41 protein-coding genes (1 of these 41 running past the window's edge) are annotated in these 48768 nt (G+C 36.4%); 17 read left to right on the top strand and 24 right to left on the bottom strand.

Annotated features, from left to right (window positions below):
- Positions 1-239: 239 nt before the first annotated feature.
- The 7 genes from ACIEHO_RS03500 to ACIEHO_RS03470 all read right to left on the bottom strand — a co-directional run bounded on the left by ACIEHO_RS03500 (position 240) and on the right by ACIEHO_RS03470 (position 5376).
- A complete protein-coding gene (locus tag ACIEHO_RS03500; RefSeq protein ID WP_406968712.1) occupies positions 240-1232 on the bottom strand; it encodes a hypothetical protein in 993 nt (330 codons plus the stop codon).
- Positions 1210-2265 (bottom strand): cytochrome-c peroxidase, encoded by a 1056-nt coding sequence (locus ACIEHO_RS03495; RefSeq protein ID WP_406968676.1) that lies wholly within the window; start codon positions 2263-2265, stop codon positions 1210-1212. Before ACIEHO_RS03495 ends, ACIEHO_RS03500 begins: the two co-directional genes overlap by 23 nt.
- 62 nt (positions 2266-2327) lie before the next feature.
- Positions 2328-3107 (bottom strand): MbnP family protein, encoded by a 780-nt coding sequence (locus ACIEHO_RS03490; RefSeq protein ID WP_406968674.1) that lies wholly within the window; start codon positions 3105-3107, stop codon positions 2328-2330.
- 139 nt (positions 3108-3246) lie between these two features.
- Positions 3247-3603, bottom strand: coding sequence for a hypothetical protein (locus tag ACIEHO_RS03485; protein ID WP_406968710.1), 357 nt, complete (start codon positions 3601-3603; stop codon positions 3247-3249).
- A 110-nt stretch (positions 3604-3713) separates the two neighbouring features.
- Entirely contained in the window at positions 3714-3911 is a 198-nt protein-coding gene (locus ACIEHO_RS03480) for a hypothetical protein (RefSeq protein WP_406968672.1), read from the bottom strand.
- Between the two features lie 120 nt (positions 3912-4031).
- Positions 4032-4832 carry a TIGR00266 family protein gene (locus ACIEHO_RS03475; RefSeq protein ID WP_406968670.1) on the bottom strand — a complete coding sequence of 267 codons (801 nt, stop codon included), beginning with the start codon at positions 4830-4832 and terminating at the stop codon, positions 4032-4034.
- A gap of 88 nt (positions 4833-4920) precedes the next feature.
- Complete coding sequence (locus tag ACIEHO_RS03470; protein WP_406968668.1) at positions 4921-5376, bottom strand: DUF4442 domain-containing protein; 456 nt, start codon at positions 5374-5376, stop codon at positions 4921-4923.
- A gap of 157 nt (positions 5377-5533) precedes the next feature.
- On the opposite strand from ACIEHO_RS03470, the gene ACIEHO_RS03465 reads away from it, so the two are divergent.
- From ACIEHO_RS03465 to ACIEHO_RS03450, 4 genes are all read left to right on the top strand, one after another.
- On the top strand, positions 5534-5980 hold the full coding sequence (locus ACIEHO_RS03465) for a DUF4870 domain-containing protein (RefSeq protein WP_406968666.1): 447 nt from the start codon (positions 5534-5536) through the stop codon (positions 5978-5980).
- A gap of 236 nt (positions 5981-6216) precedes the next feature.
- Entirely contained in the window at positions 6217-6558 is a 342-nt protein-coding gene (locus tag ACIEHO_RS03460; protein WP_406968664.1) for a PadR family transcriptional regulator, read from the top strand.
- Positions 6555-8345 (top strand): PspC domain-containing protein, encoded by a 1791-nt coding sequence (locus ACIEHO_RS03455; RefSeq protein WP_406968662.1) that lies wholly within the window; start codon positions 6555-6557, stop codon positions 8343-8345. The genes ACIEHO_RS03460 and ACIEHO_RS03455 overlap by 4 nt, the downstream gene beginning before the upstream one ends.
- Before the next feature lie 134 nt (positions 8346-8479).
- Entirely contained in the window at positions 8480-9208 is a 729-nt protein-coding gene (locus ACIEHO_RS03450) for a head GIN domain-containing protein (protein WP_406968660.1), read from the top strand.
- A gap of 73 nt (positions 9209-9281) precedes the next feature.
- Here the strand turns inward: ACIEHO_RS03450 and ACIEHO_RS03445 are convergent, their stop codons facing one another.
- From ACIEHO_RS03445 to ACIEHO_RS03435, 3 genes are all read right to left on the bottom strand, one after another.
- Positions 9282-9860, bottom strand: coding sequence for a YceI family protein (locus tag ACIEHO_RS03445; protein ID WP_406968658.1), 579 nt, complete (start codon positions 9858-9860; stop codon positions 9282-9284).
- A gap of 129 nt (positions 9861-9989) precedes the next feature.
- Positions 9990-11255, bottom strand: a complete 1266-nt coding sequence (locus ACIEHO_RS03440) for a hypothetical protein (protein ID WP_406968656.1) — start codon at positions 11253-11255, stop codon at positions 9990-9992.
- Positions 11256-11286: 31 nt separating this feature from the next.
- A complete protein-coding gene (locus ACIEHO_RS03435) occupies positions 11287-11871 on the bottom strand; it encodes a YceI family protein (protein ID WP_406968654.1) in 585 nt (194 codons plus the stop codon).
- 135 nt (positions 11872-12006) lie between these two features.
- Here ACIEHO_RS03435 and ACIEHO_RS03430 point away from each other — a divergent pair, with 135 nt between their 5' ends.
- The gene (locus ACIEHO_RS03430; RefSeq protein WP_406968652.1) at positions 12007-12834 is read left to right on the top strand and encodes a GIN domain-containing protein; all 828 of its coding nucleotides are present in this window, start codon (positions 12007-12009) and stop codon (positions 12832-12834) included.
- Positions 12835-12849: 15 nt separating this feature from the next.
- Here ACIEHO_RS03430 and ACIEHO_RS03425 read toward each other — a convergent pair whose 3' ends face one another.
- The 10 genes from ACIEHO_RS03425 to ACIEHO_RS03380 all read right to left on the bottom strand — a co-directional run bounded on the left by ACIEHO_RS03425 (position 12850) and on the right by ACIEHO_RS03380 (position 29703).
- Entirely contained in the window at positions 12850-14184 is a 1335-nt protein-coding gene (locus ACIEHO_RS03425) for a pectate lyase family protein (protein ID WP_406968650.1), read from the bottom strand.
- Between the two features lie 325 nt (positions 14185-14509).
- The gene (locus ACIEHO_RS03420) at positions 14510-16633 is read right to left on the bottom strand and encodes a family 43 glycosylhydrolase (RefSeq protein WP_406968648.1); all 2124 of its coding nucleotides are present in this window, start codon (positions 16631-16633) and stop codon (positions 14510-14512) included.
- A 414-nt stretch (positions 16634-17047) separates the two neighbouring features.
- The gene (locus tag ACIEHO_RS03415) at positions 17048-18016 is read right to left on the bottom strand and encodes a glycoside hydrolase family 43 protein (protein ID WP_406968708.1); all 969 of its coding nucleotides are present in this window, start codon (positions 18014-18016) and stop codon (positions 17048-17050) included.
- Positions 18017-18093: 77 nt separating this feature from the next.
- Positions 18094-20442 carry a beta-galactosidase gene (locus tag ACIEHO_RS03410; protein WP_406968646.1) on the bottom strand — a complete coding sequence of 783 codons (2349 nt, stop codon included), beginning with the start codon at positions 20440-20442 and terminating at the stop codon, positions 18094-18096.
- A 4-nt stretch (positions 20443-20446) separates the two neighbouring features.
- Positions 20447-21646 carry a glycoside hydrolase family 88 protein gene (locus tag ACIEHO_RS03405; RefSeq protein WP_406968644.1) on the bottom strand — a complete coding sequence of 400 codons (1200 nt, stop codon included), beginning with the start codon at positions 21644-21646 and terminating at the stop codon, positions 20447-20449.
- 4 nt (positions 21647-21650) lie between these two features.
- Complete coding sequence (locus ACIEHO_RS03400; RefSeq protein ID WP_406968642.1) at positions 21651-22997, bottom strand: BNR repeat-containing protein; 1347 nt, start codon at positions 22995-22997, stop codon at positions 21651-21653.
- A 219-nt stretch (positions 22998-23216) separates the two neighbouring features.
- A complete protein-coding gene (locus ACIEHO_RS03395) occupies positions 23217-25910 on the bottom strand; it encodes an AsmA-like C-terminal region-containing protein (protein WP_406968640.1) in 2694 nt (897 codons plus the stop codon).
- Positions 25911-26018: 108 nt separating this feature from the next.
- On the bottom strand, positions 26019-26723 hold the full coding sequence (locus ACIEHO_RS03390; RefSeq protein WP_406968638.1) for a queuosine precursor transporter: 705 nt from the start codon (positions 26721-26723) through the stop codon (positions 26019-26021).
- Positions 26724-26742: 19 nt separating this feature from the next.
- Entirely contained in the window at positions 26743-27477 is a 735-nt protein-coding gene (locus ACIEHO_RS03385) for a LytR/AlgR family response regulator transcription factor (RefSeq protein WP_406968636.1), read from the bottom strand.
- 45 nt (positions 27478-27522) lie between these two features.
- Positions 27523-29703 carry a histidine kinase gene (locus ACIEHO_RS03380; protein ID WP_406968634.1) on the bottom strand — a complete coding sequence of 727 codons (2181 nt, stop codon included), beginning with the start codon at positions 29701-29703 and terminating at the stop codon, positions 27523-27525.
- Between the two features lie 251 nt (positions 29704-29954).
- Between ACIEHO_RS03380 and ACIEHO_RS03375 the strand changes: the two genes are divergently transcribed.
- Both ACIEHO_RS03375 and ACIEHO_RS03370 read left to right on the top strand, forming a co-directional pair.
- The gene (locus ACIEHO_RS03375; RefSeq protein WP_406968632.1) at positions 29955-30836 is read left to right on the top strand and encodes a vWA domain-containing protein; all 882 of its coding nucleotides are present in this window, start codon (positions 29955-29957) and stop codon (positions 30834-30836) included.
- Positions 30809-31111 (top strand): hypothetical protein, encoded by a 303-nt coding sequence (locus ACIEHO_RS03370; RefSeq protein WP_406968630.1) that lies wholly within the window; start codon positions 30809-30811, stop codon positions 31109-31111. Before ACIEHO_RS03375 ends, ACIEHO_RS03370 begins: the two co-directional genes overlap by 28 nt.
- A gap of 64 nt (positions 31112-31175) precedes the next feature.
- On the opposite strand, the gene fsa is transcribed toward ACIEHO_RS03370, so the two are convergent.
- Together fsa and ACIEHO_RS03360 are read right to left on the bottom strand one after the other, a co-directional pair.
- A complete protein-coding gene (gene fsa, locus ACIEHO_RS03365; RefSeq protein ID WP_406968628.1) occupies positions 31176-31832 on the bottom strand; it encodes a fructose-6-phosphate aldolase in 657 nt (218 codons plus the stop codon).
- A gap of 10 nt (positions 31833-31842) precedes the next feature.
- On the bottom strand, positions 31843-33879 hold the full coding sequence (locus ACIEHO_RS03360; protein ID WP_406968626.1) for a transketolase family protein: 2037 nt from the start codon (positions 33877-33879) through the stop codon (positions 31843-31845).
- A gap of 428 nt (positions 33880-34307) precedes the next feature.
- Here ACIEHO_RS03360 and aspS point away from each other — a divergent pair, with 428 nt between their 5' ends.
- Genes aspS through ACIEHO_RS03345 form a run of 3 tightly spaced genes read left to right on the top strand, consistent with a single transcriptional unit; the run spans position 34308 to position 38143 of the window.
- Positions 34308-36062, top strand: a complete 1755-nt coding sequence (aspS, locus tag ACIEHO_RS03355; RefSeq protein WP_406968624.1) for an aspartate--tRNA ligase — start codon at positions 34308-34310, stop codon at positions 36060-36062.
- A 46-nt stretch (positions 36063-36108) separates the two neighbouring features.
- Positions 36109-37893, top strand: coding sequence for a chloride channel protein (locus ACIEHO_RS03350; protein WP_406968622.1), 1785 nt, complete (start codon positions 36109-36111; stop codon positions 37891-37893).
- Positions 37894-37906: 13 nt separating this feature from the next.
- Complete coding sequence (locus tag ACIEHO_RS03345) at positions 37907-38143, top strand: hypothetical protein (protein WP_406968620.1); 237 nt, start codon at positions 37907-37909, stop codon at positions 38141-38143.
- Between the two features lie 96 nt (positions 38144-38239).
- Here the strand turns inward: ACIEHO_RS03345 and ACIEHO_RS03340 are convergent, their stop codons facing one another.
- Positions 38240-38689, bottom strand: a complete 450-nt coding sequence (locus ACIEHO_RS03340) for a nucleoside deaminase (RefSeq protein WP_406968618.1) — start codon at positions 38687-38689, stop codon at positions 38240-38242.
- 60 nt (positions 38690-38749) lie between these two features.
- Here ACIEHO_RS03340 and dxs point away from each other — a divergent pair, with 60 nt between their 5' ends.
- From dxs to ACIEHO_RS03325, 3 genes are all read left to right on the top strand, one after another.
- Complete coding sequence (gene dxs, locus ACIEHO_RS03335) at positions 38750-40507, top strand: 1-deoxy-D-xylulose-5-phosphate synthase (RefSeq protein ID WP_406968616.1); 1758 nt, start codon at positions 38750-38752, stop codon at positions 40505-40507.
- A gap of 94 nt (positions 40508-40601) precedes the next feature.
- Entirely contained in the window at positions 40602-41111 is a 510-nt protein-coding gene (locus tag ACIEHO_RS03330; protein WP_406968614.1) for a hypothetical protein, read from the top strand.
- A 1-nt stretch (position 41112) separates the two neighbouring features.
- Complete coding sequence (locus ACIEHO_RS03325) at positions 41113-41436, top strand: HNH endonuclease (RefSeq protein ID WP_406968612.1); 324 nt, start codon at positions 41113-41115, stop codon at positions 41434-41436.
- 80 nt (positions 41437-41516) lie between these two features.
- Here the strand turns inward: ACIEHO_RS03325 and dgt are convergent, their stop codons facing one another.
- The gene (dgt, locus tag ACIEHO_RS03320; protein WP_406968610.1) at positions 41517-42857 is read right to left on the bottom strand and encodes a dGTP triphosphohydrolase; all 1341 of its coding nucleotides are present in this window, start codon (positions 42855-42857) and stop codon (positions 41517-41519) included.
- 185 nt (positions 42858-43042) lie between these two features.
- On the opposite strand from dgt, the gene ACIEHO_RS03315 reads away from it, so the two are divergent.
- The 4 genes from ACIEHO_RS03315 to ACIEHO_RS03300 form a co-directional block, all read left to right on the top strand.
- Positions 43043-43432 carry a carboxypeptidase-like regulatory domain-containing protein gene (locus ACIEHO_RS03315; protein ID WP_406968608.1) on the top strand — a complete coding sequence of 130 codons (390 nt, stop codon included), beginning with the start codon at positions 43043-43045 and terminating at the stop codon, positions 43430-43432.
- A 478-nt stretch (positions 43433-43910) separates the two neighbouring features.
- Complete coding sequence (locus tag ACIEHO_RS03310; RefSeq protein WP_406968606.1) at positions 43911-46685, top strand: TonB-dependent receptor; 2775 nt, start codon at positions 43911-43913, stop codon at positions 46683-46685.
- Positions 46686-46864: 179 nt separating this feature from the next.
- Positions 46865-48064, top strand: coding sequence for a hypothetical protein (locus ACIEHO_RS03305; protein ID WP_406968604.1), 1200 nt, complete (start codon positions 46865-46867; stop codon positions 48062-48064).
- Between the two features lie 147 nt (positions 48065-48211).
- A protein-coding gene (locus tag ACIEHO_RS03300; protein ID WP_406968602.1) for a CARDB domain-containing protein crosses the window boundary here: on the top strand, positions 48212-48768 show its 5' portion. 373 nt of this gene lie beyond the right edge of the window; 557 of the gene's 930 nt are visible here — the first part of the coding sequence; the start codon lies at positions 48212-48214; its stop codon lies beyond the right edge, outside the window.

The raw sequence follows: 48768 nt of genomic DNA, 5'->3' as shown, positions 1-48768 counted from the left end.
TGCATTCTTAAAAATAAGAAGTTTCATGCAGAAATTGAAATTTTAAACTATATTTGAAAGGTTGTGCAACAGGCACAATGGCTATAAGTAATTGCTTGTTCTCGCCTACTTCTGAAAATCCTCGCGGATTTTCAGTTGGGTGTATACTTGCAAAGTTAAGTGCTAACCCACGCAACTGTGCATAGACAAAACATTATAGGCAATTTTGACCCACACTTAATAAATACCATTTATCTTAATCATAGCGTCAAATTAAAATAAACCGACACTCTATTTTTTGATTTTACATTACTGCCAAACAGGTTTTGTTGTATTGGGAAAGTGTAATTTGCACCTATGGTAAATCTATTAAACACCACTTCCGAACCGAATGAACCACTTAAAATGTCGCCATCGGTTTCTGTAACCTCTTCCCCAAACTGTTTTATGGATTGGTACACATCGCCAGACACCCCAACAAAAGGCATAACGATATACGTGGTTTTCGGTATGGAATAATACACATTGGATGCGTAGCTAAATTGGTCGCCAAATCGGTAATCGTTTTTATTTTCAGATTTCAAATAATAGGTCACCGTATTGTTAACCCCAATCCGTTTACCGCTATAGCCATAGTTGAGTGCAAAAACACCATCTAAACTCCCCGTACCAACTTGAAAGCCTGGGTTTACCCTATCGGTAAGTGTTTCTTCAAATTCTCCCGTTGGCAACTTGGCGCCTATTCCAATTTGTATGCGGTGACCTGATGGTTCACGCTCGGTTGACAACACCACTTCGCCTTCTTTTCGCTTTTTAAAAAATGTGATTTGATACCAACCAATAACATTCATATCGCCCAAACCGTTAATGTGCTCTGTGTGGTCTTCAAATGTCCTGTACAGATCTTGATACGGAATAACACTACTCACATAAAAGTTTTTTGCAACGGGTACACGTGCCCAAAGCTGATAGGTATTAAAACTTTCTTCGCTTGACGGTGAATTGTTAAAAATCCCGTCTTTTGATCTAAAGTTTTGATAGATATACCGAAGTCCCACAAAATTGGAATTTTTTAAGGAGCCAAAGCCAAAGCTTCCACTACTCGTTGAGCAACCGCATAAATCGCAAGTAGGCTCAAAACTAGTATGGATATGCGTTTCGCAACAATTTGTGGCATGGTTCTTTATTGGCACCAAAGCCAATGTTAAAACAATTACCAAATATTTAATTTTAAAATTCTGCAAAGCGTTCATCATTTAAAAATTCGTAATCTGTTAGTGTTTTTAAAAAGGCTATAATAGCTTTTTTGTCATGCTCCGAAAGTTCAATACCCAAACGACCATCTTCTCTCCTTAAGATAGGGTCAACTTCTCCGCCGTTTTCTGTCATACCAAAACTGTAAAAATCGAGAACGGCTTCCAAACTCCCAAAACGCCCATCGTGCATATAGGGAAAAGAATATTCTACATTCCGTAAACTGGGCACCCTAAACTTATAAAAATCTTCAACATAGCCCGAAACTCGTTGCCTGCCTTCTTCCTCTTCATGCTTTGGATTGAACGGAATACCATTATTTCGGTAGGTTTGGTCTGAAAACAGATCGGTAGCATGGCACGATGCACATTTTTGGTTGAAAAGCGTTCGCCCTTCCGCTTCAAGTTCGGTAAATGCAACGTTATCTTCCCCACGAACCACTTGATCGTATTTGGAATTGGACGACACCATCATCACCATAAATTGCGATAAGGCTTTAAGCATACGTTCAGAATTGATTTCTGGTGTGCCAAAAGCACGGTCGAACATATCGGGGTAATCGGGTAAATTTTCAAGTTTTTCCAATACTGAAGGAATGGTTTCGTTCATTTCTACTTCGGCAGTAATCGGAATAATGGGTTGTAAATCTAAGTGAATGGCTGCGCCATCCCAGGTAAACTCACTAAAATATGCCAAGTTTTGAATGGGCTGTGTATTTCGGAAGCCTTCCAGACCGTTTTCACCATGACTGATGGTATGACCGTGATGTGTAAACGCCGAAGCTTGTTCATGACAAAATCCACAGGAAATAATTCCACTAGACGATAAGTTACCCTCATAAAATAGCCTTTTTCCCAGTTCGAAACCAGCATCGGTTGGCGAATTGGCTTTAAGATTATATTTAATCTCTGGGAAATTAGCTGGTTGTTCAACCTCGAGCATAACAGGCATAGGAACATACTCCTGATCTGAATCTTTAGTACATGACCACAAAACACCTATAAATATTAGAGCTAAAAATTGAGTTTTCATCTTTTAAATGAAACCTTAAAGTTTAGCCGAAATAAGACCATACTTTAAGGTTATTTTTTAAGTTAATTATGCACGTGGTGCACCATAAACATACCACTGGCGTTTGTAGCTATTTGTGGTGATTTTATGGCATCAACATGAATTTGTGCGGCATCGTCCAACATAAATTGGGTAGTACCGTCCAAAATATTGGAAAGGTCGGCAACAACATGAAGAATTGGACTTAAATCGCTTCTAACTCTGGCCGTAGATGGCAAATTAAGCGTAATTTCCTTATAGTTGTCTAGAGATGTTCCATGCGACCCCATGTGATAAGCAAAAGCCGTTTCGGTAGTTGTGTTATTTGAAGTATAAACACCTTCGTAAACGAAAAATTTATAGCCTGCTTGCCACGCCCACATCATCCCAGCTTCTTGGGCATGGGTTAAAAAATAACCTTGGCCTTCAGCTCCTTGCAAGTATTTTTCTTGATCGACGCCAATTCCATAAGTTATTTTTGTATAGTTTCCAGCTGGAACATCAGACAAGTCAATCAGTTGTGAACTTTCAGAAGATTCATCTATAATGAAATAAGAATCGTTTTTTGGCACTTCATAAATATTTCCTTCTTCATCTTCAAGCTTAATATTACTCACGATGTACTTAACCGCGGAGATTTTTATTTTTTCTGTTTCTACTGCGCTGTAAATAGTTGTATTCAATAGTAAATCGGAATCGGAATACGAATTATCGAATTCAACAATAAGGTTTCCAAAACCAGAAATAGTTTCTCCATCATCAGAAGAACATGATAAGATTGATAGGGCAAGCATGGCAATGCCTACATGTTTTGTAAGTTTCATTAATGTGTAAATTTAAAAATAGACATGCTTTTTTGGCAAGCACAAATAGCCCAACCAGCACCAAATAAAACACTGATGCTTATGGTTAATAGATAATTACCCATCATAATGGTATGATGAAAATTACCAATATCTAATTTTAAACTTTAATGTTGGGGGGTTTTGTTAACGACATATCACGCAAGAACGTATATGAATTTGTATAATCGATTGATTTAACCTTATGGGGCAACGATTGAAAATCGGTTACCAATGTATAGTTCTGTAAAATGCTAAAAACGGGATAAAACCCCTCTAATACAACTGCGATACTATTTGATTCTGCCCCTTCTGTTGTGCTTTCATCAATTTGAAGCTGTTTGGCCAAGTGGCACTTACCATTACACTGAAGTTCTGGCTTATCGATGTTAACACAATAAGTTTCTATAATGTAATCAATATTCAACTCATAATAAGCGACCTGCCCCAAGTAGTAGATAGGACGCAGCGAAAGCACCAATACAAGTAATATGGCTAAATATTTTTTCAGAATATTATTTTTTGCAAATATAAAGCAACACCCTTTTACTACAACAAAAAAAAGCGACCAAATTTGGTCGCTTTAAATTATGCTTTTAAATAAATTAAACATTGATTTAATTCTGGGTTTTGACGTATTAATGATTGAATAAATAATTTTAGTTCTTCAATCTCGTAAGGCAGTAATCGTTTTACTGCTTTTTGTACTTCTCTGCAAAATAAGGTTGCATCAAAACTAACTTTATTGAGTACAGTTTTGGTATACTCAAGCATTGCTCGTGCCATATATTTTTAAGGTTTAGGTTTGGTTTAAATTGTAGATTTAATTTATAGGCCACTGTTTTGGTTAACGTTCAAATTTAGCAAAAAATTGGATAATATGCCATTTTTTTCGTTAAATAACAGTTAAAACTTATTATCGCCATCCAACAAATCACCTATACCTCCCAGAATAGACCCCTCTCCTTTATCCTTTCCTCCACCTCGCGGAGCCGATGCCAAAACACGACCCGCCAGCCTACTAAATGGCAGAGATTGCACATAAACAATACCTGGCCCCTGAAGCTTAGCAAAGAACAAACCTTCACCACCAAAAATGGTGTTTTTTATACCGCCTATGAACTCTATATCATAGTCCACCGTTTGGTCGAACCCCACAATGCACCCAGTGTCAACCCGCAAAGTTTCGCCTGCTTTTAGTTCTTTCTTGGCCATAGTTCCCCCAGCATGTACAAACGCCATACCATCGCCTTCAAGTTTCTGCATAATAAAACCTTCACCACCAAAGAGTCCACGACCTAGTTTTTTAGAAAACTCAATACCCACACTTACACCTTTGGCCGCACAAAGAAAAGCATCCTTCTGGCAAATAAACTTGCCTCCAAACCGCGTTAAATCGATTGGAATAATTTTGCCAGGATAAGGTGAGGCAAAAGACACGTTCCTTTTTCCTGGTAGGGTACTGTAAAAAGCTGTCATAAATAAACTTTCGCCAGTTAAAATACGTTTTCCAGCACCCAGTATTTTACCTAAAAAACCTGTATCTTTTTGTGAACCATCACCAAAGATGGTTTCCATTTTTATACCGTCGTCCATCATCATAAAGCTACCAGCTTCGGCAATAACACCTTCTTGAGGGTCGAGTTCAATTTCTACGTATTGCATTTCCTCGCCGTAGATTCTATAGTCAATTTCGTGTGCTGTCATTTTTTAATGTTTTTCTTGTGCTGAATTAATTTCAGTATGTTGATTCATTTATTTGTTGATTTGATACAACTTTTGTTACATCATATTATTAATTTTTCAATTTGATACTCCACTCAAATTTAAAGTTTGAAACCTCAACGCCTTCTTCATTAACTCCAACCGAGGTCATCCAAAGGGTTTGCCCTTCACCTGTTTTGATAGTTTTGTTTAAAGCATCGTCTATGAGATGCCCATCATTACAAGTAAACGTAATTTTTCCAGTTGCCTTTTTTGTGAAATCAGCTTTATTAGAGGTTACCAGCATCGATACTCTTTTTCCAGATTCCTGAATTTTAGCGGTCACCAATGCCCCAGTTGAAAACTCTGCCGCCATACCCTGAACAGCCCAAAACATGGATTTAAACGGATTTTGGTTTATCCATTTGTGCTTAACGGTTACCACGCACTTGTTGGAATCTATATATTTTGTACGCACACCACACAAATAGGCCGAGGGCAATTTAAACATGGTGAAAACATTTAGTTTTCTGGGGGTTAAAGCCATATGTATCTTTATTTTTTCACTAAGTTATAAAATTATTACTCAACCTTAATTGTTAAATTTATGTTAATTTTTAGTACTATGCGTAACAAAGTACCTGTTTTTAGACATATATTTGTATAAGAAACTATTATATGTTTTGTTAATCAATCGAAAAATCATGTTAGATAGTCATCAAAAAAACATTGCGACATTTATCCATTTATCGACGTTTGCTCGATTCTTTATTCCATTTGGAAATTTTATTGGCCCCATTATACTTTGGGTGGCCAATAAGGACAAATCAGAATTTATTGATGCCAACGGCAAACAGGCTATAAATTTTCAAATGAGCATTTTATTATACGCCATCATATTAGGCACTTTAACAGTTCCGTTTTTTATTTTCAAAATATTTAGCGGCTTCGATTTTATAGATTTTCATGGATTTCATGATTTTCACATTAGCATTGGCAAACCTTCTCCCTTGTTGTATTTGGGTGGATTTTTAGGTGCGATTGCCATAATAGGTTTTATTATTGAATTGGTCCTTATAGTAAAAGCGAGTTTAAAGGCGCGTGATGGCGAGTTGTTTAAGTATCCGTTTACGATACAATTTTTAAAGTAAAAACGAATATGAATAAAGTTTCACATTGCGTTAGGGATTGAGTGAGATGTTTGAGCTCCCCCGACGAAGGAGGGAGCAAGTAGCGAAATATTTATACTCACGAATTCCTTAATTTGAAATGAAAATCAATAAGTAAAGCCCGACCCCTGTGGTAACGCCAGTATAAGGAATAAAAAATTTCATCAATCAAATCAATCAAAAAACGAACAGTTTCACAACATTAAACGAATGAAAAAATGAAGATAGAAAACACAAAAGCGCAAATGCGAAAAGGCGTTTTAGAATTCTGCATACTTTCGGTCCTAAAAGACGACGATGCTTATGTTGCAGAAATTTTAGGTACGCTTAAAGACGCCAAATTGCTGGTAGTAGAAGGCACCATTTACCCACTACTAACCCGCTTGAAAAACGCTGGACTTTTAAATTACAGATGGGAAGAAAGTACCTCTGGACCACCAAGAAAATACTACGGACTTACAGAAACAGGTAAACTGTTTTTAAAGGAATTAGACACTACTTGGAACGAATTACGTAACGCAGTAAACATTGTAACAAGCCAAAAACCCACAAAAAAATGAATAAGACAGTCAATATAAATTTAGCCGGCATATTTTTTCACATTGATGAAGATGCCTATCTAAAACTACAACGCTATCTTGAGGCTATAAAACGTTCATTTACAGACTCGCAAGGTCGTGCAGAAATTATAGCCGACATTGAAGCCCGAATAGCCGAACTTTTTAACGAACGCGTGCAGAACCACAAACAAGTTATACGCCTTAAGGAAGTGGACGAAGTAATTTCCATCATGGGCCAACCTGAAGATTATCTGGTGGACGACGAAATTTTTGAAGATGAACCACAGACGTCTTACAAAAGTAAGCCACAACCTTCTAAAAAACTATTTAGAGATACCGACAACTCTTATATAGGTGGTGTTTCGTCTGGTCTGGCACATTATTTTGGTATTGATGCCGTTTGGATTCGATTGGCTTGGGTACTTTTAATATTTGGTGCTGGCACCGGTGTACTGCTATATATTTTATTATGGATTTTAGTACCTGAAGCTAATACTACTGCAGAAAAGCTGATGATGACCGGTGAGCCCGTAAACATCAGTAACATTGAAAAAAAAATCAAGGACGGCTTTGACAGCGTTACCGAAACAGTGAGCGACGTAGCCAAAAATGTATCTGATTCGGTTAGTAATGCTGCTAAAAATGTAGATATAAAAAAAAGCACTAACTCGATTAAATCGTCTTCTAGAACTTTTTTTGACACGCTAGCCGATGTGATTATGTTCTTTTTAAAGGTGTTTGCCAAACTTATTGGTCTTTTTCTCATTTTTATTGGAGCTTCGACCATAATTGCTTTAATAATCGGCCTGTTTTCCGTCGGTGTTGTTAATATTGTTCATATTCCGGGATTAGACCTGGTTGAAATAGCCAATGTAGCAGGCACGCCCATTTGGTTAGTTTCGCTATGCGCGTTTTTTGCTGCAGGCATTCCTTTCTTTTTCTTGTTTTATTTGGGCTTAAAAATCCTAATAAACAATTTGAAGTCCATCGGTAATATTGCAAAATTCACGCTACTGGGCATATGGTTTATATCTATTATTGCCTTAATTGTAATGGGCATTAGGCAAGCCAGCGAGCATGCCTTTGAAGAACATTATGTAGAAAAAACCCAATTACCAGTTACGGCAAATGACACGCTACGCATTAAAATGGTAGGGCATGATAATTTTAACGCCCACCGTTTTCGTCACGGCAACGATTTTAAACTGGCACACAATGAAAATGGTGAAAAGGTTTTGTTTTCAGACGACGTTCATATTATTGTGAAATCTACCACTGATACCGTGGCTACCATTGCCATAGAAAAATCGGCCAACGGCAGAGATTATGAAACGGCCATTACACGAGCAAAAAACATAAACTATGGCTATGAATTAAAAAATAATGAACTCATTCTTAATTCATTTTTAACCACCAACCCGCAAAACAAGTTAAGCGACCAGGAAGTTGATGTTATTTTATATCTACCCAAAAACTCGACAACCTATTTTAACAACAGCGCGCGCTCATTTATTGCCTACAAAAAGTATAGTGGCAACATTGTTTCTAAGGAACACACGAACCATTACTTAAAAATATTAGATGAAGACAGTGAATGTTTAGATTGCCCAGATGAAGGTTTTGAGGTAAAAGTAAATACGCCAAAGGTGAAAATTGATGACGACGGTATTGAAATAAATTCAGACGAGACACATTTAAAAATAGACAACACCGGTATTAAAGCCGAATCAGACGAAGTGAAAGTGAACATTGATTCCGATGGCATTAACATAGAATCGGAAGAATAACAATTCATCATCAAAAAACAACAACTCAGATATTTAAGTTACTCATTAAAACCATTTTAATAAATATTTGAACAGCATTAAAAAATCAATCAATCGTTGCTGAAAGAGCTTCAGCAAAACAAAAACGAACAGTTATGACAACATTAATCAAAATCATCGTAGCATCCATTTTAAGCTTAACGCTTTTTTCATGTAATTTCGACGTAAGCTTCAACTCTGGGGTAAAGGGAAACGGTAATGTTATTACCACGGAGAGAGCCACTAACGGAGATTTTTCAACCATTAAAGCCACTGAAGGCCTAGATGTGATTTTAACCCAAAACAACAGCAAAAGCATTAGCGTTGAAGCCGACGAAAACCTTCAAAACCTTATTTTAACCGAGATTGAAGATGGTGTTTTAAAAATCCATACTAAAAAACAAATTGGCAGGGCTACATCAAAAAAAGTACTTGTTAGCTTCGCCAATGTGTCACAAATTATTTCTACAAGCGGCAGTAATGTAAGATCAACCAATACCATAGCGCTTGAAAGTTTGGATTTAAAATCGACTAGTGGAAGTGACATGAATCTCGATATTGACACTTCGATTTTAACGTGTAAATCGACTAGCGGAAGCGACATGAGGCTGTCCGGAAAAACTATTAAACTTGTTGCAGAAGTCACTAGCGGGAGCGATATTAAAGCCGCCGATTTAATGGCCGAATCAAGTGAAGTTAAAGCGACAAGTGGTGCCGATATAACCATAAACACATCGAAGGAACTTACGGCTAAAGCAACAAGCGGTGGCGATATTAAGTATTATGGCAATCCAGAAAAAGTTGATAATGACGAGAGTTCTTCTGGGAATATTAGAAAAGAATAACACCAACCAATAAAACAAAAAACCTGGGCAGTTTTTATCTGCTCAGGTTTTTTATTTCGATTAAATAAGGTTTTTAGTGTTCTTTAATTTTTAAGCGAAAATTAATCTCTATGGTATCTTTAACCACAATTAAGCCGAGTGCCTTTTTTGGTGGTTCAAGATTAAATTCCCGAATATTTAAACGCAACACTCCATTAACATTCAAAGTATCTTCTCCAGTTAGTTTAACTGGCATCGTGTAAGGTTTTGAAACGCCAGAAATATTTAAATTGAGAACAGCACGAACTTTGTTTCCATCATTAGAATCTGCACTTATTTCTTTTAAATCAATATATATTTCGGGATAAGTTCCAGATTTTAGAAGCTCCTGAAAATCGGCATTTATACTTGACCCACCACAATCAAAACATGTGCTGTTCAATACTAAAGTGGTTTTTTCAAAAACAATCTTGTTATTGATTCTTTTAAATGATACAGGAATAGGCTTTTTTAAACTTAAAACATCATATCCGCATTGAAAGCTGTTTACATTGGTTTTTCCATTAATAACAAGTTCGCTGCTAGGCGTTATAATTACAGCAGTACTTTCAACGTACGCTTTTGTAAACGCCAACATCATAAAAGTGGAAATAAAAAACAGTATCCTTTTCATGCTTTTTTAAACTAAGCTTCTTTTTTTATTAAAATCACAAAAATTATGCCCAAAGGTATTATTGCTTTGATGAAATAACACCAGATCAATTTGCTTTGGGCATAATCCTATTTTATTACAATTAAATTTTTAGAAGCTAATAGCGGCTTCTAACATAACACCTTTAAATTCACCTCCTGCATGTATATCTGCAGCTGGGTAATCTTTATAGGTTTGGTTTACGTACTCTGCCTTCATCAGTACATTTTTTGTCATAAACCAACCTGCTCCAAGTTGAAATCTGTTTACGCTTACATCATCACCACCCTGAAGTTCTCCACTAACAGTATTATATCTTGTTCCTAAATATAGGTTTTCACTATTTCCGAATCTGTATAATAATTCTCCAGAAATTTGAGTCCAGCTTCTGGTATCCATCTCACTAACTTTTTTACCTGTTGCGGTTTCAACAATACCAAAGAACTCTAAACCTCCATATTTTAGGAACGGGTTAATCATTATGGCTGTCATTTCATTTTTTAAATCTGGATTAATTCTACCTCCTCTAAATCCGTCGCCGTTGCCATCAACATCTGTCATTACAGAGTAATAACGAGATCCTGCTCTATCTCCACTGTACAAGTATATACCTCTGGCATTATTATGAGCACTATGGAATAATGATCCTGTTAAACGGAATCTGAAGTCGTCATTCACCTGACTATCATATCCAAATTTAGCTAAAAACGATGGACTAGTTTGGTCTTTATCCGTAACATTTTGGTTTAACTTACCATTGGTAATTCCAACCATACCTAACCAACCGTTACAGAAATAGTATAATTCTGCACCAACCTCAGTAGTAAAAGAATCCATTAAGTAGTTTCCAACAAATGGGTTATACAATGTCATGGCATTATCACTTCTTCTAAAGTGCGCATCACCATAGTTATTCTCCATATGTCCAATTTTTACTCGGGCATGCTTCATAAATTCTCCCAAAAAGCCTTCACTTATAAAGTCTAATTTATCAATTTGAAAATACCCGCCTTTTACATACGTTTCAGTATGGTGCTGTGAAGATAAATAAGTACGTAAATGCATTCTAACACCATCAGCTAAAGCCAAATCTAAGTCTAAATTCGCAGTAGCTAAGTTAAAGTTACTTCCCAAATCTATAAGTTCTGGAGTACCATCGTGCTCTTGACTTAATCCTTGAAATTGTAAAGTTGATGCTCCTCCAATTCTAACCTTTACACCTTCAAACGTTGATACCGTGTCTTTTTTGGCTTCAAAATCGTTAATACCTCTTTGATCGGGTTGCCTGTAATTGTCTAAGTCTCTGTTTTGCGCATAACTGCTAAATGCAGCTAACATACCTACTAATAGTAACGTTTTTTTAAATATTGATTTCATGATTTATTGATTTTAAGTATTATTAATTTGGTTATTTAAATATGGTTGAAAATTTAATTGTAATTTCATTTCCTGTGGTAATCGTACCAAAAAGGGCTTTTGGTGGATCAACATTAAAATCGGTCATTTTAATTTCTTTATCACCGGTAATTTTAACTTTTGAACCAACAACATTCACTGTAAGATCTATTGGAATATTCTTTTTGGTCCCTGCTATGCTTAAGTCGCCTAGGGCTTTTACTGCAAATTCACCATTTTCTTTGGCTACTACACTCTTAATTCCTGTAAGTTGAAACGTAATGTTTTTGTAATCGTCTGTTTCTAATGCTTTATAAGTGTTTTTATCCATTGAAGATTTTCCACTTTTTAAACTTTCAGCAACTACAGATAAAGAAAGACTTTCTATTTTACCAGATTCAACATCTACAAATTTTATGTTTCCACTTTGTTGTTCGGTTGTAATATGCCAGTCATGTAAACTGGAAGTGCCAAAAACAGTTAGTTCCGATTCATGGTTGCTTAATTTAAACTCTTGAGCTTGTGCCGTATTTATTGATATAGTAACGAACAATATTAAACTAAGCAGTTGAGTTATTATTTTGGGGTATGTATTCATAATATTATTATTAAATTAACACTACAAATGTCTATACAAACGTTTAAAGAATATATGACTTTTATCATAATCCATTTATTTGGCTTTTTTGGTGACCTTTTATATAACGTGTGTCTGAAAAATAAATGCTTCATCATGAAAAACAAGTTACTTTACATTCTAATTTTATTGATTGTTTATGGGGCTGGAGCCCAAGAAAAAGTAAAAGGTAATAGAAATGTAACGGTTAGACAGACTGAAATAAATCCTTTTCACACCATTGACTTAGATGAAGATTTTGAAGTTGAAATTATTTTCAATCAAATACCTTCAGTCGAAATTGAAACGGACGAAAATCTACACGATTATATTGAATTCGAAGTAATAGACAGCGTACTTACCTTCAACAAAAAAGCCCGTATAAGATCTAAAAAAACCATAAAAATAAAAGTAGCTTATAACCTTTCTCTAAAACAAATTAAAACCAAGGAAGATGCAGAAATTGTATCGCTCAATTCCATGAATTTAGAAAACGCTACAGCGATAGCCAAAGGCTCTTCAAAATTAGGATTGACTTTAAAAACAACTGACTTTAAGTTTGAATCTGATGACCGAGCTAAGGTTAAACTGAATGTAACATGCGAAAACAGCGCCATTCAATTAAGCGGAAATAGTAAATTAGAAGCACTTATAAACACTGTTAACCTTACAGGTACTTTATATCAACGCGCAGATGCCGAAATAGAAGGTTCTTGCACCAAAGCTAAATTAGAGTTAGACAACTACTCCCAATTCAATGGTAAAAATTTCACTGTAAACTCTTGTGATCTGATTTGTAATATTGGCAGTGAAGCTCAACTTGAAGTTATGGAAAACATTAGCGTTGAAGCGAGCGGATCAAGTGCCATTTACCTATACGAAAACCCTGAAATTATTATTAATAAAATGACCGACACATCTAAACTACAGAAAAAAGTAAAATAAAATTCGCTTCTTAAATTAAATACTGTTCAAGTATTTTTCAAGAACAGTATAACCGTCTTCGGTTAAATTATTCCTATCCCGACCATATCTTGGGTTCAGCCCATTTTCAACTTCCCAGCTATCTGGCATGCCATCCAAGTCAGTGTCTTTTGGAGCAGGTTCACTTTGAAGTTCTGGCCAACCACCAACCTCTTCTTGGCTCTTAATAATAGTTCCCGTGCGGCTTTTAATGGATTTCACAATTCTTAAATCTACCGCATCACGCTTTGGCAATGTAGCGCCTGCAGATGCCAAAACCCCACTATAAGCAATAATTGCAGCTTCGGTTTTTACTGGCCCCGTTTCAAAAGGCTTTGTTTGCTTATATGCTTCAATCTGCTCTCTGGTCCAAATATCTTTAAACTTTACCAAATCCCATTGGTTATATGGGACTTTACCATTATAATAATTACCCGAAAAATAACTTTTATTATACGGTGAACCTGTGTCATAAGCTATTCCCGTAACCCTTGAATCGTTACCAGGAATCAAATAATTGTTTACATAATTTAACCGGGTAACGCTTATGTCATCACTATTATAGCCGGCATGGGCACCTCCCCAGTTATAAATAACATTGTTTCTAAAATCAAGCAAAAGTCCTTTGGGGTCTTTATCATGGGAGTTTACATTGTAATTTCCCGGTCTTGGATTTCGCCCCTTGTTATGGGCATACAAATTATGAAGAAAGCTGTACTTTGCTCCGCCTGTACCACGAATAAGCGAACCAAAACCGTGTCCGTCAGGATTTAACCCTTCAGTTATGAAACACCACTGTACGGTTACATTACTTAATGTTGGCCGCATAGTTGAAGCTGATAATATTTCATCGAGACTCCAACTAGCCGAACAATGATCTACAATAATATTATTACCCCTTGATATGGATATAGCATCTTTACCTTGCAAACTTCCTTGACCATGCATACCATCTCCCAAACGTACTCTTAAGTATCGAATTACCACATGGCTTGCCTCAACCACCAAGGTTTCTCCCCTTAAACAAATACCATCTCCAGGAGCTGTTTGCCCCGCAATTGTAATATTTGGATGTTTAATGGTTAATGGTCTCTTTAAATCAATAATTCCCGACACAGAAAACACCACTGTACGCGCCCCTTTTTGTTCAACGGCCCAACGCAAGCTTCCTCTGCCTTCATCCTTCAGATTCGTTACATAGAGTACTTTACCACCTCTACCTCCTTCAGAGTAAGCCCCAAAACCTTCGGCTGTCGGAAATGCCAATTGCTGCGACCAAGAGGTGGAACCCCCCAACACAATCAACAATAATATTATCATCCATCTATTCATAATTCATTTTTAAATTTTGAAACCCCCTCCTTAAGCCAATTATATAATTGATTAATATTTGGCGTGAAAACCACTACATCCCAAAGATTTTCTTCATTGTGTTCCATAAACACATAATAAGATTGTGAATTGGTTTAATCAAATCTAAAACTTTAAAATTATCCATTTAACCTTTTTAAGATAGTTTTAATACTGATATAGCTATTGAATGTAGTTAACAACATTAAAAAATCGAATAAATTGGAGGTCTTTAAATTTGAATTTCTTTTAGATTGAGTTCTAGCTATTCCACTAACACCCATTGGCTGTTCACCTTTTTCAAGGCTTATTCAACTAAACTTTTTATACCCGAAACCGAAGGCTCAATAGGCTTGATACTCCCATCGGGATTAAACTCCAATTTATCAATACAAACTTCTCTATTATATCCTGCTGCCCTGCCCATTTCAATTCCCTTTGGGCGTGTAAAACGATGATATATTACATACCAAAGATCTGTATTTGGAACGTTAATCACACTATTATGCCCTGTTCCATAAATACCTTTTTCTGGTCTTTTTTCTAAAATCAAGTTGTTTTCCGGAATATCTAATGGCCCCAATGGGGAACTTGCGGTGGCATACCTTACTCTATAATCAGGACTTCTTGTGTCGTTTTCAGACCATAAAAAATAATAAGTTCCGTTTCTATAAAACACCTCGGTTCCTTCCCTAAATCTTGTTGGTTTTAACCTTTTAAAACTATTTTCTTTTATAGAAATCATATCATCGTTTAATTCCACAACAGCCATATAACCATTACCCCAATATAAATAACTCTTGCCCGAAACAGGATCTGTAAACACATCGGGGTCTATTTCTTGGCCTCTGTTAATACCTTTTGGTTTCAATCCAATCAATGGTTTTCCGATATCTTTAAATGGACCTGTAGGCTCATCGCTTACAGCTACACCAATTTTTTTGGCGGCAGTATAATAATAGAAATATTTATACTTCCCATCAATTTTCTTTTCGATTGCCGCAGGCGCCCAAGCATTTTTGTCGGCCCACTCTACATCTTTTTTCAAATCAAGAATAATACCTTCGTCTTTCCAATTAATTAGGTCATCCGACGAAAAAGTTTTAAAATAAGTGCCAGACCATCCTGTAAATCCATCACTTGTTGGGTAGAGGTAATATTTATTATTTTTTTTCGAATAGATAATTTCTGGATCGGCATAATACCCTACAAGCACAGGATTATTATCTTTTTTTGCAGTTACTTTATAAGTCTTTTGATTACCCCCTGCCGAAATCGTATAATCCACAGCACCATTAGAAAAATCTTGTGGACCAGAAACTGAGAGTCTTGACCAAGGCACCACTTCTATTTCAGGGTCTAAATTAGCAAGATTTGCCTTTGGTGTAACCGGTATGTAGATGGTGCTGGCCTTATCATTTATAATGATATTATTTTCTTTGACATCTTCTGAACTAAAGCCTAAAAAAGACGCCTTACCTGCAACGCCCCATTTTTTTAAAAGTCTTTGCTTCTCGCTCTCAGTTATTTGAATTATCGAACCATGCCTAGGATGAAAGTTCATTTTAACATTGTTGTCCACTACAGAGAAATTTTCTAAATCGGAAGTTTTAGTAAACTGATAGGCGTGGCTTTTGTACATATCGTACATTAAAATATATTCATTCGAATCTATTAATTTAAAGATACCTGAACCTTCTACAGCTTCATCGGTTTGGTCGAAAAAACCTTTTTCTTGCATATAACCTTCCGTTAGGTTATCTGAAACGGCCTTACTAATACCACCACCCTCGCTATCATTTTTAAAAAACAGATGGTATTTGTCATCTTTAAAAACAATATCTCCATCAATACAAGCACTATTGTTAGGGCTAAAAAACAACTGTTTTGGAGAATTTTCCAAACCTGTAAAATCATCGTTGGCATAGGCATAATAAATAATATCGGGGCCCGTCTCACTAAGCATCGACCAATAAATCATATACTTATCTTTTTTGCTGTCGTAGAAAGTTTGTGGCGCCCAAACACGTTTTACATCACCAAATTCGTCTGGATAGGCTTCAGGAATATTTACAATGGCATGTGACCAATTGATTAAGTCTTTGGATTTCAATAACACCATTGCATAATTATTCCAACCTTGTTCTGGTACATATAAATCGGTTAACACCATAAAAAATGTCTTACCATCCTTTCCTCTTAAAATATGTGGATCGCGAACACCCCCAGACGAGCTAATCTCTTTAGAATCAATAATAGGCTGATTATTGTTGAGTGCATAAAAATTATAACCATCGTCACTTAAGGCGTAATGAACAGCTTCTTGTCCAGGCCCATTTCCCACAAAATAAGTAAAAAGATAGCTGCTATAATCTGGCTCTGATTTACAAGAAATCAAAGTTAAAACTATTAGAACCACTACTGCCTTCAAAATGGGAAATTTTGGTGTTTCGATCATCTTATTTTAAATATTATACTTTAAATCTAATTTAACAGTTTTAAGTAATACGAATACGAATAGCTTTTATCGTGCAACCTATAAGGTCTGTGTGGATAGGCTCCCCAACTGGTATCGCCTTCAATGCCACGCGCAAACAATATACACCAACCACCATTGGTTTGAATTACAGCAAGATATAAAAACTATTTCTCAGATTCGTCTAAATATTCGAATATTAAAGCTACATCACAATGGATAACCATTATAATATCTTAAATTTAATCAAAGCTAAAATTTTAAAACCACCTTATATGCTTTTTAAGATACTTTTAATATTAAAGTGGGACAAAAAGCTGTCTTTTCTTTATAACTTTAAAGTAAAATCTTGTTTTATATACTCATTCACTACGGAGTAAATGGTTTAACAACAACCAGTTTGTCTCCCGACAAATCCACCTCAAACAAATGTGGAATTCGTATGGTACGTCCATTTTCCTTTTTGTGCCTATGCACTGCCATTAGAGTTCTGCCTTCGAATGTTTCAAACAGCATACCATGACCAAAATTAGGAGGCGTAATTAATTCTTTTTCCTGAATCCAAGGGCCGTCTAGAGTACCACTTTCTGAGTAAGCTACACCTTGGGCATAAACGCTGTATTGCCAGCTCGTCCAAATCATCCCCAATCGACCCGTACCCGTTTTAAACAGAAAAGGACCATCAGTTACTTTATGCGGTTTCTCATTTCCGTTTATATCTTTCGCTTTACTCCATGGCGAATCGCTTGCTTTGAACAACAATTGACCTTCGCCAACGGAACCACTTAAATCTGGTTTTAATTCAATTTTTTCAATCGTGCCATTTCCATTTTGTAACCATTCGTAGCAATATACCATATATGGCTTTCCATCAACATCGACCCATAAGGTACCATCGAGGGTCGGTTTATCAGCAGGTAAATATGTTTTATCTTCCATGGGAACATATGGTCCTTCAGCCGTTTCACTTACCAAAATATGACTAGCCCTGCGTTCAATAATATTTCCAGCCACAGTATCAATCTTTACATTTCTATTGGTGAAAGTGGCAAAATAGTAGTACTTATTCTTGTATTGATGAAGTTCTGCGGCCCAAATCATAGGTTTAGGACCCATCCATGAATCAGGATTGGTATTAGCCACTCTATACGGGCCTTCCCAAAATTTAAGGTTTTCACTCTTCCAAAGCATACCTCCAGTTCCTGTCATATAATATATTTGGGTTTTCTGGTCAGCAAAAATAAATGGATCACTTAATCTTATAGAATCAAGAGGCAAATCTTTCTTTATAACATACTTTCTTTGTGACTGACAAACAGTAATGCAAAAAAAACACATTAAAAGTCCTAAGGCAAGACTAAACTTTTGTTTATTAAAAATGAGTACATGGGTAAGATTTCTTAACAAGATGCTTTTCATTTAACCTTATTCTTAATAATATCATTTCCAATAAAAACCTGATAGTCTTTTATTCTACCTGGACTATTATTATCAGCTCTTGGAACGTATCTAAATCCAGATATGTTTTCATCTTTCCCCAAATCGATTACCAGATAATGTGGATAATTAGACTTGTAATTACTCCATGAAGAATGCCAATGATTAAACGTTTGTCCATCAATAGCATTCTCTGCACTACCGTTTTCCTTTTCTAATTCCTCACTACTTACATAAGCAATTTTCCAATTCTGATGACTTAAAGGATTATTTTCAGAATCTAGAATATCTATTTCAGCAATAGCTGCAAAAGGTTTTTTATCAAATGAGCTTAAAGCCTCAAAACAGAAATACCGTCCAGATGTAGTTTCTAAAAATTTAACGGTTTGCATATTACCGCCAGGTAAAAATTGTCCTTTATGATTTGGTTTAATTTTTTTAATATTAAGCTCTACGCTTGGACGTTTAGAATATGAAAAGTCCTTTTCCGGATTTAAGTCGTTTAAAATGGGTTTGTCTAAACCTCTTAAAATGGGCTTTTCTGGCCCTAATAAATCTAATACTAATACTTTATTGACTCCTCTTTTTAACCATGGTCCTGGAATATACATAGTTTGTGTAGGGCCAATATTCCAATATCTACCCAAACAGTGTCCATTAATCCAAACCACACCTTTTCCCCAACTACTAACATCTAGAAAAACATCACCAACTTTATCAATCATAATCTCACCAGACCAAATTCCCGGCATATTTTCATTTGGATTAGGTTCTTCGAATTTTAAATCATTTAACATCGAATCATCATAAGACATATTGAATACATTCCAATTTCCAATTTTGATATTAGCTGATTTATCATCCAAAAATTGAATGGATCCTATAAGTCCTTTTCGGTCGTGTATTTCTGGTCCAAAATTAATCCTACCCATGGCATGCACCAGAATATCAATAGTAGTTTCCTTTTTTCTTGCAGGGATATTAATCGCAAAATCACCTTTTCTTCTATCCATGGCACCAAGTTTTTTTCCATTTGCAAAAACCCATGCAAAATCATGCACAACATCAACTTTTAGAACACAGCCTTCTCCAGCTGGCAGTTTCGTTCTATATAGAATACTACCTCTTGCTTGATTGTAATACTCCATTGTTTTAGGCTTTCCTGTAACTATAGGATCAGAAAGGTTTTTAAAAAGTGGAGCGAATTGTTTTAATTCAACCGATGAGAAAGTCGTCATTAGATTTGGAGCAGGAGGTTCTGGTAAAGGCGATTCACCTGGCATCAAATTTTCAGAAATTAACGAACGTGTTTTGATAAATTTATCTGTAACCCATCCAGCTTCACTAACAGGTGCACCATAATCATAACTTGAAACATCTGGCTTAAATGGACGATCTGCACCTGCCCAAAAACCAAAAGTGGTACCACCATGAGCCATATAAACACTAAATGACGCCCCTTTTTTCAGCATATATTCCATATCCTTTAAATACTGATCGATTTTCCCATAACTATGTGGTTTACCCCAAGTGTCAAACCAACCAGAATAAAATTCACCGCACATCAATGGTCCTTCGGGAAGAATTTCTCGTAATGCTTTGAATCCACCTTCTGGATTAGCCCCAAAATTAACGACAGGAAAAAGATCTGGACGAAATCCATTTTTTAAACGCGAGGTTGGATTGCAAGAAAACAATGGTACATTAAACCCCGCATCAATTACGGCGCTTCTCATAACACCCATATAATCGGCATTATTTCCATAAAAACCATATTCATTTTCAACTTGAACCATTATAATGGGGCCCCCATTTGTAATTTGTAATTTAGACAAAACCCTACCCACTTCATTTAAATAATTTTGTGAAGCCGTTATATATAGCGAATCTGTAGTACGAAGTTTGATATCATCATTTTTTAAAAGCCACCAAGGCAAACCACCCATTTCCCACTCAGCACAAGCATATGGGCCAGGTCTTAAAATAACCCACATCCCTTCTTCTTGGGCTATTTTACAAAATTCGGCTATATCTGCTTCACCATCCCATTTAAAATTTCCTGGAGTACGTTCATGGAAATTCCAAAACAAATAAGCGCAGATAGTATTCATACCCAATGCCTTTATCATTTGAATGCGATGACGCCAATATTCTTTAGGAACCCTTGCAAAATGCATTTCACCACAACGAATTTGAAAAGGTGTATTATCTAGTAAAAAATGTTCTTTTCCAATCTCAAAAGTATGTTCCTTATCATAAATTTTACTCTGTGAAGAACTTAAAGTAAAAAATAATAATAGTGTTGGTATTAAAAATAATTTATACATCGTTTTAACCTTTATTGTTTTTATATCTCACCATCGCTTCAACCAAGTAGTAATCGCCATAGGTTAAAGGCGTATCTATTTCCGTATTTTTTGGCATATTTCCCACGCCGTGTTTTAAAATAAAACCGCCGTTAGTACCTTCTTTAGCCAAATATTCAGGAGATAGTAGGCTTTTCAATATGGTTTGGGCCTTTGTTTTATAGTCGTTTTGCATTTTACCATCCACATAATGTTGCAATTCGAGGAAAGCAGAAGCGATAATGGCCGCCGCCGACGAATCTCTTAATGCATCTGGTATCTTAGGAGCATTAAAATCCCAATAAGGAATCAAATCTTCTGGCATATTGGGATGATTCAAAATAAAGCTCGCAATAGCATTGGCGTGTTCCAGATATTTAGGATTTTTTGTTTCTCTGTACATGACCACATAGCCATACAAACCCCATGCTTGGCCTCTAGCCCACGCAGAGTCATCGGCGGCTCCTTGGTTTGTAATTCTGTTCTTTACATGTCCTGTTTTTTCATCATAAATCACTTCATGAAACGAACTGTAATCGTCCCTAAAATGATTCTTCATAGTTTTATTGGCGTGATTTACCGCAATGTCATAATACGTACTATCACCACTGTTTCGGGTTGCCCAAAATAGCATTTCTAAATTCATCATGTTATCTATAATGACCACGAGGTCATCTTCTCCAGCTTTATTCCAAGAGGCGCTGTCCCAAGAGCGTATGCATTTTACCGTATCGTTATATCGGGTTGCCAGCGATTTGGCACTGTTCATTAAAATTTCCTTGTATTCTGGCTTAGGGTTTAGTCGTTGTGCATTCCCAAAACTACAATACATCATAAAACCGAGGTCGTGAGTGGATGTATTGTATTGCTCTTTTCTTAAATATGAAAATACGCTTTCAGCTTCTTCTTTAAGAGTTGGTTTATTTAGGGCTTCATGCAAATACAACAGAGTTCCTGGGTAAAAACCGCTACACCACCATCCCGAATTACTGGTTTTAAACTTATCGGAATTGGCATGATATGTTTTCGGATATCTACCTTCAGGCAAGCGTTCCACCATACTTTCATATTGATTTGAAGCAATATTTAGGGCTTTGTCAATTTTAGCAATTAGTGGATCTGTTTTTTGTTCGCATGACATCACCATTGTTGCAAACACCAAAATGGCCAGAACTGTTTTATTCATTATTTTATAAATTATTAAAAGGTTTAGTTAGATTTTTAATTTCTAAAATTTTTACTTCTGAAGGCGTATTATTTGCTAAACCTTCTCCATCAACTTGGGTGACATTTTGAACAAAAACATGAAGTTTCTTCTGACCTTTCCATAATGGAATATCATAATTGGGTTCCCATTCCCCGACACTATTTTGACTTAAATCTTTGACTTGCCAAGCTAAATTTCCGTTGAGCGAATACTGCGCTAAAGACACCTTATTATTTCGTTCAGCATCCCGAAATAATATATTTACTGTGGTGTTTCCCTTTAAGTCGTCAATCAAAATATCAGGGCGTGAAATCGGAATTTTCTTTGTTCCACCACCACCCAAAACAAACGGTGTGTTTCTAATATCTGTGCTTATTTTTTTCCAATATCCCTCTTTCAAATACACCACTTGATACTGAGTAATTTCACCTTCGTTCCAATAGCTTGCAATAAATGGATTTCCTTTTATATCAGTAGCCATACTAGTTTGATTAATCAGATTACTATTTTGTGGAATTTTCCAGGCATATTCGGCTGTAGCCAAAGAAATGGGTAATTTATACTTTTCTCCATTTGACTTTCTCCAAGTATTCCCACCATCTTCAGACTTGGCATAACACAAATCGTGATTGGTCTCTACACCCCATGTCTCTCGCCAAACCCAGGACAGATGAATAGTACCCATATTATCCACACAGGCTTGCCAATATGCGTTCCTTTTATTTTCACCATTAATCAGATTGTGTTGAAGTTGTGACCATTTTTTTTCATTTAAGTCATAAGAGTTCAATACCAAATTACCTCTTCCAGATTGCCCTGAGCGATATAAGAACACCAAATTTCCATTTGGCAAATTATAGAATTCCGGATAGGTTACTTTTTCTTCGAGATTTCCTGTCATGGAAAGCTCTCCACCCAACTCTAAACCAAATGGCAACTTACTTATGGCATATCTTAATTTAGAATTGTGGTGATCCCAACTTACGTGTAAAAAACCGTTTCCATCAACTGCAATGCTTATACTATTATGAGCATCTTCGGCATGGCCTTTAAATGCTGTTTTTAAAGTTTCCCATTTCGAAGAATTAATTTTTCGCTTACCCAAAACCAAATTATTTTCTTGGTCGTAATATGCTACGAATTGATAGCCTTTAAACGTGGTTAATGCATTCTTTCTAAACTTAACCACATTTACGGAGTTACTGCTCCAACCTTTTCCGACGGTGGAAAATGAAATATTTTTAGAACAAGAACTTAAACATAATGTGGCAGACAATAAGAATAAATAAGCTTTAACACTCCAATGTTTCTTAATTTTTACGTTAGTCATTATGCAAATTATTGGATGTCAAATAATTCTGTAAAGTTTTAAATACTATTGAATATGAGACAAATTTCTTAGTCTTCAGTTTAATGGTCTTAATTAAAAAACGAATATAAATTAATTATTTCAATTCAGTGCAACAACGAAGTAACCGCAAACAAAAACTGTCATACATTTACAGGTATGACAGTTCAAAACTTCTTTTTTACAGGTATAATTTCCAGTCTAATTTACGGTATCGTTAACCTTGGTTTTCTTATTTCCAAACAGGTTGCTCAAGGCATCTTTTATATTTTTAGATGTAGGATTTGTAGTTGTTGAATCCGTTTTAATAGAATCTGTTTTAGTGGTGTTTCCTTTTATAATACCGCCCAAAACATCTTTTACCACATCGTTTTGTTTTTGTTTAATGGAATCTGTTTTTGATTTGTTGGCACCAATAACACCACCTATTAAATCTTTTACCTTGTCTTTTCCTTGATTGAGAAGTTTTTGCTTTTCAATTTCAATAAGTTGTTGTGTTAGATTTTTTACACCGCTAGATAAATCAGTTTTTACTGAAGGATTAGTTAAGTCTCCTGTTATATTTGCCGTAACCGGTATGGTGATGTTATTAACCTCAGTATCGTTTATTTTTCCAATGAGTCTATTCACTTCACTTCCCAAGTATTTAGCCGGCACATTAAAAACAGCATTGTAATCAAGCGTTTTGTCAAATCCATGGCTTCCAGAAACGGTTATACCTATATCCTTATATTTTAAATCGAATGGCTTTAAACTTACTTTTCCGTTAGCGAAAGAAAGTTTAGTTTTCAAATCTTTTAAATCCAATTGACTAAAATCTACAAAATTAAGTGCTCCATCCATTTTACTTAGTAGCTTACTTTGCTCTGCACTTATTTTAGTGACGAACACCTCGGCCAAGGCGTTGCCTGAAACACTGTTTAACACAGGTGAAAACTCATTATCCAAATTACCTGACAATTTAATATTAGTATTCAATTTCCCCTGGAGCAATTTGGCAATGGGTGCTATGTTCTGTAAAAGCTCCAAATCTTTAAAAGACTTGGCTATATCAAACCCATCTGCTCCTAAACTTAAATTGAATGTTGGGGTATCGCTTTTAGTAGAAACATCGCCCGAAATAGCCAAAGCACCATCAAAAATACTAGAGGTCATATTATCCAACGAAGCTTGTTGGTCTTTTATATAGAGTTGACCAGTAACATCCTTTAAGCTTAAATTATCATAAACTACCGTTTTGGCATTGGCGTTTATCACGCATTCCAAAAAAGCAGGTATTTTTAAGGATTCTTTATCACTTGTCGTTTTATTATCATCTGGAGTTTCTTCATCTTCCGTCATAAAATCACTTACCTTAAACAGATTAGAAGTAACATTGAAGTTCCCTTTTAAGGTGTTATCACTCAACAGAAAACCTAGTAAGTTTTTTATGCTTCCAGTAGCATTTAAATCGCTATCGCCCGTTTTGGCCTTGAAACTTTTAAGCATTACGGTTCCTGGGTTAAATGCCATATCGGCTTGTGAAATATGAATGGGATTTACAATATCTTCTGAAGAAAACACAAAATCTGCCATACTTACCGAACCGTTATTTTTAATTCGCTGATAGGCATTGGTTTCAATGGCGTTCATATCGAAAGCTGTGTTCAACTTCCCTTTTAAAATTCCAGTTAACTGGTTTTCCAACTCAATAGGATATATTTTTGTAATGTTTGCCAAGTTTATAACGCCATCCAAGTTAGCATTAACCAACATGTTTTTCGTAAGGTTTCGTAAGGTGGCCGAAGATTTAAACACATCGTTATCAATTTTAAAATCGAGGGTTTTAATGTCAACATACGTATCATCGGCATTTCCCGTTGTATTTTTAATGCTGGTGTTTATGGTAATATTATCCACCCGTTTTGGCAAATCCGGGTATTTAAACGACGCATTGTTGGACGTGATTTGAATATCTAAATTCGGAATCGTTTCATCGGTTACCATGCCTTTTATAAGGCCATTCACTTTAAAATCACCTGTGGTTTCTACATTGTCAATATTCTTTGAGTATTCCTTAGGAATCACCGCCAAGAAATTTTTAAAATCAGATTCAGGATTATTGAAAGTGATATCAACCTCCTGCCCATTTTCCAATAATTGTACATAGCCCTGAAATTCTAAAGGCAAATTGTTTATAAAACCTTTATTTTCCTTAAAAGTGTATTTACTATTGTTTAAATCTAAATCGATTAGGGCATCCAATTTCACGGGATTATTGCTCAAATAATTTGTGCTATCCATAGTAAAACTGAGGTTGGCCTCACTCTTGGTGTCTAACTCTGAAGCTTCAGCCGAAAATGTACCATAGCCTGTATGATTCAATTCTGTAACGTCAATCTTCATTTTCGATTCTTCATCAATGTATGTAAAGGCACTTTTATTTATGGAATAATCTTCAATATCAAATGAAAAACCACTATTGCTGGGTGATTCAGGTTGCCCTTCTCTTTCTTTTACAATATCATAATTAACGTTTCCTAACTTATCGGTTTTTAAAGTTAACATGGCCTCATCAACCGTAATAGAATTAACTGTAATAGGCCCATCACTGGGTTTCTTAAACAGTTCTTTTACCGACATGGTAAACGAAATAGCTTTGGCCGATGCTAAAGTTTCGTCTTTAAAAGGTTCAAAATTGGTAATCATCAAATCTGAAACACCTACATGCGCTTTTGGAAAGCTCCTAATAAAACTTAAGCTTACATCACTAAATTCTACTTGCGCATTAAGATTTTGGTTTATAAAGCGTTTTACGATGTCTTTTATCTGACCTTGAAATGCGAAAGGCACAACCAATAGCAATGCAACAATGATTAAGAATGTTATTCCAATAATTTTTAAGGCTTTTTTCATGGGGTGATATTTATAGAAATATACGTTACAAAAAGATTTTGTGTTGAAGTAAACAAAAAGTTTAATAAAAATTTAACCTATGCCATTAATTTTTTAACGCATTTGGTTTTAAAGCAAATTAATCTCTTCGCCTAGCTTGAGCTTGAATCGTCTTCTAAATAGGTAAACTCCCAAATACAACAGCGGTGTGTCGCAGGCAGCAACAATAACTTTAAACAAAAAACCACTGACCAACAACCCCTTAAAATTGACCCAATCTATAATTCCAAAGGAGCACAGCAAAAACACAATAGTAAAGGTGTCTACAAATTGAGAAAACCATGTGGAGAAATTATTACGCAACCAAAGGTGTTTGCCTCTGGTGAGCCGCTTCCAGAAATGGTAAATCTGAATATCTACAAATTGCGCAAACAAATACGTAAGCATACTGGCAAAAACGGCTATAGCCGAATTACCAAACACTTTGGAGAACATAGTATCATCAACATAAGACCACGTTGTTGCTGGCACAGCACTGGCCATATAAATAATGAGCAACGAAAATAATGAAGCAAAAATACCAGTGACCACCACGTCGTTAGCACGTTTTTTTCCGTAAATTTCACTGATTAAATCTGTGATTAAAAAGGTTATAGGGTAAGGTAAAATACCCACTGAAATTTCAAAAAGTTTACTTCCAAAAACCTCAACATCAAACGGGTACCAATAAAAGAATTTTTGAAAAATAAGGTTTGACACCACCAACGAAGTAATAAACAATGCTCCTAATAGGATGTAAATACGTTGGGCAGCCAATTTATCTTTTACTGTCATTAATGTCTCGTTTTTTAAATCATTTAAAATACGATAATAAACTGGATTTTTTTGACGCCGAAACCATAATTTCCTTACCGTTGCTTAGCACCACATGGCCACCCTTTCCTTTTACATACTTTACAATTTCGTTTACATTCACTAAGTAGGATTTGTGTACTCTAGCAAAACCACTCTCGGTCAAAATGTCCTCAAAGTATTTTAGTGTTTTGCTTACTATTCTTTTCTTATTGTTATTTAGGTAAATTTCAGTGTAGTTATCATCTGCCTTGCAGTATAGAATATCTGATGTATTTAAAACTTCAAAACCATCTAACTGCGGGATGGTGATTTTACCGTTTACCGCACTGGTTTTTGGCACAAGCACTTGATCTTGTAGTGCGTTTTCCTTGGTTTTTATTTCAGAAACATAATCGACTGCTTTTATCAGCTCTTCTATTGAAATAGGTTTGGTTAAATAATACGATGCATGGGCGTTGAGCGCATCAATAGCGTAATGGTTGTAGGCGGTTACAAAAACGGTTTCAAAATTGATATCGCCAACTTTATCAAGCAAATCGAAGGCATTTCCGTATGGCATTTCTACATCTAGAAATACCAAATCCAATTTATGGTTTCGTATTAAAACCAAGGCCTCATCTACATTGGCTGCATCACCCAAAACCGCAACATTCGGGCAATATTTTTTTAGGTAATTTTTAAGAATTTCCCTGCTGGTTTCTTCGTCCTCTACTATGATGGAGTTTAGTTTCATTGTTTATTGTTTGGCCAAAAATTCACGAATATTTTTATATTTCTTCTAATCTTTTTTCAATGTCACAACCACTTTGGTTCCCGTGTCTTCTTCACCAGTAAAATCTTCAATATGTACATCTACCTTATCTTTGTACATATCGTTTAAAATCGATACCCGTTTTTTAATATTGCCCATCCCCTTCGAGTTTTGTTTTTGCTGATTGGCCGTTTTCAAGGCTTTCGATTTTGTGCGGCCAATACCATCATCGGTAATGGTAATTTTAATTTCATCGGAATCAGTTTGGACAATTATAATTTCCAAGCGCCCCTTGCTTTTTTTGTAACGTAACCCATGCCAAACGGCATTTTCAATATAAGGTTGCAACAACATAGGCGGAATAACAAATTCCTGTATTGCAATGCTTTCATCAACATGGATCTTATAATCAAACTTATCCTTAAACCTAAAATGTTCGAGTTTGGTATAGAGCTGAAGGAGTTCTATTTCCTTTTCCAACGGAATAAAATCTTCTTCACTGTTTTCTAAAACGGCCCGCATGAGCATAGAAAAATCGGTGAGGTATTTGTTAGCAGTGCGTTCGTCATTTGAAGCGATAAAACTATTCACCGAGTTTAAGGCATTAAATATAAAATGCGGATTCATTTGGCTTCGAAGACTTTTTAAAGCCAACAAATTGTTCGCAAAACGTTGTTGCTTGATGTACTTAAACATTAAAAAAGCTGCAACCAACAGCAGCAAAACGCCACCAATTAAAGAATAAATAATAAGTTTTTGACGTTTCGATTGCTCGACCGTGAGTTGGTATTTGCTTTCTGAAAGTTCGCGCTCGCCTTCCAAACTCAAAATCCGGTTTTGCTTACTTGTTATTTCCTTACTAAATCTAGTAGCTTGTGATATTTCCTGTTCTTTCAACGCATAAAGCGTATCCACCAAATCAACATAGTTTTGGTAGGCAATCAAGGCTTTATCAAATTGTCCAGCATCTCGATACACTTCAGATAGTTTTCTGGTGGCATCCTTTTTTACAATCAAGTCTTTTTTTGCCCCTGCCTCAGAAATACTTTTTTCAAGATACTGTATGGCGTTACCCAAATCGTTTTGCGATGCGTAAGCATTTCCTATTTTATAGTTTTGTTTTTGGGGTGTTAATGGGCTTTCATTAGCTAGTTCTGCTTGACTTTCTATTTCGCTAATGGTAGTTAAGGCTTCTATTCTCAGTTCAATTTCATCAGAATAGTCATTGGTTTCGCTTTTGAAATCGGCTACTTTCAGTTTTTCCTCAACCGCACGTTTTTTATTTTCGGTATTCGCTGATTTCATCGATATATTAAAAAACGACTCTGCCTTGCTTCGTTGTCCCATAGCACTATAAACCTGTGCTATTTTGGAGTTAAAATCGGTTACTTTAGGAGTTATTAAGTGTTGTCTGGCCACTTTTAAACCTTCCTGAAAACTTTCTATGGCTAGCTCATAGCTTTTGGTTAAAAAATGAACATCTCCCAACCCTTCATAGAGCCCAGTGAGTTGCCAGTTGGACAATCTTTTTTTATCAATACTATTAAAAGTTTCTAAACTTTCCTGATAGTTTTTATTTTGTTTGTAGGCATCAGCCAACTTCAAATAAACAAGGTTGGCCTTTCTATTTTGTAAGCTTATCCGGTAGTTCGAAACGGCCAAATCGTACTGTTTCCAGTACATATAAATATCACCCAAAACTTCATAAGCCTCTCCATTTTCTTTTGTTGAACTACTTTCTACCAAAGCATCAGCCACAAACTGAATACTCTTTTTGAAATCGGTTTTTAAATACACTTCCGCGGAATCAATAAAAGCATTAAAACTTTCCGTTTTTGACGAACTTGAATAACTCTTTAATTTCGAATAACTGGCATCTTCATCATTTGGCTCTACCTCTACCTTAATGCGTTCCTCACTTCTGATAATATAAACTACCGTTTCAAAATCCTTGTGCCTAATGGTTAGTTCGTCGCCCTTGCGTGCCTGAATTCTAAAGTCGCCAAAAGCATCTGTGGTCGTATATGCGCCACCGTTAACTTCGATATTCACATTCGGTATGGGATTTCGGGTATCGCTTTCAATCACCGAACCGCGCACAATAAATTTCGGGGCTTCATTTTTCTGAAATAGATTGTCTTGGCCAAAAAGCGTTGCCCCACTTAAAAAGAGGCAAACAACGGTTATATATTTTAAAGCGGTTCGCATTCGGTTTTTTAATAATAGCTAAACATACGCACTTTACTTGATTTATTAAAATGGTTATTAGCCGAAACTGTGAGTATTTTGTTATTAAATATAACCTTAGCGCATTAAAAAAGATGATTCACTCATTGAAATGCCTGCGTTACTCATTCTGCTTTTTTTAAGAATTATGTTAGTTATAGTTTTAGGGTGTAATTAACCCCACAACGGGAGTTTATAAAAAATTTACATCAAATTAAAAAACGATAAACATCATGAAAACACAAAACAAAATCCTTCTATTCTTTACAATTTTAGCTGTATTCACCTCCTGTAATGCCAACACAAAAAATCAAAAATTGTCTTTTAACGAAACGGAAACGACTCACCCAGAACCCAACAAACAGTACATTAAAGTAGCATTATTACTGGATACCAGTAATAGCATGGATGGCCTAATCGACCAAGCTAAAGCACAACTTTGGGATATTGTAAACGAATTGTCTTATGCCAAATGTGGCACTCAAAAACCCAATCTACAAATTGCATTATACGAATACGGAAACGACAATTTAAATAGCAGAGAAGGCTACATTAGGCAAATTTTAGCTTTTAGTGAAGATTTAGACGATATTTCAAAAGAGCTGTTTTCTTTGACTACCAATGGTGGCGAGGAATATTGCGGAGAGGTTATTCAAACATCACTGAACCAATTGAATTGGGGTAAAAATCCGGATGATTTAAAACTCATTTTCATTGCTGGAAACGAACCCTTTACACAAGGAAAAACACATTACAAAGATGCTTCGGCCAACGCCAATGAAAAAGATGTTACTGTAAACACAATCTTTTGTGGCGATTACAATCAAGGCATACGAACTTCTTGGCAAAAAGGCGCACAGCTCACCCATGGTGATTATATGGCCATTAATCACAACCAAGCTACTGTTCATATTGCTTCGCCTTACGACGACGAGATTTTAATTTTAAATCGAAAACTGAACAAAACCTATGTAGCCTACGGACAAAAAGGAAGATCAAAAATGGAAATGCAGGCCGAACAAGACGCCAACGCCAGTTCTTACAGCAAAGCCAATGCTGTTAAAAGAACCATTGCAAAAGCTCTCACTTGTATAAAAACAAAACCTGGGATTTAGTTGATGCCGTTGAGGAAGAGGAAATCGTTGTTTCGGATATCAAAGACAATGCGCTTCCTAAAGAATTAAAGGGTAAAACTGAGGAGGAAATAAAAACTTACATAGAAAATAAAAGCAAGGAGCGAACTGAAATCCAGAAGAAAATAAAAGAATTGAATGCCAAACGAAAAACTTACATTTTAGAACAACAAAAAGAAAATACCAATGGTTTAGAAAACGCTATGATAAAGGCTATAAAAGAACAAGCTGAAAAGAAAAAATACAGCTTCAAATAAATTCACAAAAAAAGCCTCTTGAACTTAAATCAAGAGGCTTTTAAATTTATATAGGCTTTTAGGCCTACTGGTTACCTTTTTGGTAATCAGCCAAAAATTTCGCCAAACCACTATCGGTTAATGGGTGCTTAAGCAATCCAGTGATTGATGATAAAGGCCCTGTCATTACATCACTACCAATTTTAGCGCAATCAATAACATGCATCGTATGACGGATCGAAGCCGCTAATATTTGCGTTTCAAAACCATAGTTGTCATAAATCTGCCTGATTTCAGCAATAAGGTTTAATCCGTCGGTACAGATATCATCCAATCTTCCTAAAAAAGGCGACACATAAGTGGCACCAGCTTTAGCTGCCAATAAGGCTTGTCCTGGCGAAAACACCAAGGTTACGTTAGTTCTTACACCTTTATCGGTAAAATATTTACATGCTTTAATACCATCTGCAATTAATGGTAATTTCACAACAATTTGAGGGTGAAGAGCCGCTAACGCTTCTCCTTCTTTAACCATACCTTCAAAATCGGTTGATATGACTTCGGCACTTACATCGCCTTCAACAATATCACAAATCTTTTTATAGTGTGCCGTAATATTCTCAGCACCTGTAATTCCTTCTTTAGCCATTAAAGATGGGTTGGTTGTAACACCATCTAATACACCTAAAGCTTGTGCTTCAGCTATCTCGTCTAGGTTGGCTGTGTCAATAAAAAATTTCATATGTCTAGTTTTATACTGTTTTTAAATATGCTAATACTTCTTTGCTTACCTTCTCTCCGGTAAATCCAAATTTCTCATCTAATACTTTTGCTGGTGCCGAATAGCCAAAATGGTCCAAACCAAATACTTTTCCGTTTTCACCAACCAATGCTTCTAAGTTTACAGGCAGCCCGGCTGTTAAACCAAATAATGGTGTGTTCTTAGGAATAACGCTATTTTGATAATCTTTAGACTGAAGTCTGAAAACACCTTCTGAAATCACAGAAGCAATACTAACTTTCAATCCGTTTTCTGATTCTAAAATTTCAGCTGCATCCACTAAAGTAGAAACTTCTGAACCGTTGGCAACCAATACGATATCTGGGTTTTCAACTTCTTTCACTAAGTAACCACCTTTTTCTGAAGCCAATGCATCACTGTATCTAGAAGAACCATTTGCAGGAATATCTTTGATTCCTTGTCTTGATAAAATCAATCCTGAAGGTGTAGCCTTGTTCTCAAGAGCCATTTTCCATGCCACGCTGGTTTCAGCAGAATCAGCAGGACGCAAAGCCAAGAAACTAGGTTTGCCACTGTGGTTCTTTAATTTTTCCAATAAACGTAATTGTGCTTCCTGCTCTATAGGCTGGTGTGTTGGACCATCCTCTCCTACACGGAATGCATCATGCGTCCATACATACTTAACAGGCAATTCTTGAATGGCACTCAAACGAATGGCTGGTTTCATATAATCTGAAAACACAAAGAACGTTGCCACAACAGGAACAACACCGCCGTGTAAAGCAATACCATTGGCGATACATGCCATAGTTAACTCGGCAACCCCAGCTTGTAAAAATGAACCTGAGAAATTACCTTTTTGAAGCGACTGTGTTTTCTTTAAGAAACCATCGGTTTTATCGGAATTTGATAAATCGGCAGAAGACACAATCATATTTTCTACGTTTTCAGCCAAATACCCTAATACACCTGAAGAAGCGGCTCTAGTAGCCAAACCAGCTTTATGCTCTATTGAACTAAAATCCAACTCTGGTAATTCACCAGACAAGAAAAAGTCTAATTTATCGGCAAGTGCCTCATTTGCTTTTCTCCAAGACGCTATTTCAGCCTTCTTTTCAGCAGCTTCAGCCGTTTTTCTTTCAACTAATTTTTTATAAAAATCGTTAACATCACCAAAAATATCGAACGGATTATTAACGTCAGCACCCAAATTAACTAAGGTCTTTTCGTAATCTGCACCAGTATGCCCAATAGGTTGACCATGTAATTCGCAGTGCCCTTCGTACATACTACCATCGGCAGCAACACAACCTTTACCCATAATGGTTTTACCCACTATAAGTGTCGGTTTTTCGGTTTCATTGTTAGCGTCAGTTAATGCTTTTCTTATTTCATCATGGTTATGACCATCAATGGTAACAACCTTCCAGCCCCAAGCCTCATATTTTTTAGCAGTATCTTCAGTAGTTACCTCATCTGTAGCGGTTGATAATTGGATATCGTTAGAATCGAAGAACATAATAAAGTTGCTCAAGCCTAAGTGACCAGCAATTCTACCTGCACCTTGTGATACTTCCTCTTGCACACCACCATCAGAGATAAAACCATAAATCTTATGGTTCATCCAATCACCAAATCTGGCTTGTAAAAACTTAGAAGCAATGGCCGCACCAATACCCATGGTGTGTCCTTGTCCAAGTGGTCCTGAAGTATTTTCTACGCCTCTTTTTACATCAACCTCTGGGTGACCAGGCGTGTTAGATCCCCACTGACGGAAATTGGCAACATCGTTCTTCTCATAATTGCCCAACAAATAATATTGTGCATACATTAAAGTAGACAAGTGACCGGCATCCATAAAGAAACGGTCTCTAAACGGCCACTCCATATCTGATGGGTCGTAATTAAAAAATTCTGAATATAAAATATGCATAAAATCCGCGCCGCCCATTGGTCCTCCGGGGTGGCCAGAATTTGCCTTTTCTACCATGGCTACAGCTAATGCTCTAATATTATCTGCTGCTTGTTGATCAATTTTTTTGTTCATTTTTTAATTACAATTTAGTCTTTATATCGATTGTTATTTCTAATTTTTATAATCCTTGAATAATAAGTAGTTTGCAAAACTAAAACTTTTTATCTAAAACCGATTCTTAATTTCGAAATATGTGTATGTTAAACCATTACAGCATATATTCTTGTGCAAATATATAACAAAATTTTTACAAGTGTATAAAAAACACTTGTTATTTTGGTTTTAACTATAATTAATTGTGGAATTCTGAAAATCAAGTTATAAACACTATGAATTTTTATATGTAAGTCTATATTGTCTATTCAAATTTAAAATATGGTTTACTAACTATTAATTTACTTTTCTTAACAACGAATGGGTCTAAGTTCAAATCAAAAAAAACAAATAGAATAATTTATACTATAAGGTATTTGCTTAAATTTGCACACTAAAATTTTTCTATGTACAGAAGTCATAATTGTGGTGAAATAAGAACATCACATATAAATAATGAAATCACCTTAGCAGGGTGGGTTCAAAAAATTAGAGATAAAGGTTTTATTGTTTGGGTGGATTTACGGGATCGCTATGGCATCACCCAATTGGTGTTTGATGAAGAACGTTCTTCTAAAGAATTAATTGAGCAAGCCCAAAACTTAGGACGCGAATTTGTTGTTCAAGTTAAGGGAACCGTTATAGAAAGGGCTTCAAAAAACCCCAACCTTCCAACAGGTGATATTGAGATATTGGTTTCAGAGTTAACTATTTTAAACGAAGCCAAATTGCCGCCTTTCACTATTGAAGACAAAACCGACGGCGGCGAAGACATTCGCATGAAATATCGCTATTTGGATATTCGTAGAAATCCTGTAAAAAACAGTTTGATTTTTAGGCATAAAGTTACCCAAGAGGTTAGAAATTATCTTTCTAAAGAAGGTTTTATTGAGGTAGAAACGCCTTATTTAATAAAATCTACACCAGAAGGTGCGCGCGATTTTGTGGTGCCTTCACGTATGAACGAAGGTCAATTTTACGCCCTTCCGCAATCGCCACAAACTTTTAAACAATTGTTGATGGTGGGCGGCATGGATAAATATTTCCAAATTGTAAAATGCTTTAGGGACGAAGATTTACGTGCCGATAGACAGCCTGAGTTTACACAGATAGATTGCGAAATGGCCTTCATCGAACAAGAAGATATTTTAAATGCTTTTGAAGGGCTGACCAAACACTTACTAAAAGAAATAAATGGTGTTGAAGTGGAAAAATTCCCAAGAATGCTTTATGATGATGCCATCCGTTTATATGGAAACGACAAACCCGACATCAGATTCGGGATGGAGTTTGGCGCATTAAACGAAGTAGCACAACACAAAGATTTTAATGTATTTAACGCTGCGGAATTAGTGGTTGGGATAGCCGTTCCCGGAGGAAACAGTTACACCAGAAAAGAAATTGACAAATTGATTGACTGGGTAAAACGTCCACAAATTGGTGCTTTGGGCATGGTGTATTGCCGATGTAATGATGATGGGAGCTTCAAATCTTCAGTCGATAAATTTTACGACCAAGACGATTTAGCCAAATGGGCAGAAGTTACAGGGGCCAAGCCAGGTGATTTAATTTGTGTGCTTTCGGGAGATAAAAATAAGGTTAGAACGCAATTAAGTGCTTTACGTATGGAATTGGCCGAACGTTTAGGCTTACGTAAACCAGACGAATTTGCTCCTCTATGGGTGATGGATTTCCCGCTTTTAGAATGGGATGAAGAAACTGAGCGTTATCACGCCATGCACCATCCGTTTACATCACCAAAACCTGGGCAATTGGAATTATTAAAAACAGATCCTGGTGCCGTAAAAGCAAATGCTTATGATTTGGTACTGAACGGAAACGAGATTGGCGGTGGATCTATAAGAATTCATGATAAGGAAACCCAATCGTTGATGTTCGACTATTTAGGTTTCACACCAGAAGAGGCAAAAGTGCAATTTGGATTTTTAATGGATGCCTTTCAATACGGTGCGCCGCCACATGGTGGTCTAGCCTTTGGATTGGATAGATTGGTAGCTATTTTAGGCGGACAGGAAACGATACGTGATTTTATCGCATTCCCAAAAAACAATGCGGGTAGAGATGTTATGATTGACGCTCCTGCGCCTATAGACGATGAACAGTTAGAAGAATTAAGCCTAAAATTAAATCTAAAAGAATAAAAACTAAATCCTGCTGAAAAGCGGGATTTTTTGTTAGTTTTATAAAATGTCTTTTACCACGAAAAGCTTGTTGCGAAAATTTCTAATATGGAAGTATAAACACCTCTCCGAGCAGCAATTTATCTATATACTCAGTATTTTGGTGGGCTTTTTAGCTGGTTTAGGAACCGTTACCCTAAAAAACTTAACTCACTATATTAGGTTACTTTTTGAGCTTAACTTCTTTAATAATTATCAAAATTCATTATATTTTATTTTTCCAATTATAGGCTTATTGTTGGTTTATATCATTAAACAAACTTGGCTAAAAAAACACATTGGCCATGGTATTTCTTCCACCCTCTATGCCATTTCAAAATTAAACGGTATCATCCCCAGATATAATATTTATGCCGCATTGATTACCGCACCGCTAACAGCTGGATTTGGCGGTTCAGTGGGGCTGCAAGGACCTGCTGTAAGTGTTGGTTCTGCTTTAGGGTCAAACGCCGCGCGATTGTTCCATATGAATGCTAAAACACGAATGCTTTTAATTGGTTGTGCGGCTGCAGGGGCTATGGCATCTATGTTTAAAGCGCCTATTGCGGCTATTATTTTCGCTATTGAAGTTTTTAGTCTCGATATAGCATTCACCTCATTAGTCCCCCTTCTTTTAGCTTCGGTTTCTGCTGTCGTTACCTCTTACATGTTCTTGGGAACTGATATTTTATTGCGGTTTGAACTTACCGATAAATTCCAAATAAACGATATTGCCTTTTATGTAGTGCTAAGTGTAGTCACTGGTTTGGCATCTGTATATTTTTCTAAAGTATTTTTCGCCATTACCAATTTCTTTAAACAATTTGAAAGCCGAGCTAAACGGCTATTAATTGGTGGTATTGCCATTGGAACTATGTTATATCTTATCCCACCGCTTTATGGTGAGGGCTATGGCATCATGAACAATCTGTTGAAAGGTGACCATTTGGCTGCTATTGGAACAACCCCATTTGACCTAAACTTATCGAACATTTGGATTGTTATTGGGCTTCTTTTAGGAATCTCGATATTTAAAGCCATCGCAATGACCACTACTTTTGGCGCTGGTGGCGTTGGCGGCGTGTTCATCCCAACATTGGTCATGGGAAGCGCCTTAGGCAATGCTTTTGCAAAAATAGTAAACAACATAGGCCTAGGTTTTCATGTATCCGAATCAAATTTCACATTAATAGGGATGACAGGTTTGATGGCAGGAGTACTGCACGCCCCTTTAACCGCCATATTCCTTATTGCAGAAATAACTGGAGGTTACGAATTGTTTGTACCACTTATGATTGTTTCAGCGGTATCATTCGCCATTACCAAATACTATGTTTCACACTCCATTTATACACTTAAATTAGCCCAACGGGGAGAACTCATGACACATGATAAAGATCAGAATGTGCTTATGGTTCTTGACATTGATAAGGTTATTGAAAACAATTTCATAATCCTTAAACCAGAAATGAAATTAGGCGATATCCTTAAAAAAGCGGTTGCTAAATCTTCTCGTAACCATTTCCCCGTAGTAAATGACAATCACGAATTTTTGGGCGTGATTAGATTAGATGATATCAGACATATGATGTTCGACACAGATTTATATGAAAAAGTTGAAGCCTCTAGCCTGATGCATGCCGATGCAGGCATTATAGATTACGACGCCGATTCTATGAACGATATTATGGAAAAATTTAAAACCACTGGTGCCTGGAATTTACCTGTTATAAAAAGTGGCAAATATTATGGGTATATTTCGAAATCTAAATTACTTACTGCCTACCGTCGTCAACTCATAAAATTCACTTAGTAAGTCCAGCTTCATGAAATACCTTATCATAATATTAACCATTGCCGTATTTACAAGTATCATTTTAGGATTTGTTTTAAATGTCGATTATTCTGAAAAGCTAATCGGTTTTGGAGTTGCCGGGTTGTTTTTAATTGTATTCCCTTTATTCATTTACCACCGGTGGAAAAACAGAAGTCTGAAAGATTACATGCTCACCAAGGAAAACTTGGACAAAATGCGCGAAAATCAGCGTAATAATAAAATTTAAAATTAGGGCGTTACCGCTCACGGTCGGGCTTTCACTACTCGCTGCCTCCTTCGTCGGCGAGCTCAAACAGGCCTTTCAATCCCTAACGCAAACCTATCAATTCAAATTACGCTTTTCAACAAAAAAACGTTTCATTAAAGTAGACGCAGCTTCCTCTAGAACACCACCTTCAATAGTAGTTTTTGGGTGTAACTTGGTTTTTAAGTTAATACAGCCCCGTTTTAAATCTCTGGCACCGTAAACAATTTTAGATATCTGGCTCCAATACAAAGCACCAGCACACATCTGGCAAGGCTCAAGTGTAACATAAAGTGTACATTTTTGTAAATATTTACCACCTAAAAAGTTAGCTGCTGCTGTAATAGCTTGCATTTCGGCGTGTGCCGTAACATCGGTAAGGGTTTCGGTTAAATTATGGCCTCTGGCTATAACCCTATTGTCTATAACTACCACAGCTCCTACAGGAATTTCACCTTTTTCAAAAGCCATTTCTGCCTCTTGCAAGGCCTTTTTCATAAAATAGGTATCGTCAAAAGGTTCTATCATCTAAATAAACTTTTGGTTTAAAATCAAAAATACAATATCATCTGCTACATTTGTAACCAAATGCAGAAATTAATAGATAGAATCAATTCTCCACGAGAACTCCGTCTTTTAAACCCCAAAGACCTACCTCAACTTGCCCAAGAGTTACGCGAATTCATTATAAATATTGTTGCAACAAAAGAAGGTCATTTAGGTGCCAGCTTGGGTGTTGTGGAGTTAACTATTGCCTTGCATTACATATTTAATACCCCAAACGACCAACTCATTTGGGATGTGGGCCATCAAGCTTACGGACATAAAATTTTAACGGGCAGAAAAGAAATTTTCCATACCAATCGGCAATTAGGAGGTGTTAGTGGTTTTCCAAAACGAGAAGAAAGCATTTATGATGCATTTGGTGTTGGGCATGCTTCTACTTCTATTTCGGCAGCCTTGGGTATGGCCATTGCGTCTAAAATTAAAGGAGATACCGAAAAGCAACATATCGCCGTAATTGGCGATGCCAGTATTGCCGGTGGCATGGCATTCGAAGGCCTGAACCATGCCGGAGTTACTGATGCCAACCTTTTAGTTATTTTAAATGACAATGCCATAGGCATAGACCCCAGCGTTGGAGCTTTAAAACAATATTTAACCAACGTTAAAAAAGGCACTCAAAAACGGAATAACATCATAAAAGCCTTAAATTTTGATTATTACGGACCTATTGACGGACACGATTTTGACGCTATAATTTCAGAATTAAATAGGCTAAAGAAGAAAAAAGGCCCGAAGTTTTTGCATATCATTACTACAAAAGGCAAAGGGTTGAAACAAGCCGAAACCGACCAAGTAAAATATCACGCTCCAGGAAAATTCGATGCGAAAACGGGCGATTTAGTGGTTAAACCAACCGTTGTACAGCCGCCCAAATACCAAGACGTTTTTGGACACACCATAGTTGAACTCGCCAAAGAAAACCAAAATATTGTAGGCATTACCCCTGCCATGCCCACGGGCAGTTCATTAAAGTATATGATGGCCGAAATTCCGGAGAGAGCATTTGATGTAGGCATCGCCGAACAGCATGCCGTAACATTGGCTGCTGGCATGGCCACCCAAGGCCTTATTCCATTTTGCAATATCTATTCTACTTTTTTACAACGCGGGTACGACCAGATTATACATGATGTAGCCTTACAAAACCTACCCGTTATTTTTTGTCTGGATCGCGCTGGTTTGGTTGGTGAAGATGGCGCCACACACCATGGTGTTTTCGATTTAAGTTATTTAAGGTGCATACCCAACCTTATTATTTTTGCGCCCAGAAATGAAGTGGAACTTCGCAACATCATGTACACTGCCCAACTGGGACTAGACCAACCTATTGCTATACGATATCCCAGAGGAAGAGGAATCACGGTTGATTGGAAACAGCCATTCAAAAAAATTGAAATCGGTAAAGGGGCTCAACTAAAATCAGGTAAGCACCTGGCTATATTAAGCATTGGTAACATGGCCAAAAACGTTACTGAAGCTATTGTAAATTTAGATGTTTCCCATTACGATATGCGTTTCGTAAAACCGTTGGACGAAAAACTATTACATCACATTTTTAAAACCTACAACACTATTATTACCGTTGAAGATAACGCTATTAAAGGCGGTTTTGGAAGCGCCGTTTTGGAATTTGCTGCAGAAAACAATTACCATAATACCATAAATACCTTAGGCATTCCAGATACGTTTATGGAACATGGTAGCGTTGAAGAACTCCAAGAAACTATAGAGCTGGATACCAGAAGTTTATGCAAATGTTTTAAGCGCTATCTTGAATAAAACGTAACAAACAAACTTGATTTTGTAAAAATTTTCAACTATTTTAGTTTAACACTAAATCGATGTCATATCATGTCGTTGTGTATAATTGAAGATGAAACTAATAGAACATAGAAATATAATAAACCGAAATCCTGATGCCTATGAGGTCGATTTAAGAAGTGATAGGCTTGTTAAATCAATAATTAACCACATAAGACAGGATTTTTCAAATGTTCGGTTTGACCAAAAGAAAAAAGACATACTCAAAGAAGTTGTTTACCTATTGTTTGAAGCCCAGGAGCACAGGCCTTTTTTCCATGTTGAAGGCACTGAATTACCGTTGTGCTGGAACAGACCTTCCGATTGGGATATTGATTATATCAAATATGAATGGGGTCATTTATTATCCCAAAATCAAATTCCTGAAAAAAGTAGCTCTATCGAAAATATAGGGCTTTATTCTGCTCGTTGTAATCAACATATTCAAAGTAGCATGAATATCCAAGAGTTAATGGTTTACGGTGGCTTATTGGCTCAAAGAATCTCAAATGTTTTGACTAACAGACGAATTTTATTTGCTTCAATAAAATGGCAAGAATTAATTACTGAACTGAAAAAATAAAATGGCTAATCGTTGGGGCGTACCAAAAGAAGTTGAGGACTACGTTAAGAAAAGAGATGTTTCTTGCGTGTACTGTGGTAAGGAATTTTCAGAAAATCTCCAATCAAGAAAACAGAAACCTTCTTGGGAGCATATAGTGAATGATATTCGAATCAATGGAATAGATAATATTTCACTTTGTTGTATGTCTTGCAATTCCAGTAAAGGAGCAAAACTTTTGGAAGATTGGTTTCTAAGCGATTATTGTAAAAGAAACAACATTAACAAACACTCCGTAGGTCAAGTAGTTAAAGACGCTATTAAAAAACCACCGAGATTAAAATAACTAAGCACAACAACACCCATGCGCAATACCCTTCGGGATACTGAGCATAGCCAAACCGTTAAACGAACCTCTAAAAAAGCCTAAAATGTAACCCCTTCAATCTTTTTAAAATTCTGAATGGCCTTACTATCAGACAGTAACGATACATAATGGCTAACCGATAATAACCTTTGGTATAGATCTTCGGTTTTAAAATTAATGGTTTCCGGTAAACGCTCAAGTATTAACTTATCGTAGTTTGAAGCGGTACCGTCATACGAATTATTAACAGCAGATGTATAAACGCCCAATAGCTTATTGATGATTTGGTAACCCGCTATTTCTTTATCAATTACTTCTTCTGATTGGTAAACGTTGGCAATGCTTATTTTAATAATATCTTTAATTTGGGCATCATACTTACTTTTATCCAATAATGCCGAATCGAAATCGCCGCTTAAAATAGCTTCTTCGTACTTCATAAAGATATCGACAGCATCGTTTATTAAAGCCCCAATAGCCAACGCACGAAGGTAACCAATGCGGTCTTCCCTGCTGGATAGTGCATAGTAGTTTTCTGGAATAATATTTTCACGAATAACTTTAGAAAGGTATTCTAAAGCATATTCTTCTTGAATGAGTCCCAGATTGATACCATCTTCAAAATCAATGATGGTGTAACAAATATCATCGGCCGCTTCAACCAAATATGTTAACGGGTGGCGCGAAAAACTAATGTGTTTGTTGCTCCGTTTTACCAATCCCAGCTCATTGGCTACATCGATAAACGCTTCTTTATCACTTTGAAAAAACCCATATTTTTTATCGGCAATATGCTTAGTGGGTTTCTTGGGCAAAGATTCCTTTGGGTATTTTGTAAACGCACCAAGCGTGGCATAACTCATGCGCAACCCTCCTTTTCGGCCAGCACGACTTTGCGTTAATATTTTAAATCCGTTGGCATTACCTTCAAAATCACAAAGGTCTTGGTATTGTTTATCGGTTAATTCATCTTTATATTTTTTACCGGCGCCCGTTTTAAAAAATTCACCAATGGCCTTTTCTCCCGAATGTCCAAATGGTGGGTTACCAATATCGTGCGCCAAAGCTGCGGTAGCCACAATAGCTCCAAAATCGTTGGCTTGGTAACCATGTATATTTTGTAAATGTGGGTATTTTTCCAAAAGCTTCAAACCCACTTTTCGTCCCAAAGAGCGCCCAACCACACTTACTTCTAAACTGTGTGTTAAACGTGTATGCACAAAATCGGTTTGCGATAGCGGAATCACCTGGGTTTTATCTTGAAGGCTCCTAAACTCCGAAGAAAATATAATGCGGTCGTAATCTACCTCAAAGCCCAAGCGGGTTTCATCTTGTTCTTTTCGTAATCTTTTATTGGTATCGCCAAAGCGTTTTAAGGATAGTAATTGTTCCCAGTTCATAGTGTTTATTTAAAGCCAAGGCAAGATAAAAAAGTTCTTTTTAACGTTTCCTTTTTCCTCTACTTTTTTTGAGCGGTACGGTTGTTAACATTCGCTTAACATTTTAATCACAGACGTTTAATATTTAAGTAACATTCAAATCATCTTAACACAGTTAATTTGCATTAAAGTTTATTATAGTCTTTATGAAACATCTCTTATACATTATCGCATTTCTAATTGCCCCGTTTTGTTATAGCCAAGATACTGGCATAATAGTAGGCAAAGTGTTAGATGCGGAATTAAAAGATAGTCCGCTAGTTATGGCTGAAGTTTCCCTTAAAGGTACCGACATCAAATCGAACACCGATTTGAGTGGCATGTTTGTTTTAGAAAACCTTAAATCTGGTGACTACACTTTGGTTTACACCTTTGTAGGTTACGAAACAAAAGAAGTTAAGGTTCACGTTGATGCTTTTAACCCTGTAGAGTTAAAGTTAGCTTTAGAGGCAACGCAGGTTTCAATGGATGATATTACTCTAGCCATGGCCATGGCCAATTCTGAAAATGGCCAGCAAAACACTTCGGAACAGTAGACGCTGCTCCTCTACCTAAATATCCAATTTTACCGATTACTATTTAAAATCTGAACTGCTCTGTTAGATTAAATTTTAATGCTTTAAGCGGTTGTGCATTTTGATGAAATTCGTCAATTCGAGTGGGTTTCACGACAGAATGAGTGAAATTTGTATCGAGAAAAAGAATTTTCATCTAACAAAGAGTTCTCGATGCGATTTTGCATGCCTCAAAATCACTCGAACTGACACCTAAACCAAATTTTATTTTCAAAATGTACAAGCGTTAATTTATTTTCAACACTTTGCCACCGAATCATCTTATTTACTGAGCTCCTTACTATTACCTTTTTTAGTGTTAACAAATTGTAACCTCATACATTCTTCACCTCTTTTTTCATAACATTTAGATAACCCTCCTGTCACCATTGTTTAACCTATAGATAACATTCCGTTTATATAGTGTTTCGTTCTTTGCACCTAGATAAAAACTAAGAATATGAAAAAATTCACCCTATTTGTAATGCTAATTATAGCGGCTATTTCACAAGCACAAAACACTGGTTCTGTGGTTGGTAAACTAACCGACAAAGAGTACAACAACGAACCTTTGGCCTTTGCTAACGTTTTAATAAAAGGTACCACTAAAGGCACCACATCAGATTTTGACGGCTTATACGCTTTAGAAAATTTAGAACCTGGAGATTATACCTTAATTTATAGTTTTGTGGGTTACGAAACCCAAGAACTGCCCGTAACAGTTGTTGCCGGAAAAGTAACCGAAGTTAATGTACCCATGGGTGCAAGTGCAGCCTCATTAGATGAAGTTGTTATTACTACAACAACAAAACGCGAAAGTGAAACAGCACTTTTATTAGAGCAGAAAAAGGCGGTAGAAATAAAAACGGCCATAGGCGCACAGGAGCTAAGCAAAAAAGCGGTATCGGATGCTGCCGATGCCACACTAAAAGTTACTGGCGTTAACAAGCAGGAAGGGTCTAGTAAAATTTATGTTCGTGGTTTAGGCGATCGCTACAACTCTACCACTCTTAACGGTTTGCCTTTACCATCAAACGACCCCAGAAACAAAAACATCGATCTTTCATTATTTAGTTCAGACATTATTGAAAGTGTTGGCATAGGCAAGGCGTTTTCTTCTTATATGTCTTCAGATGTATCGGGTGCAAGTATAGACATTGACAGCAAAGAAACTACAGAGAAATCGTTGTTTAAAGTCAGCCTTTCTTCTGGGGGGAACACCCAAACCACCTTTAATGATTTTAAGGAAATGGATGGTGCCAATTGGCTTGGAGTAAACTCTAACACCCATCATAAAATAAGAAGTTTGTCAAATTACAATTTTGACAACAGCTATTCTCCAAATTCTGGCAAAGCCAATCCAACATTGGGCGTTTCATTGAACTACGGAAAAAAAATAACATTATCTGACGAAAGTAATATTAGCATATTCCTAGTAGGCTCTTTTGATAACAAGTATGCTTATCGCGATGGGCGTTCTGATGCAATAGTTGATGTTTATGATAACGGTACTTTAAACGTAGGGTCTATTTTTGATACAGAAACCTATGATTATAATGCCTCTAAGATGTTAATGGGTAATTTGGTCTATAAAATCAACAACAACCACAAACTGAGCTACAATCATTTGTTTGTTCACTCCAACACTCAGAAAATTGAAGATTTTGTTGGAACAACAAATGACATTGGTAGAGATGCTGAAGACAACAGATTAGTTAACGTAATATTGCAAACAGAAATTCAAAATAAACTTTTTGTTAACCAGTTGTTATCTGAGCACCAATTTGGTGAATCTTTTGATGCCAACGCAGCCTTAAGCTACAATGCCATTTACAATGACGAGCCAGACCGAAGAAAAAACACCTTTATTATAAACAACGATACCAACACCACCAGAATCTCCCAAAATGCCGTTAGAGACAACAGTAGATTTTATGGTAACTTATTTGAAAACAGTATCGCTGGAAACTTAAATGTGGTAAAATACCTTGGCGACCGTTTTGAAAACAAAGGCAAAATAACATTGGGATATAACGGTAATATTACCAACAGAAAATTTGACGGTATTTACTTTGACCATAACTTCTTTAACCCAAGGAATACGTTTGTAGATGTAGAGAATTTAGACGCCACATTCAACCAAGCCAATTTGGACAATGGAGTGTTTGGCATTGAGACCTCTAGAGGAAGGAATAGCGACGATGCCGAAACTTACCTTCCTCAATTATACGACGCCAAAAAAACCACACATGCTGCATATATTGATGCGGTTTATAAATTCAACGAAAAATTTACCGCCAATGTTGGTGTACGTGCAGAGAATGTAAAAATGGATGTAGAATGGGATACCAATATTAGTTTCCCAGGTTACTCTAACAATAGCCAAATTACTTTGGACAAACAATACGTTTTACCTACTCTTAACCTGAAATATCAGCTTAACGACAAAATCAACTTAAGAGCCTCAGGTAGCGTAACATATACCTACCCACAGTTTAAGGAAATTGCCCCCTTTACTTACGAGGGCATCAACTATCAAGAAAGTGGTAACCCAGCCTTGATTCCATCAGACAACTATAACGGAGAACTTAAGTTTGAGTTGTTCCCCAATAAGAGCGAACTTATTTCTATAGGCGTTTTCGGAAAATTAATTCAAAACTCCATTAACCGTTTGGAAAGAAACTCTGCAATCGAAAGAGATTTCACCTTCGACAATTCTGGTGATGCTACTGTTTTTGGATTGGAATTAGAAGGCAAACTGGATATTATCTCTATCGAAGATGCAGATAGTGAAAAATCTCAAACCCTTTCTCTTGGTGGTAACGCCACCTTGATGAACACTAAACTTGAATTCAATACAGCCAACACCCTGTTCAACTACACCGGAGACAGCTCTCAATTGGAAGGTGCTGCACCCTTTACGCTTAACGCCGATGTTTCATACAGGTTTGAACTAAACGAAAAAGAAACCATTTCAACGTTGGTATTCAACTACCAAAGTGACAAAGTTTATAGTATTGGTACAAACTTTAAAGAAAACATCATTGAAAAAGGAGTTCCGCTTTTAGACTTTGTGTTCAGCCACAAATTCAACAAGAATTTAGGAGCAAAATTTAACGTGAAAAACATATTGAACCCAAGTTTTGATAGATACAGGGATATCCCAGAAAAACTAACAATGAACACCTACAAGAGAGGCATCTCATTTTCAGTTGGCATCTCTTATGATTTATAACAAATAACTCAACCTTGTCTGTCAACAAAAAAAGGTCACCAAACACAAACGATAAACATTAAGTTAACATAAGTGCGATTTCTTAACCTAATACTAATATTAGCTTTAAGCTAAATTTAAATCTAGTGTCTTTTTTTGCAGAACAATAAAAACAAGAATTTAAAATTAAAAAAATCAAAATGAAAACATTAAAAAACTTACTAATAGTAGCCGTTGCTATCTCTATTTTTTCTTGCTCAAGTGATGATGACAACAGAACTATTGACCCAGGAAATGGCGGAGGTCCAATTACTGGAAATGAATTAGAAGGAGAAATTACCGAAGACGCTACATTATTAGCATCTGTAGAGTACACCTTAACCAGTTCCTTTACCGTAAAAGAAGGCGCAACATTAACCATTGAGCCCGGCACGGTAATTAAGGCGAAAAGTGGAAGAACCGATGTGTTTTTAGCTGTTGAAAGAGGAGCAAAATTAATCGCTAAAGGTACTGCGGCCAATCCTATTAGATTTACCTCTGATGCTGCATCTCCAAAAGCAGGAGATTGGGGCGGTATTGTACTTGCTGGTAAAGCAAAAAGCAACAAGGGTATCGATGTTCAGTCTGAGGTTGCTGGTTTACTTTATGGCGGTGATAACGATTCAGACAGTTCTGGCGAGTTAAGCTATGTTATTGCAGAATATACTGGAGCCAAAATTAATGGTGAACAAGAATTTAACGGAATATCTTTCTTTGGTGTTGGAAACAGCACTATTGTGAACAACATTGTTGTTAGCAATGGAAATGACGATGGTATCGAATTTTTTGGTGGCAGCGTAAATGTAACAAATGTTTACTGTGCTAACATTGCAGACGACATGTTTGATTGGACAGAAGGTTACACTGGAACAATTACAAATGCTTTTGGTGTTCGTAACGATGGTTTTGATGCGGCTACAGATGACCCACGAGGTATTGAAGGCGACAGCAACAGCTCTGACCCTACTGCTGCCCCTATATCAACACCAACCTTAAAAAATATTACCATTTTAAACCTTAACCCAGACGTAGCTTTAAAATCAGGTGCTGAAATTAGACGTGGCACACAAGCTGTAATTAGCAACATATTATTCGCTGCTTATGGAAATGCTTCATTCGGAAACAGAATCGACACAAAAGACGATAGCGGCAATGGAACTTTAACAATTACTAATGCTGTTGCACAAGGAAACGTTGGTGACGATAACGTAGGTGGTGATATTACCGGTTCGGTAACATCAATCACTGATGGTATTACAATTACCGCCAACAACACCATAAGCTTTAAAGCTGGTGTTGGTGCAGACGTATCTGCCTTTACTTGGGCCGGACAAAGCTTTGTGGTTACCATGCTTAACTAGTAACCCTACATATACGCTTGATAAACAAGCGTGGATTAAAAGGACCGTTTTAAAACACGGTCCTTTTTTTATTTACATTTATTTAATATGTAGTTAAAATACAGCAATAAATGAAGCCTTATTTTTACAAAAAACAAATAATACATCATGAAAAAAATTACATTACTTATCGCACTTGCCTTAAACTTATTTTGTTATTCACAAGTAGACATAAAAGACTTTAAGGTGTCCACCTTAAATCAAAGCTTTACTTTTGGAGATCGCTTTGATTATGAATTTAAGATAAAGGGGAACTATGGTTACAATGAAATCAAACTCCGAGTATATGCGGAATCCATAACATCAAACAATCTGATAGGAGTCATAAATTGGAATAATGATGGTGACGACAACCTTTCTTTCAGCAATTATACAATAAAGAACATGTGGTTATACACTGGGTATTCTTGGTACAACCGCACCTTTAACACTAATCCTGGAAAAAAATTCTATTTAGTTACAGAATACCTTGGTAATTCTCAAACATTTTCATTCACCGCTCCATTACCAGACGCAGATGGCGACGGCGTTCCTGATACTAGTGACAATTGCCCAAATGAAGCTGGCCCATCATCAAACAGTGGATGTCCTACATATCCCGATTTGGTTATAGATGCTAATGCGTCCACCGCAAAATCGTCAGGAGCATCAGGTTCACCCCAATC

It is taken from the genome of Flavisericum labens (assembly GCF_045446075.1).
GTDB lineage: Bacteria > Bacteroidota > Bacteroidia > Flavobacteriales > Flavobacteriaceae > Flavisericum > Flavisericum labens.
Note: the sequence above shows the minus strand (reverse complement) of the source record. Positions and strands in the feature narration are given on the sequence as shown.

What these genes read in the sequence shown, in the direction of transcription:
- ACIEHO_RS03425 (WP_406968650.1), bottom strand. Translation starts at nt 14,184, where the DNA reads ATGAATAGATGGATGATAATATTATTGTTGATTGTGTTGGGGGGTTCC.
- ACIEHO_RS03410 (WP_406968646.1), bottom strand. Translation starts at nt 20,442, where the DNA reads ATGTATAAATTATTTTTAATACCAACACTATTATTATTTTTTACTTTA.
- dgt (WP_406968610.1), bottom strand. Translation starts at nt 42,857, where the DNA reads ATGAACTGGGAACAATTACTATCCTTAAAACGCTTTGGCGATACCAAT.
- ACIEHO_RS03305 (WP_406968604.1), top strand. Translation starts at nt 46,865, where the DNA reads ATGAAAACATTAAAAAACTTACTAATAGTAGCCGTTGCTATCTCTATT.
- fsa (WP_406968628.1), bottom strand. Translation starts at nt 31,832, where the DNA reads ATGAAATTTTTTATTGACACAGCCAACCTAGACGAGATAGCTGAAGCA.
- ACIEHO_RS03345 (WP_406968620.1), top strand. Translation starts at nt 37,907, where the DNA reads ATGAAATACCTTATCATAATATTAACCATTGCCGTATTTACAAGTATC.
- ACIEHO_RS03430 (WP_406968652.1), top strand. Translation starts at nt 12,007, where the DNA reads ATGAAAAACAAGTTACTTTACATTCTAATTTTATTGATTGTTTATGGG.
- ACIEHO_RS03475 (WP_406968670.1), bottom strand. Translation starts at nt 4,832, where the DNA reads ATGACAGCACACGAAATTGACTATAGAATCTACGGCGAGGAAATGCAA.
- ACIEHO_RS03455 (WP_406968662.1), top strand. Translation starts at nt 6,555, where the DNA reads ATGAATAAGACAGTCAATATAAATTTAGCCGGCATATTTTTTCACATT.
- ACIEHO_RS03375 (WP_406968632.1), top strand. Translation starts at nt 29,955, where the DNA reads ATGAAAACACAAAACAAAATCCTTCTATTCTTTACAATTTTAGCTGTA.
- ACIEHO_RS03490 (WP_406968674.1), bottom strand. Translation starts at nt 3,107, where the DNA reads ATGAAACTTACAAAACATGTAGGCATTGCCATGCTTGCCCTATCAATC.
- ACIEHO_RS03450 (WP_406968660.1), top strand. Translation starts at nt 8,480, where the DNA reads ATGACAACATTAATCAAAATCATCGTAGCATCCATTTTAAGCTTAACG.
- ACIEHO_RS03405 (WP_406968644.1), bottom strand. Translation starts at nt 21,646, where the DNA reads ATGAATAAAACAGTTCTGGCCATTTTGGTGTTTGCAACAATGGTGATG.
- ACIEHO_RS03340 (WP_406968618.1), bottom strand. Translation starts at nt 38,689, where the DNA reads ATGATAGAACCTTTTGACGATACCTATTTTATGAAAAAGGCCTTGCAA.
- ACIEHO_RS03385 (WP_406968636.1), bottom strand. Translation starts at nt 27,477, where the DNA reads ATGAAACTAAACTCCATCATAGTAGAGGACGAAGAAACCAGCAGGGAA.
- aspS (WP_406968624.1), top strand. Translation starts at nt 34,308, where the DNA reads ATGTACAGAAGTCATAATTGTGGTGAAATAAGAACATCACATATAAAT.
- ACIEHO_RS03315 (WP_406968608.1), top strand. Translation starts at nt 43,043, where the DNA reads ATGAAACATCTCTTATACATTATCGCATTTCTAATTGCCCCGTTTTGT.
- ACIEHO_RS03460 (WP_406968664.1), top strand. Translation starts at nt 6,217, where the DNA reads ATGAAGATAGAAAACACAAAAGCGCAAATGCGAAAAGGCGTTTTAGAA.
- ACIEHO_RS03480 (WP_406968672.1), bottom strand. Translation starts at nt 3,911, where the DNA reads ATGGCACGAGCAATGCTTGAGTATACCAAAACTGTACTCAATAAAGTT.
- ACIEHO_RS03495 (WP_406968676.1), bottom strand. Translation starts at nt 2,265, where the DNA reads ATGAAAACTCAATTTTTAGCTCTAATATTTATAGGTGTTTTGTGGTCA.
- ACIEHO_RS03380 (WP_406968634.1), bottom strand. Translation starts at nt 29,703, where the DNA reads ATGCGAACCGCTTTAAAATATATAACCGTTGTTTGCCTCTTTTTAAGT.
- ACIEHO_RS03400 (WP_406968642.1), bottom strand. Translation starts at nt 22,997, where the DNA reads ATGACTAACGTAAAAATTAAGAAACATTGGAGTGTTAAAGCTTATTTA.
- ACIEHO_RS03310 (WP_406968606.1), top strand. Translation starts at nt 43,911, where the DNA reads ATGAAAAAATTCACCCTATTTGTAATGCTAATTATAGCGGCTATTTCA.
- ACIEHO_RS03435 (WP_406968654.1), bottom strand. Translation starts at nt 11,871, where the DNA reads ATGAATACATACCCCAAAATAATAACTCAACTGCTTAGTTTAATATTG.
- ACIEHO_RS03325 (WP_406968612.1), top strand. Translation starts at nt 41,113, where the DNA reads ATGGCTAATCGTTGGGGCGTACCAAAAGAAGTTGAGGACTACGTTAAG.
- ACIEHO_RS03415 (WP_406968708.1), bottom strand. Translation starts at nt 18,016, where the DNA reads ATGTGTTTTTTTTGCATTACTGTTTGTCAGTCACAAAGAAAGTATGTT.
- ACIEHO_RS03445 (WP_406968658.1), bottom strand. Translation starts at nt 9,860, where the DNA reads ATGAAAAGGATACTGTTTTTTATTTCCACTTTTATGATGTTGGCGTTT.
- ACIEHO_RS03465 (WP_406968666.1), top strand. Translation starts at nt 5,534, where the DNA reads ATGTTAGATAGTCATCAAAAAAACATTGCGACATTTATCCATTTATCG.
- ACIEHO_RS03470 (WP_406968668.1), bottom strand. Translation starts at nt 5,376, where the DNA reads ATGGCTTTAACCCCCAGAAAACTAAATGTTTTCACCATGTTTAAATTG.
- dxs (WP_406968616.1), top strand. Translation starts at nt 38,750, where the DNA reads ATGCAGAAATTAATAGATAGAATCAATTCTCCACGAGAACTCCGTCTT.
- ACIEHO_RS03440 (WP_406968656.1), bottom strand. Translation starts at nt 11,255, where the DNA reads ATGAAATCAATATTTAAAAAAACGTTACTATTAGTAGGTATGTTAGCT.
- ACIEHO_RS03360 (WP_406968626.1), bottom strand. Translation starts at nt 33,879, where the DNA reads ATGAACAAAAAAATTGATCAACAAGCAGCAGATAATATTAGAGCATTA.
- ACIEHO_RS03330 (WP_406968614.1), top strand. Translation starts at nt 40,602, where the DNA reads ATGAAACTAATAGAACATAGAAATATAATAAACCGAAATCCTGATGCC.
- ACIEHO_RS03395 (WP_406968640.1), bottom strand. Translation starts at nt 25,910, where the DNA reads ATGAAAAAAGCCTTAAAAATTATTGGAATAACATTCTTAATCATTGTT.
- ACIEHO_RS03390 (WP_406968638.1), bottom strand. Translation starts at nt 26,723, where the DNA reads ATGACAGTAAAAGATAAATTGGCTGCCCAACGTATTTACATCCTATTA.
- ACIEHO_RS03350 (WP_406968622.1), top strand. Translation starts at nt 36,109, where the DNA reads ATGTCTTTTACCACGAAAAGCTTGTTGCGAAAATTTCTAATATGGAAG.
- ACIEHO_RS03500 (WP_406968712.1), bottom strand. Translation starts at nt 1,232, where the DNA reads ATGAACGCTTTGCAGAATTTTAAAATTAAATATTTGGTAATTGTTTTA.